58 protein-coding genes (1 of these 58 only partly in view) are annotated in these 54,252 nt (G+C 71.7%); 24 read left to right on the forward strand and 34 right to left on the reverse strand.

What is annotated here, in order from left to right:
* Positions 1–370 precede the first annotated feature (370 nt).
* Entirely contained in the window at positions 371–1,012 is a 642-nt protein-coding gene (locus ACWCO8_RS32320) for a DNA-3-methyladenine glycosylase (protein WP_451035208.1), read from the reverse strand.
* Positions 1,013–1,095: 83 nt separating this feature from the next.
* Between ACWCO8_RS32320 and ACWCO8_RS32325 the strand changes: the two genes are divergently transcribed.
* The 3 genes from ACWCO8_RS32325 (at position 1,096) to ACWCO8_RS32335 (ending at position 3,133) form a co-directional block, all read left to right on the forward strand.
* Positions 1,096–1,878: a sporulation protein gene (locus tag ACWCO8_RS32325; RefSeq protein WP_362016489.1), complete on the forward strand. Its 783-nt coding sequence runs from the start codon at positions 1,096–1,098 to the stop codon at positions 1,876–1,878.
* A 43-nt stretch (positions 1,879–1,921) separates the two neighbouring features.
* Positions 1,922–2,455: a YbhB/YbcL family Raf kinase inhibitor-like protein gene (locus tag ACWCO8_RS32330; protein ID WP_451035209.1), complete on the forward strand. Its 534-nt coding sequence runs from the start codon at positions 1,922–1,924 to the stop codon at positions 2,453–2,455.
* A gap of 171 nt (positions 2,456–2,626) precedes the next feature.
* On the forward strand, positions 2,627–3,133 hold the full coding sequence (locus tag ACWCO8_RS32335; protein WP_362016485.1) for an HNH endonuclease: 507 nt from the start codon (positions 2,627–2,629) through the stop codon (positions 3,131–3,133).
* Between the two features lie 83 nt (positions 3,134–3,216).
* Here the strand turns inward: ACWCO8_RS32335 and ACWCO8_RS32340 are convergent, their stop codons facing one another.
* The 4 genes from ACWCO8_RS32340 to ACWCO8_RS32355 form a co-directional block, all read right to left on the reverse strand.
* On the reverse strand, positions 3,217–3,990 hold the full coding sequence (locus ACWCO8_RS32340) for a sulfite exporter TauE/SafE family protein (RefSeq protein ID WP_362016483.1): 774 nt from the start codon (positions 3,988–3,990) through the stop codon (positions 3,217–3,219).
* 90 nt (positions 3,991–4,080) lie between these two features.
* Positions 4,081–5,010, reverse strand: coding sequence for an SPFH domain-containing protein (locus tag ACWCO8_RS32345; protein WP_362016481.1), 930 nt, complete (start codon positions 5,008–5,010; stop codon positions 4,081–4,083).
* Between the two features lie 133 nt (positions 5,011–5,143).
* A complete protein-coding gene (locus ACWCO8_RS32350) occupies positions 5,144–5,572 on the reverse strand; it encodes an NfeD family protein (RefSeq protein WP_362016479.1) in 429 nt (142 codons plus the stop codon).
* A 69-nt stretch (positions 5,573–5,641) separates the two neighbouring features.
* On the reverse strand, positions 5,642–6,433 hold the full coding sequence (locus tag ACWCO8_RS32355) for an ABC transporter ATP-binding protein (protein WP_362016477.1): 792 nt from the start codon (positions 6,431–6,433) through the stop codon (positions 5,642–5,644).
* 185 nt (positions 6,434–6,618) lie between these two features.
* Here ACWCO8_RS32355 and ACWCO8_RS32360 point away from each other — a divergent pair, with 185 nt between their 5' ends.
* Complete coding sequence (locus tag ACWCO8_RS32360; protein ID WP_362016475.1) at positions 6,619–7,404, forward strand: hypothetical protein; 786 nt, start codon at positions 6,619–6,621, stop codon at positions 7,402–7,404.
* 87 nt (positions 7,405–7,491) lie between these two features.
* Here the strand turns inward: ACWCO8_RS32360 and ACWCO8_RS32365 are convergent, their stop codons facing one another.
* The 3 genes from ACWCO8_RS32365 to ACWCO8_RS32375 all read right to left on the reverse strand — a co-directional run bounded on the left by ACWCO8_RS32365 (position 7,492) and on the right by ACWCO8_RS32375 (position 9,664).
* Complete coding sequence (locus ACWCO8_RS32365; RefSeq protein WP_451035210.1) at positions 7,492–7,734, reverse strand: chaplin; 243 nt, start codon at positions 7,732–7,734, stop codon at positions 7,492–7,494.
* 147 nt (positions 7,735–7,881) lie between these two features.
* On the reverse strand, positions 7,882–8,526 hold the full coding sequence (locus ACWCO8_RS32370; protein WP_451035211.1) for a response regulator: 645 nt from the start codon (positions 8,524–8,526) through the stop codon (positions 7,882–7,884).
* Complete coding sequence (locus ACWCO8_RS32375; RefSeq protein ID WP_451035212.1) at positions 8,519–9,664, reverse strand: GAF domain-containing protein; 1,146 nt, start codon at positions 9,662–9,664, stop codon at positions 8,519–8,521. Before ACWCO8_RS32375 ends, ACWCO8_RS32370 begins: the two co-directional genes overlap by 8 nt.
* 180 nt (positions 9,665–9,844) lie before the next feature.
* Here ACWCO8_RS32375 and ACWCO8_RS32380 point away from each other — a divergent pair, with 180 nt between their 5' ends.
* The 3 genes from ACWCO8_RS32380 (at position 9,845) to ACWCO8_RS32390 (ending at position 12,706) form a co-directional block, all read left to right on the forward strand.
* Complete coding sequence (locus ACWCO8_RS32380) at positions 9,845–10,564, forward strand: SDR family NAD(P)-dependent oxidoreductase (RefSeq protein ID WP_451035373.1); 720 nt, start codon at positions 9,845–9,847, stop codon at positions 10,562–10,564.
* Complete coding sequence (locus ACWCO8_RS32385) at positions 10,561–11,634, forward strand: S-adenosylmethionine:tRNA ribosyltransferase-isomerase (protein WP_451035213.1); 1,074 nt, start codon at positions 10,561–10,563, stop codon at positions 11,632–11,634. The genes ACWCO8_RS32380 and ACWCO8_RS32385 overlap by 4 nt, the downstream gene beginning before the upstream one ends.
* 325 nt (positions 11,635–11,959) lie before the next feature.
* A complete protein-coding gene (locus ACWCO8_RS32390) occupies positions 11,960–12,706 on the forward strand; it encodes a transglycosylase SLT domain-containing protein (protein WP_451035214.1) in 747 nt (248 codons plus the stop codon).
* 83 nt (positions 12,707–12,789) lie between these two features.
* Here ACWCO8_RS32390 and ACWCO8_RS32395 read toward each other — a convergent pair whose 3' ends face one another.
* On the reverse strand, positions 12,790–15,345 hold the full coding sequence (locus ACWCO8_RS32395; RefSeq protein WP_451035215.1) for an FHA domain-containing protein: 2,556 nt from the start codon (positions 15,343–15,345) through the stop codon (positions 12,790–12,792).
* A 286-nt stretch (positions 15,346–15,631) separates the two neighbouring features.
* Between ACWCO8_RS32395 and serB the strand changes: the two genes are divergently transcribed.
* A complete protein-coding gene (gene serB, locus ACWCO8_RS32400) occupies positions 15,632–16,846 on the forward strand; it encodes a phosphoserine phosphatase SerB (protein ID WP_451035216.1) in 1,215 nt (404 codons plus the stop codon).
* A gap of 93 nt (positions 16,847–16,939) precedes the next feature.
* Here the strand turns inward: serB and ACWCO8_RS32405 are convergent, their stop codons facing one another.
* The 4 genes from ACWCO8_RS32405 to ACWCO8_RS32420 form a co-directional block, all read right to left on the reverse strand.
* A complete protein-coding gene (locus tag ACWCO8_RS32405; RefSeq protein WP_362016459.1) occupies positions 16,940–17,491 on the reverse strand; it encodes a SixA phosphatase family protein in 552 nt (183 codons plus the stop codon).
* Between the two features lie 99 nt (positions 17,492–17,590).
* Positions 17,591–17,833, reverse strand: coding sequence for a hypothetical protein (locus tag ACWCO8_RS32410; protein WP_451035217.1), 243 nt, complete (start codon positions 17,831–17,833; stop codon positions 17,591–17,593).
* Positions 17,834–18,014: 181 nt separating this feature from the next.
* Positions 18,015–18,131, reverse strand: a complete 117-nt coding sequence (locus ACWCO8_RS32415; protein ID WP_261992078.1) for an SGM_5486 family transporter-associated protein — start codon at positions 18,129–18,131, stop codon at positions 18,015–18,017.
* A gap of 17 nt (positions 18,132–18,148) precedes the next feature.
* Positions 18,149–19,459, reverse strand: coding sequence for a CynX/NimT family MFS transporter (locus ACWCO8_RS32420; RefSeq protein ID WP_451035218.1), 1,311 nt, complete (start codon positions 19,457–19,459; stop codon positions 18,149–18,151).
* A gap of 130 nt (positions 19,460–19,589) precedes the next feature.
* On the opposite strand from ACWCO8_RS32420, the gene ACWCO8_RS32425 reads away from it, so the two are divergent.
* Positions 19,590–20,315, forward strand: coding sequence for a FadR/GntR family transcriptional regulator (locus tag ACWCO8_RS32425; protein WP_362016453.1), 726 nt, complete (start codon positions 19,590–19,592; stop codon positions 20,313–20,315).
* Here ACWCO8_RS32425 and ACWCO8_RS32430 read toward each other — a convergent pair.
* The 3 genes from ACWCO8_RS32430 to fabG all read right to left on the reverse strand — a co-directional run bounded on the left by ACWCO8_RS32430 (position 20,248) and on the right by fabG (position 22,326).
* Positions 20,248–20,664 carry a hypothetical protein gene (locus ACWCO8_RS32430; protein ID WP_451035219.1) on the reverse strand — a complete coding sequence of 139 codons (417 nt, stop codon included), beginning with the start codon at positions 20,662–20,664 and terminating at the stop codon, positions 20,248–20,250. The two genes, ACWCO8_RS32425 and ACWCO8_RS32430, sit on opposite strands and share 68 nt — an antisense overlap.
* 163 nt (positions 20,665–20,827) lie before the next feature.
* The gene (gene fabI, locus ACWCO8_RS32435; RefSeq protein WP_362016449.1) at positions 20,828–21,604 is read right to left on the reverse strand and encodes an enoyl-ACP reductase FabI; all 777 of its coding nucleotides are present in this window, start codon (positions 21,602–21,604) and stop codon (positions 20,828–20,830) included.
* A gap of 2 nt (positions 21,605–21,606) precedes the next feature.
* The gene (gene fabG, locus ACWCO8_RS32440; protein ID WP_362016447.1) at positions 21,607–22,326 is read right to left on the reverse strand and encodes a 3-oxoacyl-[acyl-carrier-protein] reductase; all 720 of its coding nucleotides are present in this window, start codon (positions 22,324–22,326) and stop codon (positions 21,607–21,609) included.
* Between the two features lie 212 nt (positions 22,327–22,538).
* On the opposite strand from fabG, the gene ACWCO8_RS32445 reads away from it, so the two are divergent.
* The 3 genes from ACWCO8_RS32445 to tyrS are packed head-to-tail and all read left to right on the forward strand — an operon-like array spanning position 22,539 to position 26,773.
* Complete coding sequence (locus ACWCO8_RS32445) at positions 22,539–24,050, forward strand: TldD/PmbA family protein (RefSeq protein WP_451035374.1); 1,512 nt, start codon at positions 22,539–22,541, stop codon at positions 24,048–24,050.
* Complete coding sequence (locus ACWCO8_RS32450) at positions 24,047–25,441, forward strand: metallopeptidase TldD-related protein (protein WP_451035220.1); 1,395 nt, start codon at positions 24,047–24,049, stop codon at positions 25,439–25,441. Before ACWCO8_RS32445 ends, ACWCO8_RS32450 begins: the two co-directional genes overlap by 4 nt.
* Before the next feature lie 54 nt (positions 25,442–25,495).
* A complete protein-coding gene (tyrS, locus tag ACWCO8_RS32455) occupies positions 25,496–26,773 on the forward strand; it encodes a tyrosine--tRNA ligase (protein WP_451035221.1) in 1,278 nt (425 codons plus the stop codon).
* Positions 26,774–26,842: 69 nt separating this feature from the next.
* Here the strand turns inward: tyrS and ACWCO8_RS32460 are convergent, their stop codons facing one another.
* Positions 26,843–27,118, reverse strand: coding sequence for a GlsB/YeaQ/YmgE family stress response membrane protein (locus tag ACWCO8_RS32460; protein ID WP_362016439.1), 276 nt, complete (start codon positions 27,116–27,118; stop codon positions 26,843–26,845).
* A 180-nt stretch (positions 27,119–27,298) separates the two neighbouring features.
* Here ACWCO8_RS32460 and ACWCO8_RS32465 point away from each other — a divergent pair, with 180 nt between their 5' ends.
* Together ACWCO8_RS32465 and ACWCO8_RS32470 are read left to right on the forward strand one after the other, a co-directional pair.
* Positions 27,299–27,643 (forward strand): DUF3099 domain-containing protein, encoded by a 345-nt coding sequence (locus tag ACWCO8_RS32465; protein ID WP_362016437.1) that lies wholly within the window; start codon positions 27,299–27,301, stop codon positions 27,641–27,643.
* 181 nt (positions 27,644–27,824) lie between these two features.
* Positions 27,825–28,067, forward strand: coding sequence for a hypothetical protein (locus ACWCO8_RS32470; protein ID WP_451035222.1), 243 nt, complete (start codon positions 27,825–27,827; stop codon positions 28,065–28,067).
* Here the strand turns inward: ACWCO8_RS32470 and moaA are convergent.
* The 3 genes from moaA to ACWCO8_RS32485 all read right to left on the reverse strand — a co-directional run bounded on the left by moaA (position 28,050) and on the right by ACWCO8_RS32485 (position 31,200).
* Complete coding sequence (moaA, locus tag ACWCO8_RS32475) at positions 28,050–29,051, reverse strand: GTP 3',8-cyclase MoaA (RefSeq protein WP_451035223.1); 1,002 nt, start codon at positions 29,049–29,051, stop codon at positions 28,050–28,052. The two genes, ACWCO8_RS32470 and moaA, sit on opposite strands and share 18 nt — an antisense overlap.
* A gap of 152 nt (positions 29,052–29,203) precedes the next feature.
* Positions 29,204–30,832: a solute symporter family protein gene (locus tag ACWCO8_RS32480; RefSeq protein WP_451035224.1), complete on the reverse strand. Its 1,629-nt coding sequence runs from the start codon at positions 30,830–30,832 to the stop codon at positions 29,204–29,206.
* Positions 30,829–31,200: a DUF485 domain-containing protein gene (locus tag ACWCO8_RS32485; protein ID WP_362016429.1), complete on the reverse strand. Its 372-nt coding sequence runs from the start codon at positions 31,198–31,200 to the stop codon at positions 30,829–30,831. The genes ACWCO8_RS32480 and ACWCO8_RS32485 overlap by 4 nt, the downstream gene beginning before the upstream one ends.
* Positions 31,201–31,493: 293 nt before the next feature.
* On the opposite strand from ACWCO8_RS32485, the gene ACWCO8_RS32490 reads away from it, so the two are divergent.
* Together ACWCO8_RS32490 and ACWCO8_RS32495 are read left to right on the forward strand one after the other, a co-directional pair.
* Entirely contained in the window at positions 31,494–33,035 is a 1,542-nt protein-coding gene (locus ACWCO8_RS32490; RefSeq protein ID WP_451035225.1) for a S8 family peptidase, read from the forward strand.
* An 86-nt stretch (positions 33,036–33,121) separates the two neighbouring features.
* On the forward strand, positions 33,122–34,426 hold the full coding sequence (locus ACWCO8_RS32495) for a CoA transferase (protein WP_451035226.1): 1,305 nt from the start codon (positions 33,122–33,124) through the stop codon (positions 34,424–34,426).
* Positions 34,427–34,519: 93 nt separating this feature from the next.
* Here ACWCO8_RS32495 and ACWCO8_RS32500 read toward each other — a convergent pair whose 3' ends face one another.
* From ACWCO8_RS32500 to ACWCO8_RS32510, 3 genes are read right to left on the reverse strand one after another with little or no spacing between them, the layout of a single operon-like run.
* Positions 34,520–35,563 (reverse strand): zinc-dependent alcohol dehydrogenase family protein, encoded by a 1,044-nt coding sequence (locus ACWCO8_RS32500; RefSeq protein ID WP_362016424.1) that lies wholly within the window; start codon positions 35,561–35,563, stop codon positions 34,520–34,522.
* An 18-nt stretch (positions 35,564–35,581) separates the two neighbouring features.
* Complete coding sequence (locus ACWCO8_RS32505) at positions 35,582–36,250, reverse strand: lysoplasmalogenase (protein WP_451035227.1); 669 nt, start codon at positions 36,248–36,250, stop codon at positions 35,582–35,584.
* Positions 36,247–37,128 carry a sterol desaturase family protein gene (locus tag ACWCO8_RS32510; protein WP_451035228.1) on the reverse strand — a complete coding sequence of 294 codons (882 nt, stop codon included), beginning with the start codon at positions 37,126–37,128 and terminating at the stop codon, positions 36,247–36,249. The genes ACWCO8_RS32505 and ACWCO8_RS32510 overlap by 4 nt, the downstream gene beginning before the upstream one ends.
* A gap of 150 nt (positions 37,129–37,278) precedes the next feature.
* On the opposite strand from ACWCO8_RS32510, the gene ACWCO8_RS32515 reads away from it, so the two are divergent.
* Entirely contained in the window at positions 37,279–40,308 is a 3,030-nt protein-coding gene (locus ACWCO8_RS32515; RefSeq protein ID WP_451035229.1) for an NACHT domain-containing protein, read from the forward strand.
* A gap of 10 nt (positions 40,309–40,318) precedes the next feature.
* Here ACWCO8_RS32515 and ACWCO8_RS32520 read toward each other — a convergent pair whose 3' ends face one another.
* Genes ACWCO8_RS32520 through ACWCO8_RS32540 form a run of 5 tightly spaced genes read right to left on the reverse strand, consistent with a single transcriptional unit; the run spans position 40,319 to position 45,264 of the window.
* Complete coding sequence (locus tag ACWCO8_RS32520; protein ID WP_451035230.1) at positions 40,319–41,032, reverse strand: VIT1/CCC1 transporter family protein; 714 nt, start codon at positions 41,030–41,032, stop codon at positions 40,319–40,321.
* Between the two features lie 24 nt (positions 41,033–41,056).
* The gene (locus ACWCO8_RS32525; RefSeq protein ID WP_451035231.1) at positions 41,057–42,280 is read right to left on the reverse strand and encodes an amidohydrolase family protein; all 1,224 of its coding nucleotides are present in this window, start codon (positions 42,278–42,280) and stop codon (positions 41,057–41,059) included.
* On the reverse strand, positions 42,280–43,560 hold the full coding sequence (locus ACWCO8_RS32530; protein WP_451035232.1) for an amidohydrolase family protein: 1,281 nt from the start codon (positions 43,558–43,560) through the stop codon (positions 42,280–42,282). Before ACWCO8_RS32530 ends, ACWCO8_RS32525 begins: the two co-directional genes overlap by 1 nt.
* Positions 43,561–43,582: 22 nt before the next feature.
* Positions 43,583–44,467, reverse strand: a complete 885-nt coding sequence (locus ACWCO8_RS32535; RefSeq protein WP_451035233.1) for an SDR family NAD(P)-dependent oxidoreductase — start codon at positions 44,465–44,467, stop codon at positions 43,583–43,585.
* Entirely contained in the window at positions 44,467–45,264 is a 798-nt protein-coding gene (locus tag ACWCO8_RS32540) for an acetoacetate decarboxylase family protein (RefSeq protein WP_362016409.1), read from the reverse strand. The genes ACWCO8_RS32535 and ACWCO8_RS32540 overlap by 1 nt, the downstream gene beginning before the upstream one ends.
* A 124-nt stretch (positions 45,265–45,388) precedes the next feature.
* Here ACWCO8_RS32540 and ACWCO8_RS32545 point away from each other — a divergent pair, with 124 nt between their 5' ends.
* The 6 genes from ACWCO8_RS32545 (at position 45,389) to ACWCO8_RS32570 (ending at position 50,822) form a co-directional block, all read left to right on the forward strand.
* Positions 45,389–46,045 carry a TetR/AcrR family transcriptional regulator gene (locus tag ACWCO8_RS32545; protein WP_362016407.1) on the forward strand — a complete coding sequence of 219 codons (657 nt, stop codon included), beginning with the start codon at positions 45,389–45,391 and terminating at the stop codon, positions 46,043–46,045.
* A gap of 66 nt (positions 46,046–46,111) precedes the next feature.
* Complete coding sequence (locus tag ACWCO8_RS32550) at positions 46,112–47,086, forward strand: DEDDh family exonuclease (protein ID WP_451035234.1); 975 nt, start codon at positions 46,112–46,114, stop codon at positions 47,084–47,086.
* Positions 47,087–47,140: 54 nt separating this feature from the next.
* Positions 47,141–47,374 carry a hypothetical protein gene (locus ACWCO8_RS32555; RefSeq protein WP_361958709.1) on the forward strand — a complete coding sequence of 78 codons (234 nt, stop codon included), beginning with the start codon at positions 47,141–47,143 and terminating at the stop codon, positions 47,372–47,374.
* 49 nt (positions 47,375–47,423) lie between these two features.
* Complete coding sequence (locus ACWCO8_RS32560) at positions 47,424–48,224, forward strand: SURF1 family cytochrome oxidase biogenesis protein (RefSeq protein ID WP_451035235.1); 801 nt, start codon at positions 47,424–47,426, stop codon at positions 48,222–48,224.
* Positions 48,225–48,276: 52 nt separating this feature from the next.
* Entirely contained in the window at positions 48,277–50,061 is a 1,785-nt protein-coding gene (locus ACWCO8_RS32565) for a glycoside hydrolase family 15 protein (RefSeq protein ID WP_451035236.1), read from the forward strand.
* Between the two features lie 5 nt (positions 50,062–50,066).
* Positions 50,067–50,822: an SDR family NAD(P)-dependent oxidoreductase gene (locus tag ACWCO8_RS32570; RefSeq protein WP_362016399.1), complete on the forward strand. Its 756-nt coding sequence runs from the start codon at positions 50,067–50,069 to the stop codon at positions 50,820–50,822.
* Positions 50,823–50,837: 15 nt separating this feature from the next.
* On the opposite strand, the gene amaP is transcribed toward ACWCO8_RS32570, so the two are convergent.
* From amaP to ACWCO8_RS32595, 5 genes are read right to left on the reverse strand one after another with little or no spacing between them, the layout of a single operon-like run.
* Positions 50,838–51,425, reverse strand: a complete 588-nt coding sequence (amaP, locus tag ACWCO8_RS32575; RefSeq protein WP_451035237.1) for an alkaline shock response membrane anchor protein AmaP — start codon at positions 51,423–51,425, stop codon at positions 50,838–50,840.
* Positions 51,422–52,051, reverse strand: a complete 630-nt coding sequence (locus ACWCO8_RS32580) for a DUF6286 domain-containing protein (RefSeq protein WP_451035238.1) — start codon at positions 52,049–52,051, stop codon at positions 51,422–51,424. Before ACWCO8_RS32580 ends, amaP begins: the two co-directional genes overlap by 4 nt.
* The gene (locus ACWCO8_RS32585; RefSeq protein ID WP_451035239.1) at positions 52,048–52,434 is read right to left on the reverse strand and encodes an Asp23/Gls24 family envelope stress response protein; all 387 of its coding nucleotides are present in this window, start codon (positions 52,432–52,434) and stop codon (positions 52,048–52,050) included. The genes ACWCO8_RS32580 and ACWCO8_RS32585 overlap by 4 nt, the downstream gene beginning before the upstream one ends.
* Before the next feature lie 6 nt (positions 52,435–52,440).
* Positions 52,441–52,632, reverse strand: coding sequence for a hypothetical protein (locus ACWCO8_RS32590; RefSeq protein WP_315894609.1), 192 nt, complete (start codon positions 52,630–52,632; stop codon positions 52,441–52,443).
* A gap of 30 nt (positions 52,633–52,662) precedes the next feature.
* The gene (locus tag ACWCO8_RS32595; RefSeq protein WP_362016391.1) at positions 52,663–53,115 is read right to left on the reverse strand and encodes an Asp23/Gls24 family envelope stress response protein; all 453 of its coding nucleotides are present in this window, start codon (positions 53,113–53,115) and stop codon (positions 52,663–52,665) included.
* Between the two features lie 57 nt (positions 53,116–53,172).
* Between ACWCO8_RS32595 and ACWCO8_RS32600 the strand changes: the two genes are divergently transcribed.
* The gene (locus ACWCO8_RS32600) at positions 53,173–53,874 is read left to right on the forward strand and encodes a hypothetical protein (protein WP_451035240.1); all 702 of its coding nucleotides are present in this window, start codon (positions 53,173–53,175) and stop codon (positions 53,872–53,874) included.
* A gap of 73 nt (positions 53,875–53,947) precedes the next feature.
* On the opposite strand, the gene ACWCO8_RS32605 is transcribed toward ACWCO8_RS32600, so the two are convergent.
* A protein-coding gene (locus ACWCO8_RS32605; RefSeq protein WP_451035241.1) for an enoyl-CoA hydratase/isomerase family protein crosses the window boundary here: on the reverse strand, positions 53,948–54,252 show its end. 493 nt of this gene lie beyond the right edge of the window; the window shows 305 of its 798 coding nt (coding positions 494–798); its start codon lies beyond the right edge, outside the window; the stop codon is at positions 53,948–53,950.

The following is a 54,252-nucleotide window of genomic DNA, read 5'->3' on the forward strand; positions in this document are numbered from 1 at the left end:
GCACGCTGTTGAGTTCTCAAGGAACGGACGCTTCCTTTGTACTCACCCTCTCGGGCTTTCCTCCGGGCTTTTCCCTTCGGTCTTTCGTGTTTCCAACCTTACCAGATCGTTTTCCGTTCCGTTTCCGGTTCGGATTTTCTTTCCGGTGGCCTGTTGGCGGCCTTTGCCTTTCGGCGTGGTCACTACTTTAGCCGAATTCCCCGGCGACTCATAATCGAGCCATTCGGAACAGATTTCGGCATGCCGAAAACCGCACCCGTTGGGGTTCGTCGTAGGTAGTGGATGGCCGCTTCGGGGTGCTTGAACAAGCACGTCCCGTTTCAAGCGGCTCGCCTACGTTAGGCGTCCGAAGCACCCGAGTCAAGTCGGGTCAAGAGGACCTCTTGCGTGGCGCGTGGGCGCGGTACGGGCTCACCGTCGGGTCCTCGTCGATCCAGAAGCGCCAGGGGTGCGGGGCGCCGTCCCCTCCTACTCCTGTGCGCGGGCCGTTGCGGACCTGGTCAGGTGGGGGTGGGGTGCCGGTGAGGACAGAGAGAGGGGAGTCCGGGCCGGCGCAGGTGTCCGTGCCGTTCAAGGAGAGCGCCACGTCGAGTGCCGTCGCCAGGCGCGCGGGGCCCTTGGCGAGTTCCGTGTCGTATCGGGCCGAGAGTCGTCGGGTGCGGGCCTCGGCCGCGCCGGTCAGGATCCGGCCCGCGCGCAGGAGGACTCCGCTCGCCTGGCCCTCGGGGCCGCACACCAGGTTGAGGCAGTGCCACATGCCGTAGGTGAAGTAGACGTACGCGTGTCCGGGCGGGCCGAACATGACCGCGTTGCGGGCGGTGCGGCCGCGGAAGGCGTGCGAGCCGGGGTCGATCGCGCCGGCGTACGCCTCGACCTCCGTGAGGCGGAGTTCGATACGGCCTGTCTTCGACGTACGGACGAGCGTGCGGCCCAGGAGATCGGGGGCGACCTCGAGGACGGGGCGGTCGAAGAAGGCCCGCGGGAGCGGCGTACGGTCGTGGCTCTCGCTCATGGCGTCCGAGCGTACGGGGAACCGGCTACGGTCGTCGCGCGTATGTAGAGGTCAAGGCCAAGCAGGTCCAAGAGGGAGTGTTCATGGGATTCAAGAAGCTGCTCGCGAGCCTGGGTGCCGGCGGCGCGTCCGTGGAGACGGTGCTCACCGAGGAGAACGTCGTTCCTGGTGGGGTCGTCCAGGGCGAGGTGCGGATCCAGGGCGGTTCGGTCGATCAGCAGATCGAGGGGCTGTCCGTCGGCCTGCAGGCGCGGGTCGAGGTCGAGGGCAACGACCAGGAGATCAAGCAGGACATCGAGTTCGTCAAGGTCCGCCTCGGCGGTGCGTTCACGGTTCAGGCCGGCGCGGTGCACGTGGTGCCGTTCGGTCTGGAGATTCCCTGGGAGACGCCGGTCACGGCCATCGGGGGACAGCAGCTGCGTGGCATGAACATCGGTGTGACCACCGAGCTGGAGATCGCCCGCGCGGTGGACTCCGGTGACCTGGACCCGATCAACGTGCACCCGCTGCCGGCGCAGCAGGCGATCCTGGACGCCTTCATCCAGCTGGGCTTCCGCTTCAAGAACGCGGACATGGAGCGCGGGCACATCCGGGGGACGCGGCAGAAGCTGCCGTTCTACCAGGAGATCGAGTTCTTCCCGCCGCAGCAGTACCGCGGCCTGAACCAGGTCGAGATCAGCTTCGTCGCGGACGACCGTGAGATGGACGTCGTCCTGGAGATGGACAAGAAGCCGGGGCTCTTCAGCGAGGGCAGCGACTCGTTCCGTTCCTTCAAGGTCGGGCTGAACGACTTCCACACGACCGACTGGGCGGCCTACCTCAACCAGTGGCTCGCCGACGTCGGTGGCAAGCGCAACTGGCTCTAGGCTCGGCCCCGTACAGCAGGTCGGGCGATACGGAGGTACAGACGTGGCCGAGGGGAAGAGGGCGCCGCTCCCTCACGACTTCCATCCGCCGGTGCCGGCGTTCACCGTGGTGAGCGACGACATCGTGCCGGGCGGTGTGCTGAAGGACGCGCAGGTGTACGCCGAGGGGAACACCTCGCCGCAGCTGCGCTGGGAGGGGTTCCCGGCGGAGGCGAAGAGCTTCGCCGTCACCTGCTTCGACCCGGACGCGCCGACGGGCAGCGGTTTCTGGCACTGGGTGCTGTTCGACATCCCCGTGTCGGTGACCGAGCTGCCGGCGGGCGCGGGGTCGGGGTCGTTCGAGGGGCTGCCGGCCGGTGCCGTGCACGTCCGTAACGACTACGGGTCCCGGGACTTCGGCGGTGCCGCTCCCCCGGCCGGCGACGGTCCGCACCGGTACGTCTTCACCGTGTACGCCGTGGACCGGGAGAAGCTCGGTCCGGACGCCGACGCGTCGCCCGCGGTGGTCGGTTTCCATCTGCGGTTCCACGCGCTGGCGCGCGCGCAGCTGATCGGCGAGTACGAGATCCCCGCGTAGCTCAGCTGAGCGTTCGTTTGTTGTTTGCCCGCTTCTGGTCTTGGAGAGATCAGAAGCGGGCATCTTTCGTTGCACGGTAATTGCGTTGTCCAACCCGGCGCGCCCGGCCACAGTTGATCCAAGCCTGGAGCCCCGCGACGGGGCTGGGCCGGCACACGGGAGGTGGGCACAATGCGGGACACGCTGGTACTGAACGCGAGCTTCGAGCCGCTGTCGACGGTCACACTCAACCGTGCGGTGGTGCTTGTCCTCCAGGACAAGGCCGTCGTCGAGCAGGAGCACCCGGAGCTGCGGATGCGTGGTGCCGCCGTCGACATTCCCGTGCCTCGGGTCATCAGGCTCTGCCGCTATGTCCGGGTACCGTTCCGAAGACAGGCTCCGTGGTCGAGGCGGGGTGTGCTGGTCAGGGACCAGCACCGGTGCGCGTACTGCGGGCGGCGGGCGACGACGGTGGACCACGTGGTGCCGCGGGCCCAGGGTGGTGGCGACAGTTGGCTGAACACGGTGGCGTCCTGCGCCGAGGACAACCACCGCAAGGCGGACCGGACGCCGGAGCAGGCGGGGATGCCGCTGCTGCACGAGCCGTTCGTGCCGACGCCGGCGGACGCGATGCTGCTGGCGATGCGGGCGGGTGAGCGGTCCGAGCTGCCGGGGTGGCTGGCCAGTTCGGCGGCGTAAGTCCGTGTGTGCGTAGGTCTGTACGTCCGTAGGCTGTACGTCCGTAGGCCCGTTCCTCTTGTCGGGGAACGGGCCTTTGTGGTTCAGCGGAGCAGGAGTTGCACGATGGCGACCGTGCCGATGGCGACGATGAAGCCGCGCAGGACCGTCGGCGGGAGGCGGCGGCCGACCTTGGCGCCGATCTGGCCGCCTATGGCGGAGCCGACGGCGATGAGGACGACGGCGGTCCAGTCGAACTCGGCGACGAAGAGGAAGAAGAGTGCGGCGATGCTGTTGACGATCGCGGCGAGGACGTTCTTGACGGCGTTGAGGCGCTGGAGGGTGTCCGTGAGGAGCATGCCCATGAGGGCTAGGTAGATGATCCCCTGGGCGGCGGTGAAGTAGCCGCCGTAGACGCTGGCGAGGAGCAGTCCGGTCATGAGGAGCGGGCCGCCGTCGGGGTCGCCCTCCTTGCCTTCGCGTGCGCGGCGGGCCTGGACGGCCTTGGAGAGCCTCGGCTGGAGGATGACGAGGACCAGGGCGAGGGCGACGAGGACGGGGACGATGGTCTCGAACGCGCGGGGCGGGAGCATCAGCAGGAGGATCGCTCCGCCGAGTCCGCCGATCGCGGCGACGGTGCCGAGGCGCAGGATGCGGCGGCGCTGGCCCTTGAGTTCCTCGCGGTAGCCGATGGCTCCGCTGATGGAGCCGGGGATGAGGCCGAGGGCGTTGGAGACGGTGGCGGTGACCGGAGGGAGTCCGGTGAGGAGAAGGACCGGGAACGTGATGAGCGTTCCCGATCCGACGATCGTGTTGATGGTGCCGGCGCCGACGCCGGCCGCGAAGACTGCCAGGACTTCCCAGATGGACAACGCCATCTCCTTACAGGATCAGTGGCTCGCCTCCCCGCCCTGACCTCCGTCGGGGTCGAGGGGCTCGCACCGATCATGCACGATTACGTGTACGTGTCAGTCAACCGGGGGCTGTTCCCGGCGCTCCGTACCCGTGTTGAAGCCCGGCGCTCCGCTGCCGAGGTTGCCGAAGGCGCCGGAGAGGCCCTTGAGCGCGTCGCCGATCTCGCTGGGCACGATCCAGAGCTTGTTGGCGTCGCCCTCGGCGATCTTCGGGAGCATCTGGAGGTACTGGTACGAGAGGAGCTTCTGGTCCGGGTCACCGGCGTGGATGGCCTCGAAGACCGTACGGACGGCCTGGGCCTCGCCCTCGGCGCGCAGCGCTGCGGCCTTGGCCTCGCCCTCGGCGCGGAGGATCGCGGACTGCTTCTCGCCCTCGGCGGTGAGGATCTGCGACTGGCGGATGCCCTCGGCGGTGAGGATCGCGGCGCGCTTGTCGCGGTCGGCACGCATCTGCTTCTCCATCGAGTCCTGGATGGAGGTCGGCGGCTCGATGGCCTTGAGCTCGACGCGGTTGACGCGGATGCCCCACTTGCCGGTGGCCTCGTCGAGGACGCCGCGCAGGGCCGCGTTGATCTCCTCGCGGGAGGTGAGGGTCCGCTCCAGGTCCATGCCGCCGATGATGTTGCGGAGGGTGGTGACGGTGAGCTGCTCGATGGCCTGGATGTAGCTGGCGACCTCGTAGGTCGCGGCGCGGGCGTCGGTCACCTGGTAGTAGATGACGGTGTCGATGTTGACGACCAGGTTGTCCTGGGTGATCACCGGCTGGGGCGGGAAGGGGACGACCTGCTCACGGAGGTCGATCCGGTTGCGGATCGAGTCGATGAACGGGACGACGATGTTCAGGCCCGCGTTGAGCGTGCGGGTGTAGCGGCCGAACCGCTCGACGATCGCGGCGCTCGCCTGTGGGATGACCTGGATCGTCTTGATCAGTGCGATGAAGACAAGCACCACCAGAATGATCAGGACGATGATGATTGCTGACATCGTGTTCCCTGTGCCCTTCGCTGCCGGTTCGCTGGCGGGTGTGCCGGATGTGCCGGGTTGATCTGATGATCGAGTTTCCCAGAACACGGGCCGTGGTGGGGGCCGTTCGGGCAAGAGGTCCGATGGTCACATGTCACATGACCACGGCGGTCGCTCCGTCGATCTCGACCACGTCGACCTGGTCTCCCGGTTCGAAGCTCTGGCCGGCGTCGAGCGCGCGCGCCGACCAGACCTCGCCGGCGAGCTTGATGCGGCCACCGGCGCCGTCGACTCGTTCCAGGACGACGGCCTGACGGCCTTTCAGTGCGTCGATGCCGGTGGCGTGCCGGGGTGGCCCGTTGCGGTGCCGGGCCGCGATCGGGCGGACCACGGCGAGCAGCGCGACGGAGACGACGACGAAGACGATCACCTGCGCGACGATGCCGAAGCCGAGAGCCGCGGTCACGGCTCCGGCGATCGCTCCGACGGAGAACATGCCGAACTCGGGCATCGCGGTGAGGACGAGCGGAATGCCCAGTCCCACGGCGCCGATCAGCCACCAGACCCATGCGTCGATGTCCACGTGGTCATGGTAGGGCGGTGGCGTGGAGTCGGACAGGGCGCAGAGCTGTGCGGTCTCGGCGCCCTGCCATCACTTCAGCGGCAGGCCCTGGGCGGTGTAGCGCTCGCCGTTGCGCTCGACGACGAGCGGGAGGCCGAAACAGAGGGAGAGGTTGCGGGAGGTGAGCTCGGTCTCCATGGGGCCGGCGGCGAGCACCTTGCCCTGACGGATCATCAGGACGTGGGTGAAGCCGGGCGCGATCTCCTCGACGTGGTGGGTGACCATGATCATGGAGGGGGCGTACGGGTCCCGGGCGAGCCGGCCGAGGCGACGGACGAGGTCCTCGCGGCCGCCGAGGTCGAGACCGGCAGCGGGCTCGTCGAGGAGGAGGAGCTCGGGGTCGGTCATCATCGCGCGGGCGATCAGGGTGCGCTTGCGCTCGCCCTCGGAGAGGGTCCCGAACTTGCGGTCCAGGTACTCGGTCATGCCGAGGCGGTCGAGGAAGGCGCGGGCGCGCTGCTCGTCGACGGCGTCGTAGTCCTCGTGCCAGGTGGCGGTCATGCCGTACGCGGCGGTGAGGACGGTCTGGAGGACGGTCTGGCGCTTGGGGAGCTTCTCCGCCATGGCGATGCCGGCCATGCCGATGCGGGGGCGGAGGTCGAAGACGTCGACCTTGCCGAGCTGCTCGTCGAGGATCTTGGCCGAGCCGGTGGTGGGGAAGAGGTAGCTGGAGGCGATGTTGAGGAGGGTGGTCTTGCCGGCGCCGTTGGGGCCGAGGATGACCCACCTCTCGCCCTCCTTGACCGACCAGGAGACATCGTCCACCAGAGCCCGTCCGTCGCGGACCACGGATACGTCCACCAGCTCCAGTACATCGCTCATGAGCGCGTTGTCTCCCCTTGCGGTCGAGTCGTGTCGTCGCCCAGCACCGGTGCGCGTGGCGTCCAGGGAAAACCTACGCCACTGCCGGAGCGGGCCGGTCGTTAGGTCCGGATACTTCCCCAGGAGGTCCGGATACTTCCCCGCTACGGCCCGGGGAGGCCCCGGGGCGCCCCTAGGCTTGGGCCATGCTTTCGGAACCACGCTCAGGACGGCTGGCCGCTTGGGGCAATGCCCTGTTGGCCGGATCGGTGTCGCCGGACGACGCGGCGCTGGCCATTGTCGGGGACGACGCGGTGCACCGCGTGGAGGGGCTTCCGGGTGAGGCGGGGCCGGTCGGCCTGACGCTGGCGCTCGGGCGGCTGCGGCGGCTCGGGGTCAGCGGGTGGCGGGTGGCGCTGCCGGCGCCGGGGCATCCGCTGGGGCTGAGCGGGCCGCCGGACTTCAACGCGCGGGCGCTGGAGGCGGAGGAGGCCGTGGTCGGTTTCGGCGCGCCGTACGGCCTGGTGCCGGAGGTCACGGAGGCGGGTCCCGCGGGTGACGTGCACGTGGAGGTGGTCTGGCGGTGCCTGACCGTGCGCGAGGCGCCGCCGGCGGACGTGCCGTCGCTCGGTGAGGCGGAGCGGGAGCTGGCGGAGGCGCTGCGCGAGGCGACGGCGGTCCTGACCAAGCTGGACGTGGCGGCCTCGGGCCCGATGGCGGAGGCGGCCCGTGACGCGTACCGGGCGCGGGCGGAGGCGGGCCGCGAGGTTCTCGCACCGGGTTATCCGGCGCGTGCGGTACGGGTGTTGGAGCTGGCCCAGCGGATCGGCCTGCTGATCGACCTGGCGTACGACCACGGCCACGGCGGCGCGGTGAGCGCCTCGGAGATGGCGGCGCGGGGGGCTGCGCTGCGGCCGGTGGAGCGGGTGGCCCGGCGGGCGCAGGTGGCGGCGTACAACGCGTACGTGGAGGAGCGGGAACGGGAGCGGTGAGCCTGCCGGGGGCTTGAGCCGGTCCGGACATGGAGCAGCCCGGCCGCCGGGGGATCGTCCGGGGCCGGGCTGGGCGGTGGGGCGTCGTCAGTGGTTGACGGAGCCGTTGCCGAAGGCCGGGTTGAGCAGGCCGATCACGTTGACCGTGTTGCCGGTGGCGTTCACGGGGATGTGGACCGGGACCTGCACGAGGTTGCCGGAGCCGACGCCCGGCGAGTTGAGGGCCTTGCCGTCCGCCTGCGCGCCGTGGGCGGAGGCGACACCCGCACCGGCGGCGACGATGCCACCCGCGACGAGGGTGAGGGCAGCGGCCTTCTTCAGGTTGTTCACTTCAGGATCCTCCTGGTCTTCGCTGCGGCCGGCCGCCGCAGCACGCCATGGAGAACGCCCCCGCGCCCGTCGGGTTGCGCCGAACGGGGGACATACACCCGACGGTATGACGATGGGAACGGGCTTGCCCCTTCCGTCACACCCGTCTCACCGGCTCAGGCCGTGCCGCACCGCCCACAGCGCCGCCTGCGTACGGTCCGCCAGGTCGAGCTTCATCAGGATGTTCGAGACGTGCGTCTTGACCGTCTTCTCCGAGAGGACGAGCGCCCGGGCGATCTCGCGGTTCGACCGGCCGTCGGCGATCAGCCCGAGCACCTCCTGCTCCCGCTCCGTGAGCGTCGTCCCGCGTCCCGTACCGCCGTGCCCGTCCTCCTGGGAGAGCAGCGCCGTCGCGACCTCGGGCTGGAGCAGCACGTGGCCCGCGTGGACGGAGCGGATCGCACCGGCCAGGGCCTCCGGGTCCACGTCCTTGTAGACGTACCCCGAGGCGCCGGCGCGCAGCGCGGGGACGACCGTGCGCTGCTCGGTGAAGCTGGTGACGATGAGGACCTTCGCGGGGTTCGCCAGCTCGCGGAGCTTCCGGAGCGCCTCGATGCCGTCCATGCCCGGCATCTTGACGTCCATCAGGATCACGTCGGGCCGCAGCTCCTCCGCCCGTGCGACGCCCTCGGCGCCGTCGGAGGCCTCCCCCACGACCTCTATGCCTTCCTGGACCTCCAGAAAGGTCCGCAGGCCGCGCCGGACCACCTGGTGGTCGTCGACGAGCAGGACGCGGATAACGGTGTCAGCCACCGGGAACCTCCATCTCGATCGTGGTGCCTCGGCCCGGCTCCGACGTCACGGTGAGCGCGCCGCCGACGCCGCCCGCCCGGTCCCGCATGGAGACCAGACCGAGGTGCCGGCCCGCCCGGCGGACCGTACGGGGGTCGAAGCCCTTGCCGTCGTCGGCGACGGTGAGCAGCGCGCCCTGGCCGTGCCGGACCAGGGAGACGCAGACCCGCTCCGGTTCCCCGTGCCGCAGCGCGTTGTGCAGGGCTTCCTGGGCGACCCGGAGCATGGCCTCCTCCTGGGCGGCGGGCAGGGCGCGCACCCCGGAGCTCTCGAACGTGACGCGGGCGGTGTGGGCCCGGTCCAGGACCTGGATCTGCGTACGGAGGGTGTGGACGAGGCCGTCCTCGTCCAGGGCGGCGGGGCGCAGCTCGACGACGGCGGCGCGCAGCTCGTCCGCGGCCTCGGCGGCGAGCACGGCGACCTGCTGGAGCTCGCCCTTGGCGCGGGCCGGGTCGCGGTCGACGAGGGCGGCGGCGGCCTGGGCGGTGAGCCGGAGCGAGAAGAGCTTCTGGCTGACCGCGTCGTGCAGCTCGTGGGCGAGCCGCGAGCGCTCCTCGGCGATAGTGAGCTCCCGGCTGCGCTCGTAGAGCCGGGCGTTGGTCAGGGCGATGGCGGCGTGCTGGGCGAGGATCGAGAGCAGTTCCTCGTCCTCCTCCGTGAAGCCGCAGCCGCCCTCGGGCTTCGGGCAGCGCTTGTTGGCGAGGAAGAGCGCGCCGATGGTCTCGTCGCCGTCCTGGATGGGCAGGCCGAGGAAGTCGGACATGTCCGGGTGGGCGGACGGCCAGCCCTCGAAGCGGGGGTCCTGGCGGACGTCGGCGAGGCGCTCGGGCTCGGCCCTGTGGAGCATCGCCGCGAGGATGCCGTGCTGGCGGGGCAGCGGGCCGATCGCCCGCCACTGCTCGTCGCTGACGCCGTCCACGACGAACTGGGCGAAGCCGCCGTGGTCGTCCGGCACGCCCAGCGCCGCGTACTCCGCGTCGAGCAGCTCGCGGGCGGAGGCCACGATCGTCTTGAGGACGTCGCGCACCTCCAGCTGGCGGCTCATCTCCAGGAGCGCGGTGCTCACGGCGGCGAGGCCGGAGCTCGGTCGGTGACTCATGGATCAACCGTACCGGTGGGTTGTGACAGTCCGTATCCGTCCGGGGACGGCGCTCGCCTAGGACCACGGGACTAGGCCGAAGTGCCTTGTGCGGTCGGGGCCCGCGGACGAGGCGGCGGGCCGGTCGGCGGTCGGAGGGTGGAGCCATCGGTCGGAGAAGGACCAGAGGGGATGGCTGTCATGACTGTCGCGATCATCACGGGGGCGTCGAAGGGGCTCGGGCGGGCGCTCGCCGGGGCGCTGGCCGGGCGGGGCTGGGACCTGGTGCTCGACGCGCGGACGGAGCGGGTGCTCCGGGAGAGCGCGGAGGCTGCACGCGCGCGTGGGGCACGGGTGGTGGCGCTGCCCGGGGACGTGACCGACGCCGCGCACCGCCGGGAGCTGGTGGCGGCCGCCCGGGAGCTGGGCGGGCTCGATCTGCTGGTGAGCAACGCGAGCGCGCTGGGGGCCGAGCCGCTGGTGCGCCTGGAGGCGCTGTCGCCGGACGGGCTGCGGGCGGCCCTGGAGACCAATGTGGTGGCCGCGCTGGGTCTCGTACAGGAGGCGCTGCCGCTGCTGCGGGAGAGCGGGGCGGGGACGGTCGTGACGGTGAGTTCGGACGCGGCGGCCGAGGCGTACGAGACATGGGGAGGGTACGGGGCGTCCAAGGCGGCGCTCGACCAGCTGGCGGCGGTGCTGGCCGTGGAGGAGCCGGGGCTGCGGGTGTGGGCGGTGGATCCGGGTGACATGGCGACGGATCTGTACGCGGCGGCCGTCCCCGGCGACGAGGCCCCCCGGCCGGCTCCGGAGTCGGTGGTGCCGGGGTTCCTCGCGCTGCTCGACCGCAGGCCCGCCAGCGGGCGGTACGCGGCGGCGGATCTCGCAGCCGTGGGGGCTCTTGAGACGGAGGGCGGTCGGTGAGCGTTCTGGAGAGCCTCGGGGTGCCCGCGGAGCTGTCGGCGCGGGTGCCGGCCGAGCAGCGCGGCCCCGGGCGGGGGCGGGACGACGTACGGCTCATGGTGTCGCGGGGCACGGAGGTGGCGCACCACGCCTTCCGTGAGCTGCCGGGGCGGCTGCGGGCCGGGGACGTGCTGGTCGTGAACACGAGCGCGACGCTGCCGGCGGCGGTGACCGGGCGGCTCGGGGCGGAGGGCGGCGGGGAGCCGGTCGTCGTGCACTTCTCCACGCGCGGGGACGACGGCCGCTGGGCGGTCGAGCTGAGGGCGCCGGACGGGCGGGGCAGTACCCGGCCGCGGGCGGGCGGTCCGGCGGGGGTGGTCGTACGGCTGCCGGGAGGCGCCGGTCTCGTCCTGGACGAGCCGCTGGTCCCCGGGGCCGCCCGGCTGTGGTGGGCGCGGGTGGACACGCCCGTACCGGCCCTGCTGGCGCGGTACGGGCGGCCGATCCGGTACGGGTACACGGAGCGGGACCAGCCGCTGTCCGCGTACCAGACGGTCTTCGCGCTGCCCTCCCCCGACGGCGCGGGCTCGGCGGAGATGCCGAGCGCCGGGCGGCCCTTCACGGCCCGGCTGGTGACGGAGCTGGTGAGCCGGGGGATCCAGTTCGCCCCGCTCACCCTTCATACGGGGGTGGCGTCGGCGGAGGCGCACGAGCCTCCGTACCCGGAGCGGTTCGCGGTGCCGGCGGCCACGGCACGCCTGGTGAACGCGGCCCGGGCGGGCGGGGGCCGCGCCATCGCCGTCGGGACCACGGCCGTGCGGGCGCTGGAGTCGGCGGCGGACGACCGGGGCGTGGTGCGGGCCGCTGCCGGGTGGACGGACCTCGTGGTGACCCCGGCGCGCGGGGTGCGCGCGGTGGACGGGCTGCTGACCGGGCTGCACGAGCCCCGGGCCTCGCATCTGCTGATGCTGGAGGCGATCGCCGGACGGCCCGCCCTGGACCGCGCCTATACCGAGGCCGTACGCGCGCTCTACCTCTGGCACGAGTTCGGGGACGTCCATCTCCTCCTCCCGGAGGAGGGCACTCACTGAGCGCATTGCTCAAGCAACGTCTGGTCAGTTCGTTACACGCCCGATGTGAGCCCGCGCATAGGACCCAGGTCACTTACGAAGACCCCTAGTGGTACCGCGAGTGGTACCGAAACGGGCAGATGGGGACTGTACGGGCCGGTTTCGGGTGGGTTCCGGGCGGGTTTGGGTGGTCGGTGCACGGGCCCCTGATCCACTACCCGGGATCGTACGTCACACCTTTGCCACAGGATTTTGCTGCCGCTAAGAATTGCGTTCGTCGCCGCCGAGCAGGCGCAGCGCCGCCCCGGCCTGAGCGACCCCCTGCGATTCGAAGAGGTAGTCCTCCATGTCTGCGAACACTCCCGGCCACTATCGCCTGAAGAAGACGCACAAGGCTTCCCTTGCCGGTGTTGCCGCCCTTGGCGCGGTCGCCCTTGGTGTCACCCTGGTCCCCGGCAACGCCGCCGCCGAGACCGAGCCCCAGGCGCTCAACAACACCCAGCAGGTCGCTCTCGCCTACGACGCGAACAGCCCGCAGGCCAAGGCGCTGCACACCAGCCTGACCGAGCAGCAGAACGCCCTGAGCCTGAAGGCCAAGGCCGACGCCGAGGCGAAGGCCAAGGTCGCCGCCGCGGCCAAGGCGAAGGCGGACGCGAAGGCCAAGGCCGACGCGAAGGCGAAGGCCGCCGCCAAGGCGAAGGCCGACGCGAAGAAGCGCGCCGCCGAGGCGAAGGCGGCCGCGAGCCGTGCCGCCGCCCGCAAGCCCGTCTTCGCGAACAACCTCGACGGCTGGATCCGCGAGGCCCTGTTCATCATGGACAAGCACAACATTCCGGGCACGTACAACGGCCTGCACAAGAACATCATGCGTGAGTCCAGCGGTAACCCGCGGGCCATCAACAACTGGGACATCAACGCCATCAACGGCGTCCCGTCGAAGGGCCTGCTGCAGGTCATCTACCCGACCTTCAAGGCCTACCACATCCCGGGCACCAAGTTCGACCAGTACGACCCGGTCGCCAACCTCGTCGCCGCCGCCAACTACGCGGCCGACCGTTACGGCTCGATCGACAACGTCAACAGCGCGTACTGATCCGTCCAGGACTTCAGGACTGCACGCCGAAGGGCGGCACCCCGTGCGGGGTGCCGCCCTTCGGCGTGCAGGGAGTCACGCGGTCACTTGCGCATGACCTCGGGCTCGTGGCGGCGCAGCAGGCGCGCCACCGCGAAGGCGCAGACGACGCCGATGAGCACCAGGACCGTGAGGTTGAAGCCCCACTGGCCGGCCGTGTGGTCCCACAGCGGGTCCAGGTTGGTCGGGTCCTTGTGGTCCCACGGCGGCATCAGGTGCGCGAGGTCCAGGGTCGAGCCCGCCGCGGCGATGGCCCAGCGCGAGGGCATCAGCCAGGCGAACTGCTCCAGGCCGGGCGATCCGTACACCTGGAAGAGGATGCCGGTGAAGACGACCTGGACGATCGCGAACATCACGAGCAGCGGCATGGTCTTCTCGGCGGTCTTCACCAGCGAGGAGATGACCAGGCCGAACATCATCGAGGTGAAGCCGAGCGCGATGATCGTGACGCAGAGCTCGACGGCCGGCGGCATGACCAGGCCCTCTTCGGGCAGCTCGCGGGTGGCGAAGCCGATGCCGCAGATGATCACGCCCTGGAAGGCGGTGATCAGGCCGAGGACGATGACCTTGGACATCAGGTACGCGGAACGGGACAGGCCGGTGGCCCGCTCGCGTTCGTAGATGACCCGTTCCTTGATCAGCTCTCGTACGGAGTTGGCGGCGCCGCTGAAGCACATGCCGACCGCGAGGATCAGCATGATCGTGCCCGCGTCTCCGTTGAAGCGGGAGGGCGGGGTGGGCTTGCCGAGGCCGAAGTCGGCGGGGATGACGACCGAGACCGCGCCGAGGACGGCCGGCAGGATCACCATCAGGCCCAGGAAGCCCTTGTCGGAGGCGATCACCGAGGAGTAGCGGCGGATCAGCGTCCACAGCTGCGAGCCCCAGCCCTGCGGCTTGGGCGGCCTGGCCATCGCCTGCTGCGGCACCTGGACGGGCTGGGCGGCGACGGCGTCGATGTCCGCGGCGTACATCTGGTAGTGCTGCGAGCCCTTCCAGCGGCCCGCCCAGTCGTAGTCGCGGTAGTTCTCGAAGGCGGAGAAGACGTCGGCCCAGGTGGAGTAGCCGAAGAAGTTCAGCGCCTCCTCCGGCGGGCCGAAGTACGCCACGGAACCTCCGGGCGCCATCACGAGCAGCTTGTCGCAGAGGCCGAGCTCGGCCACCGAGTGCGTGACGACGAGGACGGTGCGGCCGTCGTCGGCGAGGCCGCGGAGCAGCTGCATGACGTCGCGGTCCATGCCCGGGTCGAGGCCGGAGGTCGGCTCGTCCAGGAAGATCAGCGACGGCTTGGTGAGGAGCTCCAGGGCCACGGAGACACGCTTGCGCTGGCCACCGGAGAGGGAGGTGACCTTCTTCTCCTTGTGGATGTCGAGCTTCAGCTCGCGCAGCACCTCGTCGATGCGGGCCTCGCGCTCGGCCTCGGCGGTGTCGCCGGGGAAGCGGAGCTTGGCCGCGTAGCGCAGCGCCTTCTGGACGGTCAGCTCCTTGTGCAGGATGTCGTCCTGCGGGACCAGACCGATGCGCTGGCGCAGCTCGGCGAACTGCTTGTAGAGGCTCCGGTTGTCGTAGAGGACATCGCCCTCGTTGGCCGGGCGGTAGCCGGTGAGCGCCTTGAGCAGGGTCGACTTGCCGGAGCCGGAGGGGCCGATGACGCCGATGAGCGACTTCTCCGGGACGCCGAAGGTGACGTCCTTGAGGATCTGCTTGCCGCCGTCGACCGTGACGGTGAGGTGGCGGGCCGAGAAGGAGACCTCACCGGTGTCGACGAACTCCTCGAGCTGGCCGCCGACCATACGGAAGGTCGAGTGGCCGACGCCGACGATGTCGTTGGGGCCGATGAGGACGGAGCCGCCCTTGGCGATCGGCTGACCGTTGACGTACGTGCCGTTGTGCGAGCCGAGGTCGCGGATCTCGAACCGGCCGTCGGGCGTCGCGTGGAACTCGGCGTGGTGGCGCGAGACCTGGAGGTCGGAGACGACCAGTTCGTTCTCGAGCGCACGACCGATGCGCATGACGTGGCCGAGGGCGAGTTGGTGGAACGTCGTCGGGCTGCGGTCGCCGTAGACCGGTGGCGCCCCCGCGGCGCCGCCACCCTGGGCGGGGACCTTCGGGGCCGCCTGCTGGTGCGGGACCTGCGGCGGCTGCTGCTGCCAGCCCTGCTGCGGCTGCTGGTGCTGCGGCGGCGGGGCCTGGTGCGTGGCCCAGTCGGCCTGCCCGGCGCCTGCCTGCTGGGCGTTCGGGGCGGCGTGGGCCGGCTGCTGCGCGGGCTGCTGATGGGCCGGCGCCTGCTGCGGCGCGGCCGCGGCGGCGAGATTCAGCCGCGGGCCGTCCGTCGCGTTGCCGAGGTGCACTGCGGAGCCGGGGCCGATCTCCATCTGGTGGATCCGCTGCCCCTGCACGAAGGTGCCGTTGGTCGAGCCGTGGTCCTCGATGACCCAACTCCGGCCGCCCCAGCTGATGGTGGCGTGTCGCCACGAGACCCTGGCGTCGTCGATCACCAGGTCGCCCTGTGGATCACGTCCCAGGGTGTACGACCTGGACGGATCGAGGGTCCAGGTCCTTCCGTTCAATTCCAGTACGAGTTCTGGCACTCCATGCCCCACTATTTGTCCCCCGATGTACCCCCGTCGACGGGGGTTTAGGGATGGCGAACATCGGGGGGAACTATTTCAGGCCGGACCCGTACTCCGAAAGTCGGGCGGTGTGAAGACCCCGCAGAGGGGTACGGGCGTCGCGTACCCCGCCGGTGCGGCGCGTCGACTCCCGGCGGTGCCGCGCTCCGACTCACGCCGGCGTCGTGCCGACGCCCGCCCGTGCCGCGCGTCCTCCTGTCCGCCACGCGGGACGGGTGGACCGGTGGCACCCGGTGCCCGATACGGTGGAAGCACCATGAGCGCATCGCAGACCTCAGACGTTCCCACTCTTCTCGTCAAGATCTTCGGGAAGGACCGTCCCGGGATCACCGCCGGACTCTTCGACACCCTCGCCGCCTACTCCGTCGACGTCGTGGACATCGAGCAGGTCGTCTCCCGCGGCCGACTCGTCCTGTGCGCGCTCGTCACCGAGCCGACCGTCGCCTCCCAGGGGGAGCTCCGGGCGACCGTGCACAGCTGGGCGGAGTCGCTGAAGCTCCAGGCCGAGATCATCTCCGGCACCGGTGACAACCGTCCGCGCGGCGTCGGCCGCTCGCACGTCACCGTGCTCGGGCACCCGCTGACCGCCGAGCAGACCGCCGCCATAACGGCACGGATCGCCGAGAGCGGCGGCAACATCGACCGTATCTTCCGGCTGGCGAAGTACCCGGTGACGGCCGTCGAGTTCGCCGTCTCGGGCTGCGAGACCGGGCCGCTGCGGACCGCCCTGGCCACCCAGGCGCACGAGATCGGCGTGGACGTGGCCGTCGTCTCGGCCGGGCTGCACCGCCGCGCCCAGCGGCTTGTCGTCATGGACGTGGACTCCACGCTCATCCAGGACGAGGTGATCGAGCTCTTCGCGGCGCACGCGGGGTGCGAGGACCAGGTCGCCGAGGTCACCGCGGCGGCGATGCGCGGCGAGCTGGACTTCGAGCAGTCGCTGCACGCGCGGGTGGCTCTGCTGGCCGGGCTCGACGCCTCGGTGGTGGACAAGGTCCGGGCCGAGGTACGGATGACACCCGGTGCCCGCACCCTGATCCGTACGCTCAAGCGGCTCGGCTACCAGGTCGGTGTGGTGTCGGGCGGCTTCACGCAGGTCACGGACGACCTCAAGGAGCGTCTCGGTCTCGACTTCGCCTCGGCCAACACCCTTGAGGTCGTGGACGGGAAGCTGACCGGCCGGGTCACCGGCGAGATCGTGGACCGGGCGGGCAAGGCGCGGCTGCTGCGCCGGTTCGCGGCGGAGGCGGGCGTGCCGCTCTCCCAGACCGTGGCGATCGGTGACGGCGCGAACGACCTGGACATGCTGAACACGGCCGGGCTCGGGGTGGCGTTCAACGCCAAGCCGGTCGTACGGCAGGCCGCCCACACGGCGGTCAACGTCCCGTTCCTCGACACCGTCCTGTACCTCCTCGGGATCACCCGGGAAGAGGTCGAGGCGGCGGACGGCGACGAGGATCTGCTGCACTGAGCGTCCTCGTCCTCCGTACGGACGACGGAAGGCCCGGTCACCGCTCGGTGACCGGGCCTTCGGCGCTCTTCCGGCCTCTGGGTGGGGACGGGATCAGGCGTGCGGCGCCCAGTAGTCGACGAGGGTGCCGACGCCGGGCTCCACGGACTTCCAGGAGCCCTCGAAGGTGACGACGGAGAAGGCGGCCGTCGGGAAGCCGCCCCGGTTCATCCGGGTCAGCGCGTCGCCCTCGGCCTCGCCGACGAGGACCTCGGAGAGCGCGTGCATGCCGGGGTTGTGGCCGATGACGACGAGCGACCGCACCTCGTCGTCGACCTCGTTGAGCAGGGCGATCAGCTCGCCGGGCGAGGCTTCGTACAGCCGCTCCTCGTACACGGTCCTGGGGCGGTGCGGCAGCTCCTGCACGGCCAGCTTCCAGGTCTCGCGGGTCCTGGCGGCGGTCGAGCAGAGGGCCAGATCGAAGGCGATCCCGGTGTCGGCGAGCCTGCGGCCGGCCACGGGGGCATCCGTGCGGCCGCGCTCGGCGAGCGGGCGTTCGTGGTCGGACACCTGGGGCCAGTCGGCCTTGGCGTGCCGGAGCAGCACGATCCTGCGGGGTTCGGGGGATCCGGGGGATGTCCCTCCGGAAGACGCTGCGACGCTCATGGGTTCCAGCTTCCCATGAAACGGGCTGGCGGGCGCAGGGTGTTGACCCGCTCGCGGACGACCGGAAGCGGGCCGGTGAAGGCGGGCAGGCAGGCCGGGTCAGTGGGGCAGCGACTGCTGGATCTGCTCCAGGAGGCGGCCGACCGTGGGGTCGCCGCCGGCGGCGGGGCCGCCGCCCGAGCCCGCTATGAGCAGGAAGAGCGCGACGAACGCGGCGACCGGCAGGGCCAGCGCCCACCAGGGCAGCCGGGTGTCGACGCCGGTGGCGGACGGGGACCCGACGGACGGGGATGAGGACCCGACGGACGGGGACGGGGTCCTGGTGTGCGTACGGGCCGACATGGCCGCCTCCGCGGGTCGGGACGACGTCCGCAGCGGGTGACTGCGGCGATGTCTCCACGCTACGGAGCGGCGGAGGTCCGGCCCATCCGGTGATCCACCTACTTCACCCTGACACTCACCCCCTAGGGGATGGAGGGGTTAACCCCACCCACCCCACCGCGAGTCGGGCGGCGTCGGGGGATCACGGCGAGGCGATCGTGGCGATGACGGCGATGACGACCGAGATCCCGAGCATCGCGCCGAGCACGAGCAGGAGCTTCTTCTGGCCGTTCTGGGGGTTCGGGTCGAGCACTGGCATGGGGACAGTCTCGCATCTCAGCATTCGTCCTCGACGGTCCGGTCCCGTCCGGCGAGCGTGCCGATGATCATCTGCGGGATCATCAGCCCGGCCATCAGCGCGATGGGCAGGCCCCAGCCGCCGCTGTGCTGGTAGAGGACGCCGACGAGGAGCGGTCCGGGGATGGAGATGAGGTAGCCGACGCTCTGCGCGAAGGCGGAGAGCCGGACGACGCCGGCGCCGGTGCGGGAGCGCAGCCCGATCATGGTGAGGGCGAGCGGGAAGGCACAGTTGGAGACGCCGAGGAGCAGCGCCCAGGCCCAGGCTCCCGCCGCCGGGGCGAGGTAGAGGCCGCTGTAGCCGACGAGGCCGCACAGGCCGAGCGCGACGACGATCGGGCCCTGGGTCTTGAGCCGGGTCGCGAGGCCGGGGATGACGAAGGCGAGCGGGACGCCCATGACCATCGTGACGGCGAGCAGCACACCGGCCGTGCCGGCGGGGACGCCCGCGTCGCGGAAGATCTGCGGCATCCAGCCCATGGTGATGTACGCGCCGGTGGCCTGGAGGCCGAAGAAGGCGCCGAGCGCCCAGGCGGTGCGGCTCCGGGTGATCCGCAGCGGGGCGCTCGCCGAAACGCTCCCCGGGGAGGTCGGTTCCGCCGCCGGGAGGGTCGTCGCCGACCGCGCCCGGTCGCGGACGAGCGGGATCCAGGGCAGCACCGCGAGGGCGGCGAGGGCGGCCCAGAGGCCGAGCCCGGCGCGCCAACTGCCGCCGAGGGCCTGGGTCATGGGCACGGTCGCGGCGGCGGCCAGGGAGGTGCCGAGGGCGAGCGCCATCGAGTAGAGCCCGGTCATGGTGCCGACGCGGCCGGGGAAGTACCGCTTGACGATGACGGGCATCAGGACGTTGCTGACGGCGATGCCCATGAGGGCCAGGGCGCTGGCGGCGAGGAAGCCGACGGTGCCGGAGGCGAAGGGGCGTACGGCCAGGCCCGCGAAGATCGCCGCCATGCCGGCGCAGACGACGGCGGTGGGGCCGAAGCGGCGGGCGAGGCGGGGCGCGGTGATGCCGAAGATCGCGAAGCAGAGCGGGGGTACGGAGGTGAGGACGCCGGCCACGCTGCCGCTCATGTGGAGCCCCTCGCGGACCTCTTCGAGGAGGGCGCCGAGGCTGGTGATGGCGGGGCGGAGGTTGATGGCGGCGAGCACGAGTCCGACGACGACGAGCCGGGTCACCCACAGGGCCGGCCGGTCCGGTGCGGGAGAATCCGCGGTGGTGGCGGCCGGGCCGGTGGCGGGGGTACGGGCCGGCGGTGCGGCGGTCGTGAGGGTCTTCGGCTCGTCAGGCATGGCGCCATCATAGAATCATGGGATGATTGGTTGTCCAATCCGGAACTGCCCTCGGGAGCCGTCCGGAAGCGGGCGACGAACCACACGCGGAAGCGTCCGGAACCCTCCGGACCGAAAGAGAAGGTGCTTCATGGCGCTCGGCTCTCCCCGGCGTTCCGGGCTCTCCGATCAGGTGATCACGGAGCTCCGGAACCAGATCACCTCCGGTGAATGGCCGGTCGGGTCCCGGATCCCGACCGAACCGGAGCTGGTCGAGCAGCTGGGCGTGGCCCGCAACACCGTGCGCGAGGCGGTGCGCGCGCTCGCGCACAACGGACTGCTCGACATCCGGCAGGGCTCGGGGACGTACGTGGTCGCGACGAGCGAGCTGGCCGGGGTCATGCACCGCCGGTTCGCCGACTCCGATCCCCGGCACATCGCGGAGCTGCGCTCCACGCTGGAGTCCTCGGCGGCGAGCCTCGCGGCGCTCCGGCGCACCGACCGCGACCTGAAGCAGCTGGACGCCCTGCTCGCGGGCCGCGAGGAGGCCTGGGTCTCGGGCGACGCCGAGCGGTTCGTGATGGCGGACGGGGCCTTCCACCACGCGGTGGTGGTCGCCTCGCACAACGAGGTGCTGACCGAGCTCTACGCCGACCTCGGCCACGTCCTGCGGCAGTGGCTGCGCGACGACGTGGGCCAGGAGCTGCGCCCCGAGCACCACATGGACCACGCGCGGCTCGTGGAGGCGATCCGGTCCGGCGACGGGGAGACGGCGGCCGCGGAGGCGGCCGGCTATCCGTTCATGTGCCTCAGGGACCTGGGGCCGGTGACGGGGGCGGGGCCTTCGACGGGAGCGGCTCGGCCGGCTGGTGCGTGAGCCAGGCGGACTTGACCTCCTTCCAGCAGCGGGCGGTGAGCTGGGCGTAGGCGGTCGGGCCGACGTCGACGGGCGCGCTGTCGGTGTCCACGTCCCACCAGCGCTCGCACTCGACGTGCAGCCGGACGCGGTCGGTGGTGGGGTACGGGTTCTGGCAGTGGGCGGTGACGGTGGAGCCCTCGACGACCGTGCGGCAGGAGGCCTCGAAGCCCTCGGCGTCCCGGGCCGTCGGCGCCGGTATCTCCTCGGCCGGGGCGGGGGCGGCACGGACCTCGGCGGCTATCCCGAGCCCGGTGAGGAGTACGGCGGCCGAGGCGAGAGCGGCGGCCCTGCGGTGCGGCACGCGCATGCCCGTACCTCCTCCCCATCAGTAGCCGGATGTCGCGCTCTGGACCAGTTTGGGGTGGTTCGCCGGAGTTTTCGACTCGGGCGCGGGCCCTCGGGTACGACGAAGGCCGGGCGCCCCCTGAGAGGGGCGACCCGGCCTTTCGTACCGCCGAACGGGTGAGCGCTCAGGCGCCGATCGCGTGCAGACCGCCGTCGACGTGGACGATCTCGCCCGTGGTCTTCGGGAACCAGTCGGACAGCAGGGCGACGACGCCACGGCCGGCCGGCTCCGGGTCGGCGAGGTCCCACTTCAGCGGGGAACGGCTGTCCCAGACCGCCGCCAGCTCGCTGAAGCCGGGGATCGACTTGGCGGCCATGGAGCCGATCGGACCCGCCGAGACGAGGTTGCAGCGGATGTCCTGCTTGCCCAGGTCACGCGCCATGTAGCGGTTGGTGGCCTCGAGCGCCGCCTTGGCCGGGCCCATCCAGTCGTACTGCGGCCAGGCGAACTGCGCGTCGAAGGTGAGGCCGACGACCGCACCGCCCTGGTGCATCAGCGGCAGCAGCGCCATCGTCAGGGACTTCAGCGAGAAGGCCGAGACGTGCATGGCGGTGGCCACCGACTCGAACGGCGTGTTCAGGAAGTTGCCGCCGAGCGCGTCCTGCGGGGCGAAGCCGATGGAGTGGACGACGCCGTCGAGACGGTCGCCGAGCTGCTCGCGGACCTGGCCCTCCAGGCGGGCGAGGTGCTCGTCGTTGGAGACGTCGAGCTCGAGGACCTTGACCTTGTCGGGCTCGGGCAGCTTCTTGGCGATGCGCTCGGTCAGCGTCGGACGCGGCCACGCGGTGAGGATGATCTCCGCGCCCTGCTCCTGGGCCAGCTTCGCGGTGTGGAAGGCGATGGAGGACTCCATCAGCACACCCGTGATCAGGATGCGCTTGCCCTCAAGAATTCCGCTCATGGTCAGTGACCCATGCCCAATCCGCCGTCAACCGGGATGACGGCTCCAGTGATGTACGAAGCGTCGTCGGAGGCGAGGAACTTCACCGCGGCGGCGATCTCCTCGGGCTGCGCGTAGCGGCCCAGCGGCACCTGGGACACGATGCCCGCGCGCTGCTCCTCGGTCAGCACCGCGGTCATGTCGGTGTCGACAAAACCGGGGGCGACGACATTGAACGTGATGTTGCGCGAGCCGAGCTCGCGGGCCAGGGAGCGGGCGAAGCCGACCAGGCCCGCCTTCGAGGCGGCGTAGTTCGCCTGCCCCGCCGAACCCAGCAGACCGACGACCGAGGAGATCAGGACGACGCGGCCCTTCTTGGCCCGCAGCATGGCGCGGTTGGCGCGCTTGACGACCCGGAAGGTGCCGGTGAGGTTGGTGTCGACGACGGTGGTGAAGTCGTCCTCGCTCATGCGCATGAGGAGCTGGTCCTTGGTGACCCCGGCGTTCGCCACCAGGACCTCCACCGGACCGTGCGTCTCCTCGATCTCCTTGTAGGCCTGGTCCACCTGCTCGGCGTCGGTGATGTCGCACCTGACGGCGAGGCAGCCCAGTTCGAGGAGGGCTGCCGGCGGCTCACCGGACCGGTACGTGATCGCGACCTTGTCGCCGGACTCGGCGAACGCGCGGGCGATGGCGAGGCCGATGCCCCGGTTGCCTCCGGTGACGAGAACCGAGCGGCTCAACGGATCACCCTTTCGATCTTTCAGCGGTCTGGATACCGAAAACCTATCGGTCCGGCCTCGGTCACGAGGGATCGCCCCCTGACAGTGGCGTACGAATGTCACTGTCGGGTCCCTACATAAAGCTCTGGGCGTGGCGGCCCGAAGCGCGACATGATCGGGGGCGACCGGTCTCATACGAACAGGAGACAGCTGTGCCCTCTGGGACCCATTCGATCGACGCGGCCTTCACGGCGCTGCCGCTGCGGGCGCTGGCCGACGCCGCGCTGGCACGCGCGCGTGCCCTCGGCTCCGAACACGCGGACTTCCGGCTCGAGCGGGTGCGCAGCGCCTCGTGGCGGCTGCGGGACGCCAAGCCATCGGGTTCCTCCGACACCACGGACCTGGGGTACGCGGTGCGGGTGGTGCACGGCGGGGCGTGGGGGTTCGCCTCCGGGGTGGACCTGACCATGGACGGGGCGGCGCGGGTCGCCTCGCAGGCCGTCGCCATGGCCAAGCTTTCGGCCAAGGTGATCGCCGCGGCCGGTTCCGACGAGCGTGTGGAGCTGGCCGAGGAGCCGGTGCACGCGGAGCGGACCTGGGTCTCCTCGTACGAGATCAACCCCTTCGACATCCCGGACGCCGAGAAGAGCGCGCTGCTCGCCGACTGGAGCGACCGGCTGCTGCGGGCGGACGGTGTGGCGCACGTGGACGCCTCGCTGATGACCGTCCAGGAGAACAAGTTCTACGCGGACACGGCCGGCACGGTCACCACCCAGCAGCGGGTCCGGCTGCACCCGCAGCTCACGGCGGTCGCCGTGGACGGGACGACGGGCGAGTTCGACTCGATGCGGACGATCGCGCCGCCGGTCGGGCGGGGCTGGGAGTACCTGACCGGCACCGGCTGGGACTGGGACGCGGAGCTGGAGTCGATCCCGGGGCTGCTCGCGGAGAAGATGCGGGCGCCGAGCGTGGAGGCGGGGACGTACGACCTGGTGGTCGACCCGTCGAACCTCTGGCTGACGATCCACGAGTCGATCGGGCACGCGACGGAGCTGGACCGGGCGCTCGGCTACGAGGCGGCGTACGCGGGGACCTCGTTCGCCACCTTCGACCAGCTGGGGAAGCTGGCGTACGGCTCGTCGATCATGAACGTGACGGGTGACCGCACCGCCGAGCACGGCCTCGCGACGATCGGCTACGACGACGAGGGCGTCGAGGCGCAGAGCTGGGACCTGGTGAAGGACGGCACGCTCGTCGGCTACCAGCTGGACCGGCGGATCGCGAAGCTGACGGGCCTCGGCCGGTCGAACGGCTGCGCGTTCGCCGACTCCCCCGGGCACGTGCCGGTGCAGCGGATGGCGAACGTCTCGCTCCAGCCGGACCCGGGCGGGCTCTCCACCGAGGACCTGATCGGCGGGGTCGAGCGCGGCATCTACGTGGTCGGCGACCGCTCGTGGTCGATCGACATGCAGCGGTACAACTTCCAGTTCACCGGGCAGCGCTTCTTCCGCATCGAGAACGGCCGGCTCGCCGGGCAGCTGCGGGACGTCGCGTACCAGGCGACGACGACCGACTTCTGGGGCTCGATGGAGAAGGTCGGCGGCCCGCAGACGTACGTCCTCGGCGGCGCGTTCAACTGCGGCAAGGCCCAGCCGGGCCAGGTCGCCGCGGTCTCCCACGGCTGCCCGTCCGCCCTCTTCCGGGGCGTCAACATCCTCAACACCACGCAGGAGGCCGGTCGATGAGCTCGCGTTCCACCAAGCCGTACGAGATCGTCGAGCGGGCGCTCGAGCTGTCGCGGGCGGACGGCTGTGTCGTCATCGCCGACGAGGAGTCCTCCGCCAACCTGCGCTGGGCGGGCAACGCGCTCACGACGAACGGTGTCACCCGGGGCCGTACGCTCACCGTCGTCGCCACCGTGGACGGCGCCCAGGGCACGGCCTCGGGGGTCGTGTCGCGCTCGGCGGTGACCGCCGACGACCTGGAGCCCCTGGTGCGGGCCGCCGAGGCCGCCGCGCGGGCCGCGGGGCCCGCCGAGGACGCGCAGCCGCTGGTCCAGGGCGTCGACGCCTCCCCGGACTTCACGGACGCGCCGGCCGAGACCAGCTCCGCCGTCTTCACCGACTTCGCGCCCGCGCTCGGCGAGGCCTTCGCCCGCGCCCGGGCCGGCGGCCGCGAGCTCTACGGCTTCGCCCACCACCAGCTGACCTCCACCTACCTCGGTACGTCGACGGGGCTGCGGCTCCGCCACGACCAGCCCAACGGCACCCTGGAGCTGAACGCCAAGTCCCCGGACCGCCAGCGGTCCGCGTGGGCCGGGCGCTCCACGCGGGACTTCAAGGACGTCGACCCGGCGGCGCTCGACGCCGACCTGGCGAAGCGGCTCGGCTGGGCGGAGCGCAGGATCGAGCTGCCCGCCGGGCGGTACGAGACGCTGCTGCCGCCGACCGCGGTCGCCGACCTGCTGATCTACCAGCTGTGGTCCTCGGCGGCCCGGGACGCGGTGGAGGGCCGGACGGTCTTCTCCAAGCCGGGCGGCGGGACGCGCCTCGGCGAGACGCTCTCCCCGCTGCCGCTGACGCTGCGCAGCGACCCGAACGAGCCGGGTCTCGAATCCGCGCCGTTCGTCATCGCGCACGCCTCGGGCGACGACTCCTCCGTCTTCGACAACGGTCTGCCGCTCGCCCGGACGGACTGGGTACGGGAGGGCAGGCTGGAGCACCTCATCACCACCCGGCACACGGCGGGGCTCACCCGCCTGCCGGTGGCGCCCGGTGCGGGGAACCTGATCCTGGAGGGCGGTGGCGAGCAGTCCCTGGACGACATGGTCGCCGCGACCGAGCGCGGGCTGCTCCTCACCTGCCTCTGGTACATCCGCGAGGTCGACCCGGCGACGCTGCTGCTGACCGGTCTGACCCGGGACGGCGTCTACCTCGTCGAGAACGGCGAGGTCGTGGGCGAGGTGAACAACTTCCGGTTCAACGAGTCGCCGGTGGACCTGCTGTCGCGGGCCTCGGAGGCCGGCCGGACCGAGAAGACGCTGCCGCGCGAGTGGAGCGACTGGTTCACCCGGGCGGCGATGCCGGCGCTGCGGGTGCCGGACTTCAACATGAGCTCGGTCAGCAAGGGCGTCTGACCCCCATAGACTGGGGTCGGCGTGACTACAACCAATCCAAGGAGACGGACGATCGTGACGGACATCGTCGACGAGCTGAAGTGGCGCGGGCTGTTCGCCCAGTCCACCGACGAGGACGCACTGCGCAAGGCTCTCGCGGACGGTCCCGTCACGTTCTATTGCGGCTTCGACCCGACCGCGGCCAGTCTCCACGTCGGCCACCTGGTCCAGGTGCTCACCGTCCGCCGGCTCCAGCAGGCCGGTCACCGGCCGCTGGCGCTGGTCGGCGGGGCCACCGGCCAGATCGGCGACCCGCGCCCGACGGCCGAGCGCACCCTGAACGACCCCGAGACGGTCGCGAACTGGGTGAACCGGCTCCGGGGCCAGATCGAGCCCTTCCTCTCCTTCGAGGGGGAGAACGCGGCGGTCATGGTGAACAACCTGGACTGGACCGCGGGCCTGTCCGCGATCGAGTTCCTGCGGGACATCGGCAAGCACTTCCGGGTCAACAAGATGCTGACCAAGGACTCCGTGGCCCGGCGCCTGGAGTCCGAGCAGGGCATCAGCTACACCGAGTTCAGCTACCAGCTGCTCCAGGGCATGGACTTCCTGGAGCTGTACCGGCGATACGGCTGCACGCTCCAGCAGGGCGGCTCCGACCAGTGGGGCAACCTGGTGGCCGGGCTCGACCTGATCCACCGCCTCGAGCCGGGCGCCGAGGTGCACGCGCTCGCGACGCCGCTGATGGTCAAGGCCGACGGCACCAAGTTCGGCAAGACCGAGGGCGGGGCCGCCTGGCTCGACGCGGAGATGACGACGCCGTACGCGTTCTACCAGTTCTGGCTGAACGTGGACGACCGTGACATCTCCACGTACATGCGAATCCTGTCCTTCAAGTCCCGCGCGGAGCTGGAGGAGCTGGAGCAGCTCACCGCCGAGCGGCCGCAGGCGCGCACCGCGCAGCGGGCGCTCGCCGAGGAGCTGACGACGCTGGTGCACGGCGCCGAGCAGTGCGCGGCCGTCATCAACGCCTCGAAGGCGCTGTTCGGGCAGGGCGACCTGGCCGAGCTGGACGAGGCCACGCTCGCCGCGGCGCTCTCCGAGCTGCCGCACGCGCGCGTGACCGCGCTCGGGCAGGTCGTGGACCTGTTCACCGAGGTCGGTCTCGCGCCGAGCAAGTCGGGCGCGCGCCGCACGGTGAAGGAGGGCGGGGCCTACGTGAACAACGTGAAGGTGACCGCCGAGGACGCCGAGGTGGCGGCGGACGAGCTGCTGCACGGCCGCTGGCTGGTGCTGCGCCGGGGCAAGAAGAACCTGGCGGCGATCGAGCTCGTGGCCGGCACGGAGGGCTGACGCCCCCGGTCGATCGGCGACATGACGGAGGCCGGTACGCGCGTCGCGCGCGTACCGGCCTCCGTCATGTCAGGCTCGTTGTTTGTTGCCGCGGACCGTGGTCCACAGCATGTCGCCCAAGCCCACCACGACGACGGCGCCGACGAGTTGGAGCAGGTGGCGGATCCAGTCGATGCCCTTGGTGTCCTCGACACCGATCCAGCCCGCGACAGCATTGCCGAGAATGCTGCCGAGAATGCCGAAAATGGTCGTCAGCCACAGAGGGATCTGCTGCTTCCCCGGGATGATCGCCTTGGCGATCAGACCGAGGACGAATCCCACGATGATTGCCCACAACCAGCTCATGCTCGCCTCCTCATGCGGCGCAATCTGCGCATGTGGGCCCAGTCTCGGCCCATCCGCCATACGGCGCATGTCGGACGGACCCATACGTGACCCGGCCTCCTCGACCTCGGACCTCAGGCGTACCGTGGAGACAGGTCCGGAACGGGGAGAGTCCGGCGTGGACGCTGGTGGTGGAATGTGATGCGGAAGCATGGCGGAGCCGAGGTCTTCCGGATCACCGGGGCCCGGCAGGGTCTCGCCGAGGACGTGCGGGGCCGCGAGCGTCGGTACGTGATCTCGATGACGATCAGGACGCTGTCCGTGATCGCCGCGGTCGTCCTGTGGAACGTCGAACGCCACGTGTCCATCGTGGCCCTGGTGCTGGGTGCGCTGCTCCCCTATGTCGCCGTGGTCGTCGCCAACGCGGGACGGGAGCGGCCGCCGTCGCTGCCGTCGACGTTCGTGCCCGCGCCGACCCGGCCCGAACTCCCCGCGGGGGACGTCCCGGCGGAACCGCGTACGGAACGCGCACACGATCAGAGTTGATCATCGTAGCGATCTAAAAGCTCAGGAAAAGCTCAGATCAATCATGAAGTTCCGGTGCACCGGACCCCGTCCCCCGTGACATACTTCCTACGCGCTCCGCATCCCCCGTCGGAGCGACGGACCGGTGCCGGGCAGCTCCCCCCGTGGCTGCTCGGCATCGCCATTGCTGGACAATGATCGGATGAGCGACGAGACCCCGATCTGTTCGGCCAAGGGCTGCCGCGCCGCCGCGGTGTGGGTGCTGGCCTGGAACAACCCGAAGCTGCACACGCCCGAGCGCCGCAAGACCTGGCTCGCCTGCGAGGAGCACCGCGAGCACCTCTCCCAGTTCCTGGGTGTACGGGGCTTCCTCAAGGATGTCGTCCTGCTGACCGAGTGGGAGTCGCCCGACGGCTCGGCCGACGGGTCAGCCGCCGATCGCTGACATCGGGCGTTCGGGCTGCAGGAAGCTCGGGTCGTCCAGGCCCGAGCCCGCCTTCTTGCCCCACATCGCCAGCTTCCAGATCCGGGCGATCTCCGCGTCCGCAGCGTCCGAGGCCTCCGCCGCGCGCAGCGCCGCCCGCAGGTCGGTCTCCTCGGTGGCGAACAGACACGTGCGCACCTGGCCGTCGGCGGTCAGCCGGGTCCGGTCGCAGGCCCGGCAGAACGGGCGGGTGACGGAGGCGATGACGCCCACGGTGTGCGGTCCGCCGTCCACGACCCAGCGCTCGGCGGGGGCCGAGCCGCGCTCGTCCGAGCCCTCGGGGGTCAGGGTGAAGCGGGTGCGCAGGGACTCCAGGATGTCCCCGGCAGTGATCATGCCGTCGCGCTTCCAGCCGTGCTGGGCGTCCAGCGGCATCTGCTCGATGAACCGCAGTTCGTAGCCGTTCTCCACGGCCCAGGCCAGCAGGTCGGGGGCCTCGTCGTCGTTGAGCCCGGGCATCAGGACCGCGTTGACCTTCACCGGGGTGAGCCCGGCGTCCCGCGCGGCGGCCATGCCGTCGATCACGTCGTGGTGGCGGTCGCGGCGGGTCAGGGTCTTGAAGACGTCGGGGCGCAGGGTGTCCAGCGAGACGTTGACCCGGTCGAGGCCCGCGGCCTTCAGCGCGGCGGCCGTCCGCTTGAGTCCGATGCCGTTCGTGGTCAGGGACATCCGGGGGCGGGGCTCGAGGGCCGCGCAACGCTCGACGATCCCGACCAGGCCGGGGCGGAGCAGCGGCTCACCGCCGGTGAAGCGGACCTCGGTGACACCGAGCTGGGTGACCGCGATCCGTACCAGCCGGACGATCTCGTCGTCGGTCAGCAGATCGGGCTTGGCCAGCCACTGCAGACCTTCCTCCGGCATGCAGTACGTGCAGCGCAGATTGCACCGGTCGGTGAGCGAGACGCGAAGGTCGGTGGCCTGTCGGCCGTACGTGTCGATGAGCACTGTGGGCCCCCTCCCCTTCGTTCGGTGATTTATACAGCGAGCCTACGCGAGAGCACCGACGACGAGCAGGGGCCGTTTGTCACGAGGACCGCGTCGGCCGCGTCGTAGGACCCTACGACGCGGCCGCTCCGGTATCGCTCACCGTGTACGGGTCAGTGCGCTCCGACACCGGTGAGGGACTTGACCTCCAGTTCCGCGTACTTGCCCTTGTCCGGCTCCTCCTTGGAGAGGATCGAGCCGAGCCAGCCGAGCAGGAAGCCCAGCGGGATCGAGACGAGGCCCGGGTTCTCCAGCGGGAACCAGTAGAAGTCCACGGTCTTGAACATCGAGGTGGGCTTGCCGGAGACGACCGGCGAGAAGAGCACCAGGACGACCGAGGAGATCAGACCGCCGTAGATCGACCAGAGCGCGCCCTGGGTGGTGAACCGCTTCCAGAACAGGCTGTAGAGGATCGTCGGCAGGTTGGCGGAGGCGGCGACCGCGAAGGCGAGGGCGACCAGGCCGGCGACGTTGAGGTCGCGGGCGAGCGCGCCGAGGGCGATCGAGACGACACCGATGAGGACGGTCGCCCAGCGGGCCGCGCGGACCTCCTCCTTCTCGGTGGCCTTGCCGCGCCGGATGACGTTGGCGTAGATGTCGTGCGCGAAGGAGGACGACGAGGCCAGCGTGAGTCCGGCGACCACCGCGAGGATGGTGGCGAAGGCGACGGCGGAGATCACGGCGAGCAGGATCGCGCCGCCGGTGGACCCGGAGCCGCCGCCGATCTCCAGGGCCGCGAGCGGCGCTGCGGTGTTGCCCGCCTTGTTCGAGGCGATGATGTCGCTGTTCTTCAGCAGGGCGGCGGCGCCGAAGCCGAGGACGATCGTCATCAGGTAGAAGGCGCCGATGATGCCGATGGCCCAGTTGACCGACTTACGGGCGGCCTTGGCGGTCGGCACCGTGTAGAAGCGGATCAGGATGTGCGGCAGGCCTGCCGTGCCGAGGACGAGCGCGATGCCGAGCGAGAGGAAGTCCAGCTTCGAGATGCTGGTGGCCCCGTACTTGAGCCCGGGCTCGAGGAAGGCCGAGCCCTTGCCGCTGTTGGTGGCGGCCGCGCCGAGCAGGTCGGAGAGGTTGAAGTTGAACTTCAGCAGGATGAGGAAGGTGATCAGGAGCGTGCCCGCGATGAGCAGGACGGCCTTGACCATCTGCACCCAGGTGGTGCCCTTCATGCCGCCGATGGTGACGTACACGATCATCAGGATGCCGACCAGGGCGACGATGGCGATCTTGCCGCCGTCGCTGGTGATGCCGAGCAGCAGCGAGACGAGCACGCCGGCGCCGGCCATCTGCGCGAGCAGGTAGAAGATCGAGACGACGATCGTGGAGGTGCCGGCGGCGGTACGGACCGGGCGCTGGCGCATCCGGTAGGCGAGGACGTCGCCCATGGTGAACCGGCCGGAGTTGCGCAGCGGCTCGGCGACCAGGAGCAGGGCGACCAACCAGGCGACCAGGAAGCCGATGGAGTACAGGAAACCGTCGTAGCCGAAGAGCGCGATCGCGCCGGCGATGCCGAGGAAGGACGCGGCGGACATGTAGTCGCCGGAGATCGCGAGGCCGTTCTGGAAGCCGGTGAACTGGCGGCCTCCGGCGTAGAAGTCGGCGGCGCTCTTGGTCTGGCGGCCGGCCCAGACGGTGATGAAGAGCGTGGCGACGACGAAGGCCCCGAAGAGGGTGATGATCAGCGGCCGGTGCTCGCTGGTGGCGCTGCTCGCCGCGAGGAGGAGGGTGGAGCTGTTCACGCGTCGGCCTCCATACGGGACTTGATGGCCTCGGCCTTGGGGTCGAGGCGGTCGGCCGCGTGGCGGGAGTAGAGCCAGGCGATGAGGAAGGTCGTGGCGAACTGGCCGAGGCCGAGGACGAGCGCCACGTTGATGTTGCCGAAGAGCTTGGTGCCCATGAAGCCGCCCGCGTAGTTGGAGAGCAGCACGTACAGCAGGTACCAGGCGATGAAGGCGACCGTCAGGGGGAAGGCGAAGGAGCGGTACGTACGGCGCAGTTCGCCGAATTCCGCACTCTCCTGCACCTCGACGAAGGCCTCGGTCGTGGGCTGGACGGGGCCGGCGTAGGCCTCGGGGCCGTCCGGTGGCGGCGGTGCTTCGGTGACCACGGAATCTCCTTGGGGCGCGGGTGCGGTGGGCATGGACAAAGGGGCCTCACTGGGGGTCGGGGACGGTGCTCCGGCCGGAGCTCCTCCCCTGCACAACGGCACGGAGCGCGCGGCGAAGCGGTTCACGGGGAGTGGTTCTCCTCCGTGGGTCTGTCTGGATATTCCTCCGGATCCACGCCAATCCCTCTCAACTCATTGATGACGCGGGAAGATCAGCGATAACTTCACTCGTCATGCACCTGCCTGTACGCAAACGGCGTACGGGCAGTACATACGGATGATGTGGAGAACCCATGGCTCATCTGGGATCGAGACGCGGCCGAGTACTCGCTCTGCCCGTCGGTCTCGCGCTCACGGCCTCGCTCGGCTTCCTGCCGGCGGGCGCCTCCGCCGCCGAGGTCAGCGACGGCGCCGCGACGACCGCCGTCTCGACGAACGGCCCGAAGCTGTCCTACGTCGTCAACGTCGACGGGGGCCGCGGGACGGCCGCCTCGGTGAAGAAGGCGATAGCCGCGGCCGGTGGCACGGTGGTCATCGCGTATGACCAGATAGGCGTGATAGTCGTCCACTCGCAGAACCCCGAGTTCGCGAAGACGATCCGCAAGGCCCGGGGTGTGGTGTCGGCCGGTTCGACGCGTACCGCCCCGCTCTCCGTCCAGAAGGACACCTCCGTCGGCGAGGGTGGTCAGGCGCTCACCGCGGCCGAGGCGACCTCCGCCGCGGCGCGTGCCACGGACGACCAGGACGCGCTGGAGCCGCTGCAGTGGGACCTGCCCGCCATCAAGGCGGACCAGGCCCACCGCAAGACCCTCGGCAGCAGCAAGGTCACGGTCGCCGTCATCGACACGGGTGTCGACGACACCCACCCGGACCTGGCGCCGAACTTCGACGCCCGCGCCTCGGCCAACTGCGTCACCGGCAAGCCGGACATCACCCCCGGCTCGTGGCGGCCGCAGGCGGGCGAGAGCGACCACGGCACGCACGTCGCCGGCACGATCGCCGCCGCCAAGAACGGCACCGGCATCACCGGTGTCGCGCCGGGCGTGAAGGTCTCGGGCATCAAGGTGTCCACGACCGACGGCTTCTTCTACACCGAGGCCGTCGTCTGTGGCTTCATGTGGGCGGCCGAGCGCGGTGTCGAGATCACCAACAACAGCTACTACACCGACCCGTGGCTGTTCGCCTGCAAGAACGACGAGGACCAGAAGGCCCTGATCGAGGCCGTCACCCGCGCGACCCGCTACGCGGAGCGCAAGGGCACGGTCAACGTCGCGGCGGCCGGCAACTCCAAGATGGACCTGGCGGCGGACGAGCTCACCGACGTCACCAGCCCGAACGACACCACGCCGGTGACCCGGGTCATCAACCCGAAGGAGTGCTTCGACTACCCGGCGATGCTGCCGGGCGTGGTCACCGTCTCCGCGACGGGTGCCAAGGACCTGAAGGCCTCGTACTCCAACTACGGTCTCGGCGTCGTCGACATCGCGGCGCCCGGCGGCGACCGGACCGAGTACCAGACCCCGGACGCTCCGGCTGTCAACGGCCGCATCCTGTCGACCACGGTCAACGGCGGCTACAACTACAAGGCCGGTACGTCGATGGCCTCGCCGCACGCCGCCGGTGTGCTCGCGCTGCTGAAGTCGACGCACCCGAAGGCGAGCCCGGCGCAGCTGAAGGCCATGCTGTACGCGCAGGCCGACGACCGTGCCTGCACCAACCCGTACGACATCGAGGGTGACGGCGTCGTCGACGCGGTCTGCGAGGGCGGCAAGAGCAAGAACGGCTTCTACGGGGCCGGTCTCGTGGACGCGCTCGACGCGGTCAAGCGCCGCTAGTACGTACGTCGCGCAAAGGAGGGGCCCTGGTGTGGTGCGCCACACCGGGGCCCCTTCGCGTGGCACGGAGTGCCATCATGCGGCGCATGGACAACACAGTGCGTACGGGTACGGAGTTGTTGTGGTCGGCCCTCGGCGGCGATCCCTCGCTGGTCGACCGGGTGGCGTACGGAGGGCCTTCGGGGCTGCTCGCGGCCCGGCTGCCGGTGATGGACCTGGCGCGGACGGCGGTCGCGGTCGCGGGGCTCGCGGCGGTGGAGCGGGCCGGACTGCCGGGGCGGGTCCGGGTGGACGACGGGGCGGTCGCCACGGCCTTCGTGAGCGAGCGTCACCTCCGGATCGACGGCAGGGAGCCGGTCACCTTCGCGCCGCTCTCCCGCTTCTGGCGGGCCTCGGACGGCTGGGTCCGTACGCACGCCAACTACCCGCACCACCGGGCCGCGTTGCTGTCGGCCCTGGGGGTGCGGGAGGAGTCGGTGGAGGCCGTGGCGGCGGCGATCGCCGAGCGGAAGGCCGTCGAGACCGAGGCGACGGTGTACGCGGCCGGGGGCCTCGCCGTCGCCCTGCGTACCCCTGAGGAGTGGGCGGCGCACGAGCAGGGCCGCGAGGTGGCGGCCCGGCCGCTGCTGACCCGGGAGCGGCTCGACGAGGCCGCGCCGGCGGGGCGCCCGGACCGGCCGCTGCGGGTCCTGGACCTGACCCGGGTCCTCGCCGGGCCGGTCGCGACGCGGACGCTCGCGCTGCTCGGCGCGGACGTGCTGCGGATCGACCCGCCGGCCAACCCCGAACTGCCCGACCAGCACGCGGACACCGCCGTCGGCAAGCGGACCGCCGCGCTCGACCTGGAGAGCCCCTCGGACCGGCGGACCTTCGACGAGCTGCTCGACGCGGCCGACGTCCTGGTCACCGGCTACCGCCCCGGCGCCCTGGACCGCTTCGACCTCCACCGCCCCGGCCTGGTGATCGCCCGACTCTCGGCGTGGGGCGACTACGGGCCCTGGGGCGAGCGGCGCGGCTTCGACAGCCTGGTGCAGGTCGCGACCGGCATCGCGGTGACCGAGGGCTCGGCGGACGGGCCGGGCGCGCTGCCCGCGCAGGCCCTGGACCACGGCACGGGCTACCTGCTCGCGGCGGCCGTCCTGCGCTCCCTGACCGAGCAGGAGCGGGAGGGCGGCACACGTCTCGTACGCCTGGCGCTGGCCCAGACGGGCCACTGGCTGACGCACGCGCTGCCCCGGTACGAGCCGGAGCGGTACCTCACGGAGACGGACGGCCCGCTGGGCCGGCTGCGGCACGCGCTGTCGCCCGTCTCGTACGAGGACGGCCCGGCGGGCTGGTCACGCCCGCCGGGCGTCGCGGGAGCGGACGCTCCCGAGTGGCTCGGGGCTTGAGCTCGGTGCTTGAGCTCAGGGCTTGAGCTCAGGGCTAGAGCTCAGGGCTAGAGCTCAGGGCTTGAGCTCAGGGCTTGAGCTCAGGGCTTGGCCTCAGGGCTTGACCAGGACCTTGAGGGCGGTGCGCTCGTCCATGGCCTTGTAGCCGCCGGGGACGCCGTCGAGTCCGACCGTCAGGTCGAAGACCGGGGACGGGTCGATCGTGCCGTCGAGGACGTCCGGGAGCAGCTCGGGGATGTACGCCCGGACCGGCGCGACGCCGCCGCGCAGGGCGATGTTCCGGTCGAACATGACGGAGAGGTCGAGTCCCGTACCGCTGCCGTGCGGGACGCCGACGTAGCCGATGGAGCCGCCGTCGCGGGTGATGGCGACGGCGGTGCGCATCGACTGCTCGGTGCCGACGGCCTCGATGACGGCGTGGGCGCCCTGGCCGCCGGTGAGTTCGAGGACGGCCGCCTCGGCGGCCTCGCCGCGGCCCGCGACAACGTCGGTGGCGCCGAAGGTGCGGGCGATGTCGGTACGGACGGTGTGGCGGCCGAGCGCGATGATCCGCTCGGCGCCGAGCCGCTTGGCGGCGAGGACGCCGCACAGGCCGACGGCGCCGTCGCCGACGACCGCGACGGTGGAGCCCTTGACGACGCCGGCGCCGAGGGCGGCGTGGTGGCCGGTGCCCATGACGTCGGAGAGGGCGAGGAGCGCGGTCAGGAGGTGGTCGTCGGAGGCGGCCTCCGCGGGCAGCTTGACGAGGGTGCCGTCGGCGAAGGGGACGCGGACGGCCTCGCCCTGGCCGCCGTCGGAGCCCACGGAGCCCCAGAAGCCGCCGCGCGGGCAGGAGGTCTGGAGGCCCTCGGCGCAGTAGTCGCAGGTGCCGTCGGACCAGACGAACGGGGCGACGACGAGGTCGCCCGCGGCGAAGCCGGTGACGCCGGCGCCCGCCTCCTCGACGATGCCGAGGAACTCGTGGCCGATGCGCTGGCCGGGCTGCCGGGCCGACTCGCCGCGGTAGGCCCACAGGTCGCTGCCGCAGATGCAGGCCCGCAGGACCCGGACGACGACGTCGGTGGGGTCCTGGACGACGGGGTCGGGGACGTCCTCCACGCGCATGTCGAACGGGGCGTGGATGGTGGTGGCGCGCATGCGGGGAGGTCCTTGCTGTCAGGCGGCGGTACTCCGCTCACCGTACGCCTGTGTGAGGACGCCCGTGGTCAGCAGGTACTGGGCGGCGACGTAGGTGGCCATGATCCAGAAGTCGGGGGCGGGGAGCTGGGGCCACTCGGCGACGCCGGTCGCGATGAGGGTGTCGGAGAGCAGGAAGAGCGCGCCGCCTGCGCCCGCGGTGAGCCCGAGGGAGCTGGCGCGGTAGGCCATGGCGGTGAGCAGGAGGGAGTAGCCGGCGACGGGGATCCGCAGGTCGGCGGGGAGGTCGGGCCAGAGCAGCGCGACGGTGCCGAGGAGGGCGACGGTGTAGGCGATCCCGAGGGGTACGGACGTGCTCCGGCGCCCGAAGAGCGCGAGGTAGCAGACGTGCCCGGCGGCGAAGGAGCCCATGCCGACGAGGAAGGCCCAGTCGGCGTCGAACAGCAGGAAGACGTCGCCGCCCCAGCCGAAGAGCAGCGCGACGATCAGGAGCCGGGGCGCGCCCCGGGTGGCGGCGTACGCGGCGAGCAGCGGCATCAGCAGCGGCTTGGCGATCCGGTGCCCGAGCTCGGCGCCCGCGAGGAGGGAGACCAGGTCGACGGCGACGGCGAGCGCGAAGGCGGCGAGGAGGGCGCGGGAGAGCGCGCTCGTCACGGTGGCGGCGGAGGCCGCGGTACGGGCGCTCACGCGGCGGGCTCCGCGGCGGCGGGGCCGGTGCCCGTGGCCGGCGGCTGTGGTCCCGGCTGCCAGCCCGGCCCCCGGAAGACCCGCCCGGCGCGCTCGCGCCAGCTGGTCGCGGCGCGGACGTCGCGGGCGATGGCGGCGTACTCGTGGGTGGCGACGCGCAGCGGGTTGTACGTCTCGATGTTCTTGGTGAGGCCGAAGACGGGCTTGGTCGTCTCCCCCACCCAGGAGCCGAACATCCGGTCCCAGACGATGAGGATCCCGCCGAAGTTCCGGTCCAGGTAGCCGCCCTGGGAGGCGTGGTGGACGCGGTGGTGGGAGGGCGTGTTGAGGACGTACTCGAAGGGGCGGGGCAGCCGGTCGATGCGCTCGGTGTGGATCCAGAACTGGTACACGAGGTTGATCGAGTAGCAGAACGCGACGGCCGCCGGGTGCACGCCGAGGGCGATCATCGGCAGGTAGAACGGCCAGGACGTCAGGCTGGTCCAGGGCTGGCGCAGCGCGGTGGTGAGGTTGAACTTCCGGCTGCTGTGGTGCACGACGTGGCAGGCCCACAGGACGCGGATGACGTGGTGGCCGCGGTGCTGCCAGTAGTAGAAGAAGTCCTGGGCGAGCAGCATCAGCGGGATCGTCCACCACAGGATCGGGACGCGGAGCGGGGTGAGCTCGTAGACCGCGGTGTAGATGGCGACGATCGGGATCTTCCAGAGGAAGTCGAAGACGAGACTGCCGATCCCCATGCCGAGGCTGGTGGCGGCGTCCTTGGTCTCGTATCCGGCGGCGTCCTCGTCGGGATGGAGTCGGTAGCTGACCATCTCCAGGACGGTGAGCAGGACGAACGCCGGTATGGACCAGAGCACGACATCGGGCAGGTTCGGCATGCCGACGACGGTAGAGGTGCGGGTCGGGGTGCGGCTAGACGCTGTTACCAACAAGTATGCGAGACGACTTGTCAGCAAGCTTTGGCACCTTCCGACAAGACCGGGCGGCGTACGATCGGGTGGACGGCGGCCACTGGGGGAGGAACTCCGTTGCAGGGACTGGAAGTTGCGCTGGCGCGGCTGGCCGGGACGGTACTGGGCGCGGTCGTGAAGTCCGTGGCGATGCCACGCAAGGGTGCCGGACTCGTCGACTCGCCGGTCCGCCCGCTCCCCCGGCCCGCGAAGCCCGACCGCCTGGCGAAGGTCCTGGGCGCGCGGCTGGCCTCGGGCTCGTACGCCGGCCTGGCGGAGCATGAACGACTGGCGGCGGTCGACGGCGTACGGGACACCTTCGCGGCGGCCGGCCCGGTGGACACGGACCGGCTCTTCGCGGTGGACCTCGACCCGGAGCGGCTGCGCGGCGAGCTGCGCGCCCCGGACGCGGGCCTGTCCGGACGGACGCTGGAGCTGTACGACGATCTGCTCGGGCTCTGCTGCGCCCACCTGGTGGAGCAGCTGACGGCCGAGCCGTCGTTCGCGGGGCGGGCGGCGGTGGAGCACGCGCGCGTGGCAGGACAGACGCGGGACGCGGTGGAGGCCCTGGCGGCGGACCGCCCTCGCCCGGAGGCGGAGGCGCTCGCCTTCGAGGAGCGGTACGCACGGTATGTGGCGGCGACGCACGGACGGGTGGAGCTGTTCGGGTTGACGCTGGGGCGGTCGGCGCGGGAGTGGCCGTTGGACACGGCGTACATCGGTCTGGCGGTGAGCGGGGACCGGCCCGACGTCGTCCATGGCCTGCCCCGGGCAGGGCGGGCGACGGTCTCCGCCGAGCAGGCACTCGCGACGACGGACCGTCTGCTGCTGCGCGGGCCTGCCGGGTCCGGAAAGAGCACCCTCGTGCAGTGGCTGGCGCTCAACGCGGCCCGCCGGTCCTTTCCCCAGGACCTCGCCGACTGGAACCGGTGCGTGCCGTTCGTCCTCCGGCTGCGCGCCTTCACCTCGGCGGACGCGCTGCCGATGCCCGAGGAGTTCCTGCGCGCGTCCGGGGTGCCCCTGCGTCCCCCCGCGGGCTGGGCGGAGGGTCTGCTCGCGAGCGGCCGGGCGCTCGTGCTCGTCGACGGCGTGGACGAGGTCCCGGTCCACCTGCGGCAGCGGACCGAGACCTGGCTGAAGAGCCTGATCGCGGCCTTCCCCGCCGCCCGGTACGTGGTGACGACGCGGCCGTCGGCCGTACCGGAGGAGTGGCTGGCCCGCCATGGCTTCACGGCTCACTCGCTGCTGCCGATGGACCGGGACTCCATCCGCTCCTTCATCAGGCACTGGCACGAAGCGGCGCGGGGCGAGGACCCCGCCGACGACCTGCTCGACGGCTACGAACGCTCCCTCCGGCACGCGGTCACCACGCGCAGGGACCTGAGCAGGCTCGCCACCAATCCGTTGATGTGCGCGCTGCTGTGCGCACTGAACCGGGACCGCCGAACACAGCTTCCCCGCGCACGGAAGGAGTTGTACGACGCGGCGCTCGACATGCTGCTCGTGCGGCGGGACACCGAGCGCGAGATCTGCGGGGTCGAGGGCGTCGAGCTGACGCGCGAGGAACAGACGGCGCTGCTGCAGCGGCTCGCGTACTGGCTGATCCGCAACGGCCAAGTACAGGCCGACCGCAGGGAGGCCGAAGAGCTGGTCGCCGAGTGGCTGACCGCGATGCCGCAGGTGCGGGGGACGGCGCCGCAGGTCTTCACGCACCTGTTGATCCGCAGCGGCCTGCTGCGCGAACCGACCGCCGGCACGGTGGACTTCGTCCACCGCACCTTCCTGGACTACCTGGGCGCCAAGGCGGCGGTGGAGGCGCGGGACTTCGGCGTCCTGGTGAAGCACGCGCACGACGACACGTGGGACGACGTCGTCCAGATGGCTGTGGGCCACGCGCGCGTGGAGGAGCGCGCACGGCTGCTGAAGCAGCTGCTGCGGCGTGCCGACCGGGCGCCGAAGCTGCGGCACCGGCTGGTGCTCCTTGCGGCGGCGTGTCTGGAGCAGGCTCCGGAACTCGACCCGGCGGTACGGATGGAGGTGGAGGACCGGACGCGTGAACTCCTGCCGCCCCGCACCTTCGACGACGCCGAACGGCTGGCGAAGGTCGGCGAGCTGGTCCTTCCGCTGCTGCCGGGCCCGCAGGAACTCTCGGACCGGGAAGCGGAGGCGGTCGTGCGCACGGCGGCGGCCGTCGGGGGCGACGCCGCGCTGGGGGTGATCTCACGGTTTCACGCGGACACCCGGATCGGGGTGCGCTTCGAGCTGGGGATGGCCTGGCCTGCGTTCGAGGCCGTGGAGTACGCGGAGACCGTGCTCGCCCATCCGGCGGCGGCGAACGGAATGGCCCACATCCGGACCGAGGCGCACCTGAAGGCACTGGCCCAGCTGCCGCATCTTCGTGAGGTGACACTCGAGGGGGACCACGGCCTTCCCGAGGAGATCCTGCGGCAGACCGCGCTGACCTTTCTGATCCTGAGCAACAGCGACTCGCTCGCGGATCTCTCCCCGCTGCACCGACTGCCCGACCTTCGCATGCTGACGCTCAATCGGTGCCGGTCGGTGTCCGACCTCCACTCGCTCGGCGGGCTGCCGTTGGAATCCCTCCACGTGTACCGACCGGCCGAGGGCACCTCGTTGGCGCCGCTGGTCGGCCTCCCTCGGCTGCGGCATCTCACATTCGACTACCAGCCTGTCGAACGGGCCGTCGGCGACCTCCCCTTCGGGCCGGCGCTCACGGGCCTCGGCCTGTTCCAGGGTGCCTCCACGCTGCGGCTCGCCGGCATCGAGGAGTGGCCGGACCTTGCCTGGCTCAGCGTGTCCGGCCCCGAGCAGTGGCGGCAGCTGACGGGGACCCGACTCCGGTCGTCCCTGCGGACGCTGCAGATCCTGGACGTGGACGGGCTGGACCTCGCCGAGGTGGTCGCCCACCACGAGCTGGTCGAGCTGTTCATCGGCCGCTGTCCGGGCGTCCGGGGGATCGAGGCGCTGCGCGAACTGCCCGGCCTGTCGCTGCTACGGATCTCCTCCTCCGGGTTCGTCGACACCGCTCCGCTGGCCGACCGGGAGGGCATCAGCATCGAGGTCCGTCACGGCGTCACGTACACCTGAGCCGCGTCCGTCAGACCCCCGCCGCCCCCAGCAACGACCCCGCCCCGTACGTCACCGCCATCGCCAGGGCGCCTCCGCCGACTGTGCGGAGGATGGCGCGGGTGGGTGGGGCCGTGCCGAGGCGGGCGCTGGACCAGCCGGTGAGGGTGAGGGCCGCGAGGACCGAGAGGACGGTGATCCAGAGGCGGGTCGACGGGGGTGGGAGGACGATCGCGAGGAGCGGGAGGAGGGCTCCGGCCGTGAAGGCGAGGAAGCTGGCGGCCGCCGCGTGCCAGGGGTTGGTGAGGGCGTCGGGGTCGATGCCCAGCTCCACGCGCGCGTGGGCGCGCAGGGCGTCGCGTTCGGTGAGCTGGACCGCCGCCTCGCGGGCGACGTCGGGAGAGAGGCCGCGGGCCGACAGGAGGTCCGTCAGCTCCGCCAGCTCGGCCTCCGGCTCGTCGCGGAGTTCGCGCCGTTCCTGGGCCAGGGCCGCCTTCTCCGAGTCCCGTTGGGTGGAGACCGAGACGTACTCCCCCACCGCCATCGACATCGACCCCGCGAGCAGCCCCGCGAGGCCGGCGGTCAGGAGCGCGGCCCGCGACTCCGTCGCGCCGGCGACGCCGACGACGAGTCCCGCGGTGGAGACGATGCCGTCGTTGGCTCCGAGCACGGCGGCCCGGAGCCAGTTGAGACGGGTGCCGAGGCCGCCGCCGTGAGCCTCGGTGTGGGTAGGGGCGTCAGTCACTCCGGGAGGGTCTCACCCGGTCCGTCACCAGACCCGGACCGACCCGCCCGGGGCGAAGGCGGGGCTGGTGGCGGCCGCCGGGACCTCCTTCAGGGGCTCGGCGATCTCCTCGACGGTCGGGCCGTGGACGGCCGCGAGGGAGTCGAGGAACGGCAGGTCGAAGCCGTAGACGCGGGCCGCGTTGCCGCCGACCATCGCCGCGACCTCCTCCTTCGGCAGCCCCGCGTAGGCGATGCGGAGGCCTTCGCGGGAGTACGGCGTCGTGCCCTCGTCGTGCGGGTAGTCGCTGCCCCACATGATCTTGTCGAGGCCGATCCGGTCGCGCAGCGGCACCTCGTGCGGGCGCATGAAGCTCGCGCCGACGAAGCAGTTGTCCCGCCAGACCTCGCTGGGGCCCTTGCCCATGGACTCCGCGAGTCCCGCCCCGAACTTGGACTCGGCGGTGGCCGCCCGGGAGGCCGCCGCGACCAGGCGCGCGTGGTAGTAGTCCAGCATCTCGACCACGCCCGGGATCCAGCCCGAGCCCTGCTCGGTGAGGACGAGCTTGAGGTCCGGGTGGCGGCGGAACGCGCCGCCGAACACCAGGTGCCAGAGCGCCCGGTGCGAGAACCAGGTCGTCTCCACCATGAACACCGCGCGCGCCGCCGGCTCGTCGCCGAGCGGCGGCGACGCGGAGCCGCCGTGGTGGTTGACCGGGACGTCGAGCTCCGCGCAGACCGCCCAGATCGGGTCGTACGTCTGCGAGTACAGCTCCGGGATCCCGCTGCCCGGCGGGGCGCCCGGCAGAAGGATGCCGCCCGTCAGGCCCGCCTCCTTCGTGCGGCGGATCTCCTTCACGGCCTCGTCGACGTCGTTGAGCAGGATCTGCGCCACGCCCGCGCGGCGGCCCGGCGCGTCCGCGCAGAACTCCGCCAGCCACCGGTTGTGCGCCCGCAGCCCCGCCCAGCGCAGTTCGAACTCCTCCCGCGTCGGCGCGGGCGCCATCAGCGAGGCCGACGGGAAGAACGGCGGGATCGTGTTGGGGAAGACGACCTCGGCGACGATGCCGTCCTCCTCCAGCTCGCGCAGCCGGCGCCGGGAGTTCCAGTTGCGGTCGGCGGTGTCGGCGAGCAGGTCCTCGTACGGGTTGACGTAACCGGCCGCCCAGGCGTCGAAGGCGTCGTGGTGCCTCTTCTCCAGGTACGGCCTGTAGTCCAGGAGGTCGGCGCCCGCGTGGCAGTCGGCCGAGATGACGGTGTAACGGTCCATCAGTTCACCCCCAGGGTGGGGAAGTCGTGGTCCGTCAGCCAGTGGCGGCCGACCTCCCGCGAGCGGGCCCAGGAGGCTTCCACGGCCGCCTGGTCCGGCGACTGGCCGAGGTCGGCGGGGGTGGGGCCGATGCGGCGGGCGAGCGGAGCGAGCGCGTCGGTGTCGAAGCCGAAGACTTCCGCCGCCGCGAGGCCCAGCATCCGTCGCGTCTCCTCCACCGGGATGTCGTGGAACGTGTTCCGCAGCCACGCGCGCGTGTTGGGCCAGGTCCCCTCGGGGTGCGGGAAGTCCGAGCCCCAGAGGATGTTGTCCACGCCGATCTCGTACCGCTGCGCCAGCTCGCGCCGCTTGGTGTTGGTGGCGCAGACGAAGACCTGGCGGTCCAGGTACTCGCTCGGCGGCCGCTTCAGCTCCGCGAACGGGGAGAGCTTCTTGCCGCCGTGGGCGCCGAGGTAGAGCCGGTCCATGAACCAGAGCAGGTTCGGCAGCCACCAGCAACCGGACTCGGCCACACCGAACTTGAGCCCCGGGTGCCGCTCGAAGACGCCGGACCAGAGCAGGAACCACAGCGGCCTGGCCGGCCACCAGGTCACCTCGCTGACGTAGATGCCGAGGTGGTCGCCGTACTCCTCGCGCGGTGCCGCGCCCGAGTGGGTGACGAGCGGCATCCCCGTCTCGGCGGCGGCCGCCCAGATCGGGTCGTAACGCCGGTCGTGGTACGGCTCCTTGTCCACCCACATGGAGGGGATCATCAGCGCGCCGAGCCCGGACTCCTTGGCCCGGTGGATCTCGGCGACGACCTTCGACGGCTCGGCGGTGATCGGCAGCAGCGCCACCCCGCAGTGCCGCTCGGGGTTCTGCCCGACGAACTCGGCGAGCCAGCGGTTGTGCGCCTGCGCGCCCGCCATGCCCAGCTCCGGGTCCTGGTCGCCGGAGAGCCCGAGGCCGACCCCGAAGGGCGCGGCGGTCTGGCTGTCGACGGCGTCCGCGTCGGGGAAGACGACCTCGGCCGCCACCCCGTCGCCGTCGAGCTCCTTGAGCCGCTGGGCGGCGTCCCAGCCGCCCCGCAGCCCTTCCTCGTTGTCGCTGAACCACTTGGTGGCGAAGTCCTCGTTGCGCACCCCGAGCCGCGTCATGGCCTCGCGGCGGGCCTCGCGCCCGGCGAGGAACTCGTCGAAGTCGCGGTGGAACCGGGGGTCGAGATAGGGCCGGTAGCGCTCGGTGGGCAGTCCGGCGTGGCAGTCGGAGGAGATGATCAGATACGGATCCTCATGGGTCATGGCCAAGCCCCTCAGTGACGGGTCAGTCGAGGATGAAGCTCTCCAGGTAGGACGGGTTCGCGCGGTCGAGCATCGACCGCGAACGCGCCCGGATCTGCTTGTCGCTGTGCTCGCTGGCCGGCAGCATCCAGAACCGGTCGGCGCGGATGCCGTCGACGACGTGCTCCGCGACCTCCTCGACGGGCGTGAAGGCGACCTCGTGCCCGGCGTCCTTCATGGCCGCCTCCCACTGGTCGAGGCTGCGGTACGGGGTCTTGCGCGGCCGCTCCTTGGCGTACCGCTCGGGCCGGTTGCGGTGCGACTCCCACAGGCCCGTGCGCAGCATGTGCGGGCCGGGGAAGAGCACGGAGGCCCCCACGCGCGCGTGCTCGGCCTTCAGGTGCGCGTACAGCGACTCGGTCATGGTGACGACGGCCGCCTTGGTGACGGCGTACACGGAGGCGGTGGGCAGCGGGGCGATCCCGCCGTCGCCGGAGGAGGTGTTGACGACGTGCCCGGGTTCGCCGCCGGCGAGCATGCGCGGGACGAAGGCCTGGATGCCGTGGAAGACGCCCCAGACGTTGACGGAGAAGGCCCATTTCCAGTCGTTGGGCTCGTGCTCCCACATCCGGCCCTCGGCGCCCGAGCCGACGCCCGCGTTGTTGCAGAGGACGTGGACGGCGCCGAAGGTGTCGAAGGCCGCGTCCGCGAGGTCCCGTACGGACCGGGCGTCGCTGACGTCGACGGTACGGGCGAGCACCTTGGCCCCGCCCTCGGTCAGCTCCTCGGCCGCCTTGGCGAGCGCGGCCTCCTCCACGTCGCCGAGGACGACGGCGAGCCCCTCGGCGGCGAAGCGGCGGGCCATCGCGAGCCCGATGCCGCTCGCCGCGCCGGTGACGACCGCGACCTGCCCCTGACGCAGCTCCATCACACGCTCCCTTCCGGCGGGCCGTCGAGGATCTGCTGCGGGTCGTCGTAGCGCTGGTGGATGTACGGCAGGAGGGCCTGGGCGCTCACCCGTTCGGCGACCCGGCCCTTCTGGTCGGTGGTCTTCTCGCCGATCGTGATCTCGACGACCCGGCGTACGGGGAGGTCGGCGACCGGGTCGTACATCGACTCGCGGAGCACGATGTCGCCGGTGATCCGCTCCAGCTTGCGGACCTTCTCGTTGCGCAGGCAGTGGACGAGGACGGGGTCGGCGTCGAAGCCCGTGCCGTCCACGCCCGGCAGGAACTTGAAGTAGAAGTCGGTCTTCTCGGTCGGCTCGGGCAGCGGGAGCGGTCCGGAGACCGCGCCGCGCACCTCGACGAAGTCGATGCCGTGCCGGCCGAGGGCGGCGCGGACGACGAGTCCGTCGCGTTCGACGACGACCTGGCCGAGCTTCTTCGGCTCGCCGAAGACCTCGCGGCCGCCGATGAGGGCCCGTTCCAGGGTCATCGGCATGACCAGCGGGTACCAGCCCTCCTGGTCGCCGTGGGCGGCGGCCACCGCGACCGAGCCCGCGCCGAGGGGGTAGCCGGGCAGGTCGACCTGGGAGATGTTGGCCCGGACCAGGGGCCGCTCGGTGGGTTTCAGCGGGGGCGGCAGGACCGCCGCGACCACGTCCGGATCGGTCTCCCAGACGGCGACCACTCCGGTGGACCAGATGTCGGGAAGCTTGCTGCTCTTGGCGCGGGCCGCCGAGATCTCGGCGTCGGTGCGCGCCCCGTACCGTACTCGTGCCATGACGTACCACCCTTCAGGACTGCAGGGACCGTCGGCCTGTAACACAGTTACACCGGTGGCGATGAAGGGTAAAGAGCCGTGCACGCGGAAGAAGCGGACGGACGGCGGAGGGACGGGGGACCGGATGGCGCGCAGCGCACTCACCCGCGAGGAGGTCCTGACGGCCGCCGCGGCGCTCGTGAAGCAGCACGGCCCGGACGCCCTCACCATGCGCAAGCTCGCGGCCGAACTGGGCACGGCGGTGACCTCGATCTACTGGCACGTCGGCAACCGCGAGTCGCTCCTCGACGCGCTCGTCGAGCGGACGGTCGCCGACCTCTCCGCGATCGGCGCGCGCGGCCGGACCCCCGTCGAGCGGATCGTCTCGGTGGCCCGCGCGCTCCGCCGCGAGCTGCGGGACCGGCCGCACCTGGTGGCGATGGTCCACGAACGCGGCCTGACGGAACGGATGTTCCTGCCCGCCCAGCGCGCCCTGGCCCACGAGGTGCACGCGGCGGGGCTGCGCGGCGCGCGGGCGGCGGAGGCGGTCCGGGCGGTCCAGGTCCAGGTCGTCGGCTACGTCCTGGTGGAGCGCAACCGGGAACGCGCCCCGGTCCAGTCCCCCGCCGAGGAGGAGCTCTGGGAGAGCGCCACGACCGACCCGGACGACCCCGCCCTCACCCGCGCGCTGGCTCGCCCGATCGACACCGAGCGCCTCTTCACCACCTCCGTACGGGCCCTGGTGGAGGGCCTGTTGGCCGCCCGCACCGAAAGAACCGAGGGGCGGCGGGCGTCGACCTGATGGCCGATTCCCGAGGGTGGGTGGGGCACCGGGGCGTCGGGGTGTCAGTGAGGGCCCGTATTCTCAGTGACCATGCTCGACGACCGTAGATCAGCAGCGACGTGGCCGACCGCATACCCACAGGGGTACGCGGTCGTCGACGTGGAGACCACCGGACTCGCCCGCGACGACCGGATAGTGTCGGCTGCCGTCTACCGCCTGGACGCCCAGGGGAACGTCGAGGACCACTGGTACACGCTGGTCAATCCTGAGCGCGACCCCGGTCCGGTCTGGATCCACGGGCTCACCCGTGACCTGCTCGAAGGCGCGCCACTCTTCCCGGAGATCGCCGCCGAGTTCGCAGCCCGGCTCGACGGTCGGGTCCTGGTGGCCCACAACGCGCTCTTCGACTGGTCGATGATCGCCCGCGAGTACGCGCGGGCCGAGAGCGCCGCGCCCGTGCGGCAGCGGCTGTGCACCATCGCCCTCGCCAAGGAGCTGTCGCTCCCGCTGCCCAACCACAAGCTGGAGTCCCTGGCCGCGCACTTCGGTGTCGTCCAGCAGCGCGCGCACAACGCGCTCGACGACGCGCGCGTGCTGGCCGAGGCGTTCCGGCCGAGCCTGCACGCGGCGGCGGAGCGGAACGTACGGCTCCCGCTGCTTGAGTGCCGGCCGCTGACCGAGTGGGTCTCCACGCCCGCCCCGGCCCGGATCGGCCACCAGGCCTCGTACACCACGAACGGCTGGCGTCCCTCGCGGAAGCGGCCGCCGTGCCCGTACCCGAACCCCGGACGTTACGAAGCGGACAAACCACTCAAGCAGGGCATGCGGGTGGCGTTCTCGGGCGACACCTCCATCGACCGCGAGCTCCTGGAGGACCGCGCGGTCGAGGCGGGTCTCCATGTCGCCACCAGCGTCTCCCGGCTGACGAGCCTGCTGGTGACGAACGATCCGGACTCCGCCACCTCCAAGACGGTGAAGGCGAAGTCCTTCGCCACCCCGATCGTCGACGAGGCCGCCTTCACCCAGCTGCTGCGGGACGTGGCCCCGGCAGACGGGTGACGCGCCGGGCGTGCCGCCCACGGCTCGTCCGCCGCGGGCCGCACCCTGTGGCGCATGGCACGTTGTGAGGTCTGCGGAAACGACTACGGCATGTCGTTCGAGGTGCACGCGCAGGGCGCGGTGCACGTCTTCGACTGCTTCTCGTGCGCCATCCACCGCATGGCGCCCATCTGTGAGCACTGCCGGGTCTCGATCATCGGGCAGGGCGTCGAGGTCGAGGGGAACTGGTACTGCGGCGCCCACTGCGCCCGCGCGGAGGGAAAGGTGGGCATCGTCGACAGGGTCTGACCACAACCCCCGTGCGTGCACCCCATGACCACAGTTGTACGGTCATGGGGTGTACCGCTTCCTGTTGTCCCGGCAGTGGGTGATCCTCACCCTCGTCGCCCTCGTCCTCGTCCCGACGATGATCGAGCTGGGCTTCTGGCAGTTCCACCGGCACGAGCGCCGGGTCGCCCAGAACGCCCTGATCGCGGACAACCTGCAGGCGAAGCCGCTCCCCGTCGAGAGCCTGACCTCCCCCGGCCACACGGTCCCGCGCGCCGACTTCTGGCGTACGGTCACGGCCACCGGCACCTTCGACAGCGGGCACGAGGTCGTCGTCCGGCGCCGTACGAGCGCCGACGACCAGCAGGGCTACATGGTCCTCACCCCGCTCGTCCTGAAGGACGGCCGGGCCGTCGTGGTCAATCGCGGCTGGGTCCCCGCCGCCCCCGACCAGAAGGCCTACCCCGAGGTCCCGCCCGCGCCCAAGGGCGAGGTGACCGTGACCGGCCGGCTCAAGGCGGACGAGACGACCGGCGCCAGCGGCATCAAGGACCTGCGCGGGCTGCCGGAGCGTCAGGTGATGCTGATCAACAGCGCCCAGCAGGCGGAGCTGACCGGCCTCACCGTGCTCGGCGGCTATGTCGAGCAGACCGCGCCCGAGGCGCCCGGCGGCTCCCCCGAACTGGTCCCCGAGCCCGACCACGACTCGATCGGCGCCCACATGGCGTACGCCGTTCAGTGGTGGCTCTTCACGGCCGGCGTGCCCGTCGGCTGGGTGATCCTGGTGCGCCGCGAGAAGCGCGACCGGGAGGCCGCGGCCCGTGCGGACGGCGGCGCGGGGACTCCGGAACCCGAGCCGGCAGCGGTGTAGGCCACAGCGTCCCTCTGATTGACCGTCGCCTCGCGCGGGAACACGCCAGAGCGTGACGCAACGTATCGACGACTACGCCCTCATCGGCGATCTCCAGACCGCGGCGCTCGTCGGACGCGACGGGTCGATCGACTGGCTGTGTCTGCCGCGCTTCGATTCGGCCGCCTGCTTCGCCGCGCTCCTCGGCGACGAGGAGAACGGCCAGTGGCGGATCGCGCCCAAGGGCGCCACGACCTGCACCACCCGGGGCTACGCGGGTGACTCGCTGGTCCTGGAGACGTACTGGGAGACCCGCACCGGCACCGTGAAGGTCATCGACTTCATGCCGCAGCGGGACACGTACCCCGATGTGATGCGGATCGTGGAGGGCGTCAGCGGCACCGTCGAGATGAGCGGGGTGCTCCGGCTCCGCTTCGACTACGGCTCGATCGTCCCGTGGGTACGGCGCAGCGACGGCCACCGGGTGGCCGTGGCCGGGCCCGACTCGGTCTGGTTTCGCAGCGAGCCGCCGGTGAAGACCTGGGGGCAGCAGTTCTCCACGTGCTCCTCGTTCACCGTCGACGCCGGCCAGAAGGTCGCCTTCGTGCTCACCTGGCACCCCTCGCACCAGCCGCGCCCCGAGCTGATCGACCCGTTCGGCGCGCTCGACGAGTGCCTGACGGACTGGCGGGACTGGGCGTCGCGCTGCTCCTACGAGGGTCCGTACCGGCAGGCGGTGCTGCGCTCGCTGCTGACCCTGAAGGCGCTCACCTACCGGCCGACCGGCGGCATCATGGCCGCCCCGACCACCTCGCTGCCGGAGGAGCTGGGCGGCGTACGGAACTGGGACTACCGCTCCTGCTGGCTGCGCGACTCGACCCTCACCCTCGGCGCGCTCCTGTCGGCCGGTTACGTCGACGAGGCGGCGGCCTGGCGCGACTGGCTGCTGCGGGCGGTCGCGGGCGATCCGGCCGATCTGCAGATCATGTACGGGCCGGCCGGCGAGCGGCGGCTGCCGGAGATGGAGCTGACCTGGCTGCGCGGCTACGCGGAGTCGGCGCCGGTCCGGATCGGGAACGCGGCGGTGGAGCAGTTCCAGCTCGACGTCTACGGCGAGGTCATGGACTCGCTCCACATGGCACGGCAGGCCGGGATCCCGCCGGGGGACCACGCCTGGAACCTCCAGCTGAGCCTGCTCGGCTTCCTGGAGTCGACCTGGCGGAACCCGGACGAGGGGCTGTGGGAGGTGCGCGGGGCGCGCCGGCACTTCGTGCACTCGAAGGTGATGGCCTGGGTGGCCGCCGACCGGGCGGTGCGCACGCTGGAGGCCGACCCCTCGCTGCGCGGCGACCCGGCGCGCTGGCGGACGATGCGGGACGAGATCCACGCGGAGGTGTGCGCCAAGGGGTACGACCCCGTGCGCAACACCTTCACCCAGTCCTACGGCTCGCGGGAGCTGGACGCGGCGACGCTGCTGATCCCCCGGGTCGGCTTCCTGCCGCCGGAGGACCCCCGGGTGGTGGGGACGGTGGACGCGGTGCGGGAGGAGCTGACGCACGGCGGCTTCGTCCGCCGCTACAGCACCGAGGACGGCTCGGTCGACGGCCTTCCCGGCGGCGAGGGAACGTTTCTGGTCTGCTCCTTCTGGATGGCGGACGCGCTACGGATGACCGGCCGGAAGGACGAGGCCCGGGAGCTCTTCGAGCGCCTCCTGGAGCTCCGCAACGACGTCGGGCTGCTCGCGGAGGAGTACGACCCGGTGGCGGGGCGTCAGCTGGGCAACTTCCCGCAGGCGTTCAGCCACATCGGTCTGGTCGGCACCGCTCTCGCGCTGGGCGAGGAGGACCCGGCAGGATAGGGCGCATGGATCTTGGACTGAAGGACCGTGTGTACGTGGTGACCGGCGGGACCCGGGGGCTCGGCCGTGCCTCGGCCGAGGCGCTGCTCGCCGAGGGCGCGAAGGTGCTGGTCACCGGGCGCGAGGAGAAGACCGTCGCCGAGGCGGTCGCCGAGCTCGGCCCGGACGCGGCGGGGCTCGCCGCCGACAACGCCGACCCGGAGGCGCCCGCCCGGCTGATCGCGGAGGCGCGCTCCCGCTTCGGGCGCTTCGACGGCATCCTCGTGAGCGTCGGCGGCCCGGCCCCGGGCTTCGCCGCGGACAACACCGACGAGCAGTGGGCGGCCGCCTTCGACAGCGTCTTCCTCGGCGCGGTACGGATGGCCAGGGCGGCGGCCGAGGCGCTGACCGAGGGCGGGGTCATCGGCTTCGTCCTGTCGGGCTCGGTCCACGAGCCGATCCAGGGCCTGACGATCTCCAACGGGCTCCGGCCGGGCCTCGCGGGCTTCGCGAAGTCCCTCGCGGGGGACCTGGGCCCGCGCGGCATCCGGGTCGTCGGCGTGCTGCCGGGCCGGATCGACACCGACCGGGTGCGCCAGCTGGACGCCCTCTCGGGCGACGCGGACGCCTCCCGCACCGCGAACGAGTCCCGCATCCCGCTGCGCCGCTACGGCACCCCGGAGGAGTACGGCCGCACGGCGGCGTTCCTGCTGTCGCCGGCCGCCTCGTACGTGACCGGTGTGATGGTGTCGGTGGACGGCGGCGCCCGGCACGGTTTCTGACGGGGGCGCGGGGCGTCACGTCACGCGGCGGGCCCGGTGCTTGACCGCCCGGAGGCGGGCCTCCGTGGGAAGGGCGGTCAGGCCCGTGGAGGTGCGGGCGTTGGCCAGGGCCTCCGTGCTCAGCGAGGTCAGGGCGGCGCCCGGGGAGGCGTACGGCTCCAGGAGCAGCGCCATGCGCGTGCGCGGGGCCGTGCGGCGGCCCGTCAGGGCGACCCTTGCCCGGGCCACGCCGTCCTGGGCCGTCGCGTCCGCCTCCAGGACGGCCTCCAGGGTCCGGCCGCGCAGCGTCGCCGCCTCCCCGTCGCCCGTGTCGATCAGGATCTCGGCGAGCCGGGCGCGCCGGAACTGGGCGAGCAGCCACCACAGGGCGAGGAGCACGATCACGCCGAGGACGGCGATCACCACCGGCCACCACCAGCCCTCGTCGCGCCAGCGGAGCCGGTCGGCCCGGCTCAGCAGGACGTCGGAGGGGCCGTACCACGGCCACCACGAGGGCACCGCAAGGTCGAACCCGGCGGCCAGGACCGCCCCGCCGACGACGACGAGCGCCAGGCCGATCAGGGCGAGCAGCACGCGGTTGACGCGGCGCAGGACGACGGTCACACCCGGCCCCCCTTCGTCGGCGGCCGGCCCACCCGTACGGTCAGCGCGGGTGGCCGGGCGAGGCCCAGGTCGTCGATGCCGGTGCCGAGGACGCTCTCCACGTCGGCGCGGACCTCGTCGAGTTCGCGGAAGTGCGAGACCGCCCGGACGGCCACCTTCTTGCGCCCCATCCGTACCCGTACCGACTGCACGCCCGACACCTCCATCGCCCGGTCCCGCAGGGTCAGCGCGGCGGCCTCGCGGTCGAGCCCGGCGCGTACGTCGGTGTGGTCCCGGCGCATCGGCAGGACCGCGCGCAGCCCCGGGGTGGCCGCCAGGATCAGCAGCCAGACGCCGATGAGGACGGCGAGGGACGCGCCGGCCAGCACCCAGGCGTTGTCGAGGGGCCGGGTCGCCAGGTCGTCGGCGAGTTCGCGGCGCCAGGCCATGGCCGTACGGTCGGCCCGGACGGCGGCCACGTCGTAGAGCAGCAGACCGCTCGCGCCGAGCAGGACGAGCGCGATCAGGGCCGCGGGGATCCGCCGCACCGCCCAGAAGCGGCGCGCGCCGGGCGGCGGCGGTGGATCCTTCAGCACGGGTACGGGCGCATCCTCGGCTCCGGTGCCGGTCGCCGTGTCCGTCGTCATCGCAGCCTCCGCCCGTCCGACTCGCGCGCCGTGCGCGGGGAGTGCAGCCGCTCGACGTGGACGGCCACCTCGGGGACCTCCATGCCCGCCAGCTCCCGGACCCGGCGCTTCACCTGGCCGCGCACCGCGCCGCACTGCCGGCCGAGGTCGGTGGGGTAGGCCAGCTCCAGGGTGACCGAGACCCGCGCCGTGTCACGGAGCACGACGACCGAGGCGTGCGGCGCCGAGCCGCCCGGGGGCACCTTGTCGAGCGCCTCTCTGGCGGCACGCGCCGCGATCTTCGCGACCACCCGGTCCGCGATCGTGGTCGCACCCCGGCCGGCCGGGCCCACCCGCTCGACCGGCCGCTCGAGCGCACCACCGACTGCCCCGTCGACTGTCACCCCCGGTCACCGCCGCCGGTCGCCGCGCTCGCGACCCCGGAAGAAGTCGCCGGGTTCGAGGTCGCCCTCCAGGAACCGCCCGACGACGAAGCCGACCGCGCCCAACGCCGCGACCAGCACGAACGCCCCGAATCCGCCGAAGTATCCGGCGAATCCGAGGGCCATTCCGGCCACCAGGCCGACCACCGCCATGCTCATGCTGAGCCCTTTCCGCCGGTCAGCCCGCGGCTACTGGAGCCGAGACTCCGGCACCTCGTCCTCTTCGTCCGGCAGCTTCACGTCGCTCACGGCGATGTTGACCTCGACGACCTCGAGACCGGTCATCCGCTCGACGGCGGCGATGACGTTCTCGCGCACGGCCCCGGCGACATCGCCGATGGAGACGCCGTAGTCGACGACGATCTCCAGGTCGAGGGCGGTCTGCACCTCGCCGACCTCGGCCTTCACACCACGGGTGACCCCCGACTTGGTGCCGCCTCCGCCGGGCACCCGGTCCCGTACGGCACCGAGCGTGCGGGAGAGCCCGCTGCCCATGGCGTGGACGCCGACGACCTCGCGGGCCGCCAGACCGGCGATCTTCTCGACGACGCCGTCGGCGATGGTGGTCCGGCCGCGGGAGGCCGGATTGCCGCCGCCCCGCTTGGTGACGGACGGTTCCTTGGGGTGTGCGGGGTCATTCATCACCGTTCATCCCTTCCGTGAGGCTATCTGTGCCTTTGCCCACATTAGGCTGGGGCGATGACGACGACACCTGGGGCGGGATGGGTGGGAACGGTCCGTGAGCGGCTGGGGCCCGGACGACTGCTGCCGCTGGGGGACGCGGCGGACGGGGCGTGGCTGACGGAGCGCGCGGCCCGGACGGTGCTGCTGCGGGCGGCGGGCGCGGTCCTGGGCGTGGTGCCGGGGGCGCTGCGGGTGGGGCTCGCGGAGGCGGGGGCGGATACGCCGTTCCCCGTACCGCCGGGCGGGTTGCCGCCGGGGACGCTGCGGATCACCGGGGAGTTCGCGGCGGAGACGGCTCGGGCGGCGGAGCGGCCGCTGCCGGAGCTGGCCAAGGACGTGCGCGGTGTGCTGTTCGCCTCGGCGGAGCGGGAGCTCGGCCTGAGGGTGGCCATGGTGGACCTGCGGGTGACCGGCGTCGCGGAGGCCGCCCCGGATTCCCCGGCCGCCACTCCCCCACTCGGGCGAACCGCGGCCCGGACGACCGAGAACCTCGCCACCGAGGACCCGGTGGCGCTCGCGGTGCTCGGGGTGCCGGGCGTGGCGGGGCTCACGTCCGTCCTGGGCGCCCCGGTCCACCGCTCTCCGGGCACGCTGCGCGTGGAGCTGGCGGTCGCGGCGGGTCACCGCGCCCTGGACGTGGCCCGCGCCGCCCGCGCCCGGGCAGCCGAAACGGCTCCCGGGGCGGCGGTCACGGTCCTGGTCGCGGAGATCCGCTGAGACGCGGTCTCCGGCGCACGCTCGCGCGGACGCCTCCGCGCACGCCGAATCGCACGCCGCATCGCACGCCGAATCAGTCGCCGAGCCCGGCCAGGTCGCGCAGTCGGCGGGCCTGGGCGGCGCGCTCGGCGACGCGCTGGTCCTCGTACGAGCGGCCGGCGGCACCCTGGAGCAGCGCCTTGGTCTCGATGACGGCGTCGCGCGGGGCGGAGAGCAGCGCGGCGCTCAAGTCCCGTACCGCACCGTCGAGTTCGTCGGCGGGCACGGCGATGTTGGCGAGGCCGATGCGCTCGGCCTCCTGCGCGTGGACGAAGCGGCCCGTGGCGCAGATCTCCAGCGCACGGGCGTAGCCGACAAGACCCACGAGGGGGTGCGTGC

The sequence above is a fragment of the Streptomyces sp. NPDC001927 genome (assembly GCF_053594455.1).

Excerpts from the sequence above, each read along its gene's own strand:
- ACWCO8_RS32320 (WP_451035208.1), bottom strand. The coding sequence starts at position 1,012 with ATGAGCGAGAGCCACGACCGTACGCCGCTCCCGCGGGCCTTCTTCGAC.
- ACWCO8_RS32325 (WP_362016489.1), top strand. The coding sequence starts at position 1,096 with ATGGGATTCAAGAAGCTGCTCGCGAGCCTGGGTGCCGGCGGCGCGTCC.
- ACWCO8_RS32335 (WP_362016485.1), top strand. The coding sequence starts at position 2,627 with ATGCGGGACACGCTGGTACTGAACGCGAGCTTCGAGCCGCTGTCGACG.
- ACWCO8_RS32340 (WP_362016483.1), bottom strand. The coding sequence starts at position 3,990 with ATGGCGTTGTCCATCTGGGAAGTCCTGGCAGTCTTCGCGGCCGGCGTC.
- ACWCO8_RS32345 (WP_362016481.1), bottom strand. The coding sequence starts at position 5,010 with ATGTCAGCAATCATCATCGTCCTGATCATTCTGGTGGTGCTTGTCTTC.
- ACWCO8_RS32355 (WP_362016477.1), bottom strand. The coding sequence starts at position 6,433 with ATGAGCGATGTACTGGAGCTGGTGGACGTATCCGTGGTCCGCGACGGA.
- ACWCO8_RS32360 (WP_362016475.1), top strand. The coding sequence starts at position 6,619 with ATGCTTTCGGAACCACGCTCAGGACGGCTGGCCGCTTGGGGCAATGCC.
- ACWCO8_RS32375 (WP_451035212.1), bottom strand. The coding sequence starts at position 9,664 with ATGAGTCACCGACCGAGCTCCGGCCTCGCCGCCGTGAGCACCGCGCTC.
- ACWCO8_RS32380 (WP_451035373.1), top strand. The coding sequence starts at position 9,845 with ATGACTGTCGCGATCATCACGGGGGCGTCGAAGGGGCTCGGGCGGGCG.
- ACWCO8_RS32390 (WP_451035214.1), top strand. The coding sequence starts at position 11,960 with ATGTCTGCGAACACTCCCGGCCACTATCGCCTGAAGAAGACGCACAAG.
- serB (WP_451035216.1), top strand. The coding sequence starts at position 15,632 with ATGAGCGCATCGCAGACCTCAGACGTTCCCACTCTTCTCGTCAAGATC.
- ACWCO8_RS32405 (WP_362016459.1), bottom strand. The coding sequence starts at position 17,491 with ATGAGCGTCGCAGCGTCTTCCGGAGGGACATCCCCCGGATCCCCCGAA.
- ACWCO8_RS32410 (WP_451035217.1), bottom strand. The coding sequence starts at position 17,833 with ATGTCGGCCCGTACGCACACCAGGACCCCGTCCCCGTCCGTCGGGTCC.
- ACWCO8_RS32415 (WP_261992078.1), bottom strand. The coding sequence starts at position 18,131 with ATGCCAGTGCTCGACCCGAACCCCCAGAACGGCCAGAAGAAGCTCCTG.
- ACWCO8_RS32420 (WP_451035218.1), bottom strand. The coding sequence starts at position 19,459 with ATGCCTGACGAGCCGAAGACCCTCACGACCGCCGCACCGCCGGCCCGT.
- ACWCO8_RS32425 (WP_362016453.1), top strand. The coding sequence starts at position 19,590 with ATGGCGCTCGGCTCTCCCCGGCGTTCCGGGCTCTCCGATCAGGTGATC.
- ACWCO8_RS32430 (WP_451035219.1), bottom strand. The coding sequence starts at position 20,664 with ATGCGCGTGCCGCACCGCAGGGCCGCCGCTCTCGCCTCGGCCGCCGTA.
- fabI (WP_362016449.1), bottom strand. The coding sequence starts at position 21,604 with ATGAGCGGAATTCTTGAGGGCAAGCGCATCCTGATCACGGGTGTGCTG.
- ACWCO8_RS32450 (WP_451035220.1), top strand. The coding sequence starts at position 24,047 with ATGAGCTCGCGTTCCACCAAGCCGTACGAGATCGTCGAGCGGGCGCTC.
- ACWCO8_RS32460 (WP_362016439.1), bottom strand. The coding sequence starts at position 27,118 with ATGAGCTGGTTGTGGGCAATCATCGTGGGATTCGTCCTCGGTCTGATC.
- ACWCO8_RS32465 (WP_362016437.1), top strand. The coding sequence starts at position 27,299 with ATGCGGAAGCATGGCGGAGCCGAGGTCTTCCGGATCACCGGGGCCCGG.
- ACWCO8_RS32470 (WP_451035222.1), top strand. The coding sequence starts at position 27,825 with ATGAGCGACGAGACCCCGATCTGTTCGGCCAAGGGCTGCCGCGCCGCC.
- ACWCO8_RS32490 (WP_451035225.1), top strand. The coding sequence starts at position 31,494 with ATGGCTCATCTGGGATCGAGACGCGGCCGAGTACTCGCTCTGCCCGTC.
- ACWCO8_RS32495 (WP_451035226.1), top strand. The coding sequence starts at position 33,122 with ATGGACAACACAGTGCGTACGGGTACGGAGTTGTTGTGGTCGGCCCTC.
- ACWCO8_RS32500 (WP_362016424.1), bottom strand. The coding sequence starts at position 35,563 with ATGCGCGCCACCACCATCCACGCCCCGTTCGACATGCGCGTGGAGGAC.
- ACWCO8_RS32510 (WP_451035228.1), bottom strand. The coding sequence starts at position 37,128 with ATGCCGAACCTGCCCGATGTCGTGCTCTGGTCCATACCGGCGTTCGTC.
- ACWCO8_RS32525 (WP_451035231.1), bottom strand. The coding sequence starts at position 42,280 with ATGGACCGTTACACCGTCATCTCGGCCGACTGCCACGCGGGCGCCGAC.
- ACWCO8_RS32530 (WP_451035232.1), bottom strand. The coding sequence starts at position 43,560 with ATGACCCATGAGGATCCGTATCTGATCATCTCCTCCGACTGCCACGCC.
- ACWCO8_RS32535 (WP_451035233.1), bottom strand. The coding sequence starts at position 44,467 with ATGGAGCTGCGTCAGGGGCAGGTCGCGGTCGTCACCGGCGCGGCGAGC.
- ACWCO8_RS32540 (WP_362016409.1), bottom strand. The coding sequence starts at position 45,264 with ATGGCACGAGTACGGTACGGGGCGCGCACCGACGCCGAGATCTCGGCG.
- ACWCO8_RS32545 (WP_362016407.1), top strand. The coding sequence starts at position 45,389 with ATGGCGCGCAGCGCACTCACCCGCGAGGAGGTCCTGACGGCCGCCGCG.
- ACWCO8_RS32555 (WP_361958709.1), top strand. The coding sequence starts at position 47,141 with ATGGCACGTTGTGAGGTCTGCGGAAACGACTACGGCATGTCGTTCGAG.
- ACWCO8_RS32570 (WP_362016399.1), top strand. The coding sequence starts at position 50,067 with ATGGATCTTGGACTGAAGGACCGTGTGTACGTGGTGACCGGCGGGACC.
- ACWCO8_RS32580 (WP_451035238.1), bottom strand. The coding sequence starts at position 52,051 with ATGACGACGGACACGGCGACCGGCACCGGAGCCGAGGATGCGCCCGTA.
- ACWCO8_RS32590 (WP_315894609.1), bottom strand. The coding sequence starts at position 52,632 with ATGAGCATGGCGGTGGTCGGCCTGGTGGCCGGAATGGCCCTCGGATTC.
- ACWCO8_RS32595 (WP_362016391.1), bottom strand. The coding sequence starts at position 53,115 with ATGAATGACCCCGCACACCCCAAGGAACCGTCCGTCACCAAGCGGGGC.
- ACWCO8_RS32600 (WP_451035240.1), top strand. The coding sequence starts at position 53,173 with ATGACGACGACACCTGGGGCGGGATGGGTGGGAACGGTCCGTGAGCGG.